This is a genomic window from Corynebacterium oculi, from assembly GCF_001412105.1.
GTDB classification, from domain to species: domain Bacteria; phylum Actinomycetota; class Actinomycetes; order Mycobacteriales; family Mycobacteriaceae; genus Corynebacterium; species Corynebacterium oculi.
In genome coordinates this window covers 283,607-340,924 of sequence record NZ_LKST01000003.1, presented here as the reverse complement: position 1 = coordinate 340,924, position 57,318 = coordinate 283,607, and the positions used below count along the sequence as shown (strand labels likewise).

Here is a 57,318-nt window from a genome sequence, read left to right as displayed (position 1 = left end):
GGCGGGCACCTATGAGATCAGCACCGGCACCGCCACCCTGAGGCCCGAGCAGGGCGCCGAGGGCTCCTGGACGCTCCTGGTCAACGGCGCCATATCCAGCCACGTCGCCCTGGGGCGGCCGCGCCTTCTCTCCTTTGATTACATGCGCTGGGCCGCCGCCGCGATCGAGCACGCGGTGGAACACCGGCTTGATCCGCAGCGCCTGCGGATCACCCACCTCGGCGGCGGGGCATGCACCCTGGCGCGGTACCTCGCGGACGTCTACCCGCGTTCCCGAAACACCGTGGTGGAGATCGACGCCGCCCTGGCCGCCTACGCGCGCCAGTGGTTCGATATTCCCCGCGCACCCACCGTGAAGATTCGCGTGGGCGAGGCCCGGGCCGTCACAGACACCTTCGTGCAGGACTCCCGCGACATTATGATCCGCGACGTCTTTTCCGGTACCACCACCCCGCGCCCGCTCAGCACGGTGGAGTTCTACCAACGCTGCTCCCATGCGCTTGCGCCCCAGGGCCTGCTAGTGCTCAACTGCGCCACCCGCGCAGATCTCGCGGAGGCGCGCGCCGAGATCGCCGGGTTAAAGGAGGTCTTTGCCCATGTGGAGGCCATCGCCGATCCTCCCATGCTCAAGGGCAAGCGCTACGGGAACATCATCCTCACCGCCAGCCAGGTAGAAACCCCGGATCGCGCGGGCCTGCACCGCAGGCTCCTAGGTGGGGCCGCCCCGGCGCAGTCGCGCGATCACGCCTGGGCCGCGGCGCTGGCCTCCGGGACTCGGCCCCGCCGCGATCACCCCCGTGGGTGAGGAGGGCAAGCGGGAAACCGGGCATGCGGTGTTAATCTGAACCGAAGATTATCCGCCTGTGAGGAGTTTCTCCATGCACCCCAATGGACACTCGGGCGCGGCCCTCCCGCCGCTGCTCGCGCCGCTTTCCGGCACGGTCATTCCCATGAACCATGTGCCCGACCCCGTCTTTGCCAAGGGGAACCTGGGCGAGGGGTTCGGCATCACCGATACCCCCGGCGGCACCGTGTACGCCCCCGCCGCCGGAACCATCACCATGATCGCCAAGACCAAGCACGCCCTGGGCATTCGCACGGAGGAGGGCCTTGACGTCCTCCTCCACCTGGGCATCGACACCGTGGAACTGGCGGGCGCCCCCTTTGACATCACGGTGACCAAGGGGCAGCGGGTCACCCGGGGCCAGCCCCTGGGCCGCATGGACGCCGCCGCGGTCACCGAGGCCGGGAAGTCCACCTGCACCATCGTGGCCGTGACCAACTCCGCCGCATCCACCTCCGGGATACGGGTGCACGAGGGTGAGGTCAAGGCCAAGGAGGAGGCCGCCCGGCTGCTCCCGGGTGCCCCCGCCGCTCAGGATTCGCCCCCTCCTCAGGGCGCCGAGGCGCTGGTGGCGGCGGTGGGCGGTGCGGAGAATATCCGCAGCGTCACCCACTGCATCACCCGCCTGCGCTTCTACCTTCACGACGATCAGATTCCCCAGGACGATGCCGTGCGCGACCTCGACGGCGTGATCGATGTGATCCGCGCCGGGGGCCAGTACCAGATCGTCATCGGTCCCGGCGTGGAGGACGTGTACGAGGAGGTCATCGGCGCCCTGGGCGAGCAGGCCGCCGGCGGCGAGGTGGCGGCGGAGAAGGATGAGGCCGCGCCGCGCCCCACCACCGCGATAGGCTGGCTGGGGCGTGGTTTCTCCTCCCTCATCGGAGTAATTACCGGCTCGATGATCCCCGTGATCGGCCTGCTGGCCGCCTCAGGCATCATCAAGGGAATCCTCTCCCTGCTCACCACCTTTGACCTGGTGACCACCACCTCGGACACGTATCTGCTCATCAACGCGCTCAGCGACGCCGTGTTCTTCTTCCTGCCGATCTTTGTGGGCTTTACCGCCGCCAAGCGCCTGGGGGCGGATCCCATCATCGTGGCCATCGTGGGCGGCGTGCTCACCTACCCGCAGATCGTAGAGCTTTCCGGCAAGGAGGGATCCAGCAGCGTCCTGGGCATGTCCCTCAACGCGGATTTCTTTGGCCTGCCTTATCACATGGCCAGCTATAGTTACAGCATTTTCCCCATCATCGTGGCCGCGTGGTTGGCCTCCCTCATCGAGCCTTGGCTGAAAAAGGTCATTCCGGCCACCGTCCGCATGATCTTCCTCCCCCTGGTGGAGGTGGTGGTGGTCTCCCTGGCTATCCTGCTGGTTCTCGGCCCCGCCGTCACGTTCCTCTCCACCGGCATCGCCAACGGCATTCAGGGCCTCTACGATCTCTCGCCCTCCATCTCCGGCCTGGTGATCGGCGGGTTCTATCAGACCCTGGTGATCTTTGGGCTGCACTGGGCGGTGATCCCGCTGGTGGCCCAGGACATCGCGCTGACCGGGCAGTCTCCGCTCAACGCCATCATCTCCGCCACGATGGTGGCCCAGGGCGGGGCGGTGCTGGCGGTGTTCGTGAAATCCCGGCTGCTCAAGATCAAGGAACTTTCCGGCTCCGCCGCCATCGCCGCGTTTTGTGGGATCACGGAGCCCGCCATGTACGGCGTGAACCTCAAGTACGGCCGCATCTTCCTCATGGCCTCCATCGGCGGCGCCTGCGGCGGCCTGCTCACTGGCCTTTTGCAGGTAAACATGTGGGGCTTTACCGGATCGTTGATCGGCTTTACCTCCTTCATTAATCCCGAGGGCTTGGACTTCAGCTTCTGGGGATTCTGGATCGCCTCGGGCACCGCCGCCACGGTGGCCTTCGTGCTCACCTACCTCTTTGGTTTTCAGGATTCCGACGTCCAGAACGGCCGCGAGGTGAAGAAGATTCGCCTCGGCCGCCGCGAACCAGTGCAGCGCTAAGCCACGTGCGCAGCAGCCGGGCGGCCTCGGAGGTCTTGAGCTGCGGCAAGTAGCACTGGGACACCGCCAGGGCCACGTTGGGCAGCGCCAGCTCGTCCCGGCACACCACGTACCAGGGGTGGTATTCCGGGTGGAACTTGTACTTGGACGCCGCCAGCGAGCGGAAACCATAGAACGGCTCCATCGAGGCCCCCACGCGATCCAGCGTTTGATCCACGAAGCCCTCCGCCGGGGTGCTGCGCGCCAGCGGTGCGCCGGACAAAGAGATCCAGCCCAGGCCCTCGGCGGCGGCGTCGAGAAGCGCCTGGGAGAGCAGAAATTCGATGGCGGACTTAAAGCCCGAGGCGTCACGCCGCAGGAAATCCAGGGTCAGCCCCGCCACCGCGCCGTGCTCGTAGACGGGCAGCCAGCTGGTCACGGCGTGCAACCGGCCGGAGGCGTCCTCGGCCACCAGTAGCCGCGTGCCGGGGGTGCTCAATTCCGTGATGGTGCCCAGGGTAAATCCCATCTCCGGCAGGGGCTTATCCGCCAACCACTCCGCGGAGAGTTCCTCGATGCGCTGGCGCAGCGCCACGTCCGCCTCCCCCCAGGTCGTCCAGCGGGCCCGGATCCCCTCCTTCTCCGCGCGGTTGCGGGCGGTGCGCACGTTCTGGAACTTCTTGCCCCGGAACTCCACGCTGTCCGTGCGCAATACCGATTCCTCGGCCACGTGGATGCGTCGATAGCCGGGGAGGGTATCGGCAAAGCTTTCGCGCACGGAATACCAGGCCACCGTCCACCCCCGGCCAGCGGCAAAGGCCTCGAAGCCCGCCGCCAGGCCCGGGCTTCCCACCGGCTCCCCCACGGTCACCGCGATGCCCCGACGCACCCGATACGCCACATACCCGTCCACCCCAGCGTGCGAGCCAAACCAATAACTATTTCCCTCCCACAGCGTCATGGCCTGGAGGTGATCCCCGTGGCGCAACAGCGCCCGCGCCCGCTCGCGCTTCTGCTCCGCCTCCTCGTCCGGCACGCTCATGAGCAGGCGATACAGCGCGAGCGCCGTCACCAGGTAGAACACCGCCCCCAGCCACGCATACAGCGCCCACGCCGCGGGGCGCTCCGGGATCAGGGTCATGCGAAACAGCGGGGTCCACGAGGGCGGAAGATAACGCAGCGGCCACTCCCTCAGCACCGCCGACCACGCCACGCCCATGAGCGAGGCCCCCGCGAGCCACACGGCGGAGGTCAAGGCCAGAGTACCGCCGATCACCGCCAGGCAGCGCCGGATATTCCTCGCGGCGATGGACACGGGAAAATGGCGGCGCGTGCCCAGCAACAGGGCGATCCCGCCCAACCACGGCAGGACCATGAGCACCACGGCCCCCTCCCGATCGTGCGCCCACGCCTGCCCGGCCAGCGCCACCACCGCCAGCACCTGCGCCGCCAGGGCCAGCCACCAGGCGACGCGACGCCCCTTGAGCAGCCCCGCGATCACCACCAGGTTCAGCAGCAGCGGCATGAAGTTCACCACCGAGGGCTCCACCCCCGCCTGCTGCGCCAACACCACCGCCTCCCGGCAGGATTGCGCATGCACATTTCCCTGGCAGACCATCGCCGCCTCATAGCTCCGGCGCGCGGGCAGCCAGATCAGCGTGCCCACGAAGGCCAGGGGGCTGCCCGAACCCGGATGCGTGCTGGCCACCAGCGGGCCAAAGGACACCGCCGCCAGGAAGGTACTCACCAGCACCCGCACCTCGCGCACGGAGCCCACGCGCAGCGGCACCCGGCCATACCGCACCGCCCCCGCCGCCAGCCCCAGGAGCATGCTGATCAACCCCACCACATCGGACACGCTCCCGGAAAACAACACCAGCGTGCCGCACAGCGCCACCAGCCACACCGCTATGCGACGCCGCCACAGCAGCGGCATGGCCGCGCTGGCATAAGCCGCCGTGCCGAAGATCCAGGAAACCGGGGATAAATAGGAGGCGTGCACGAGGTCATGGCCCCAGCGGTGAAAACCCGTCTCCGCCACCAGGCGCACCGCAAGCAGGCCCACCAGCATCGAACACAGATGCATCGCCGCCGCCACCGCCGCCGTGCGAGCCGTGCCCAGGGTCCGCTCCGTCGGAATAATCAAGAGGATGACCGCCAGCGAGGCAAAGATCAGGCCCACGCGCGAACCCGAGGTCAGCCCGGCGCTGAGGATGCGCCAGGGCTGCCGCACATCACCCATGTCCAAGGACAGAGCCGTCCGGGGCACGGCCCAGTGCAGGACCCACATCACCGCCAGCGCGGCGAGGGAAAAGGGAATGCGCCGCGCCGTCGGAAGGCGGAAACGCAGGGGCCGTCCCGACGCCGCGCTCATCGCACCGCCCAATCAAACGTCTCCGCCAGGGCCACCCGCCATACCTCGAAGGAGTGGCCCCCGGGCACCGTGAGCATGCGGGTATCCATACCGGAAGCCCTCGCCAGATCATTGAGGTGCGTTAAGGCCGCCACGGATTCCGCATCGCGCTCTCCCGCCACGAAGCGGCCCCGGGTGTGCGGGTACGCCCGGGAGGCCAGCAGATCCGCGGGATTCTGCGCGGCAAAGGCGGATTCCTCCCCGCCAAAGAAGCGCTCCACGGTCTGTCCGTGATCGCCCATCGTAGGTTCGGCCTGCCCGGAAAAGTTCAGGAAGGTGCCGTAGGCCTCCGGGTGATTGGTGACCACCTGCAAGGCGCAGGTGCCTCCGTAGCTAAGACCCCCGATGATCCACCGGGATTGATCCTCCTCCGCGCGGAAAAGCCGGTGGATACCCGCCGGCACGTCCTGCGTCAGATACGTCATCACTTTTTGCTCCGGGCCGTCCGTGCAGAGTGGATTTCCGGTGAAGGAGCCCGTGGCGTCCACGCTCACCACGATCGGCGCCACGCCCCCGTGGCGCTCCTGGTAAGCATCGGCGGTCTGCGCCGCCTCCCCGTTGTGGAACCACTGATCGGGGCTTCCGGGGTTGCCCGCCATGAGCACCATCACCGGCAGTTTGGCCCCGCGCCAGTAGGCCGGGGGAACATAGGCCACCGCCGAGCGGGGTTGAAAGCCCGAACCCGGAAGATCCACCGTGACCAACGCTCCCACCTCGCGGCCGTCTAATCGCGGAGGCTGGGAGGATGCCTGGAATTGCGCATACGGCATGTCCACCGCCACCGGCGTGGGATCAAAGGAACGCACCGTGGGGTACTCCTGGAACACCAGGTTGAGCGTCCCCAGGGTGGCAAAAGTAGTAAGCACCACAGAAATAATAACCACCGCGCGGCGCTGCATCAGGCAAATGAGGCTAAAAATTACCCCCATTCCCACCAGGTACACCCGCCAATCCACCCGATCGGGAAACGGCCGCCACGCCACCTCCAACACCCACCAGATCGCCACCGTGATCGCTCCGGCCGCCCCCGCCGCCCGCAGGCGATACTTCCCCCAGGCCGCAAGCACCACGCCGCACGCCCAGCTCGCCACAATCACCGCCTGCGCCGCCGCCCCGGTGAGGGAAAGAGACCACAACCAATTCATAACTGCTTGTTGTACTCCCGGTTGCTGCCACCAACCTGAGCCTTTCCCGTTTACTCCCCGGCTATTTCCCCCACTTCTCCCCCATTTCTCTCCTAAGCCATGCCCGCCAGCCGGGCACGGCGCACCACCTCGGGCAGATGCGCCGCCAGATATTCCACGTCCGCCTCGGTGGTAGTGCGCCCCAGGGTCAGCCTCACGGTTCCGCGCGCCTGCGCCTCCGGCACCCCCATCGCCAACAGTACCTCCGAGGCACGATTGACCCCGCTGTGGCAGGCCGAACCCGTGGCGGCCTCAATGCCCAGGCTGTCCAGCAGCATGATGAGGCTATCGCCCTCCGCGCCGGGAAACGAGAGGCTCAGATGACCGGGCAGCGCCGGCTCCACCGTGTTAACCCGCACCTCGTCGATCTCGTGGAGTACTCGGCGCAACAGATCGTCGCGCAGGCCGCGCAGCCGATCGTCCTCCGCCTCCCGGTCGCTCAGCGCGGCCCGCAACGCGGCCGCCGTGGCCGCCGCCCCGGCGACGTCGTTCGTACCCGGGCGAATTCCGCGCTCCTGGCCGCCACCAAAAAACACCGGCTGCGGTGCCGGGGACCGCCGAGCCAGCAGCAGGCCCACCCCCCGGGGCCCGCCGAACTTGTGGGCGCTGCCCGCCAGCGTGGTGGCCCCCAGGGCGTGAAAGTCAATCTCGCATCGCCCCAGGGCCTGCACGGCATCAACATGCACCGGCGTGCCCGCCTCCTGCGCCCGCGCGATCAGGGGAGATACGGGTTGCAGAGCACCCGTCTCATTATTGGCGTACATGCATGCCACCAGCGCCGCCGGGGTATCCACGGCCCCAAGATCGCTCACGTGCCCGCCGGCGTCCACGGGCAGCCACTCCACCCGCGCTCCCCGCTGGCCCAGGTGCGCGATCACCTCGCGCACGGCCGGGTGCTCCACCGGGCTGCTGAGCACCCGATCTCGCGGGCTGGCGCGGTAGAGGCCCTGGATCGCCAGGTTATCGGCCTCCGTCCCCGATCCCGTGAAGATCACCTCCACGGGATCGGCCCCCAACAGCTCCGCGATCTCCTCCCGGGCGCCGTCCAGCGCGGAACGCGCCGCGCGCCCGGAGGCATACTGGCCCCCGGGATTGAGCGCGTCCGCGTGCCGCAACCACGCCTCGCGGGCCTCGCTGCGCAGGGGGGTGGTGGCGGCGTGATCGAAGTAGTGGCTCATCGGCGCTTGGCGATCTCCTCGATGAGCGCAGGCACCACCTCAAAGAGATCGCCCACCACGCCCAGGTCGGCCACCTGGAAGATCGGGGCGTCCTCATCGTTATTGACCACCACGATCTTCTTGGCCGTCTGCATGCCGGAAAGGTGCTGAATGGCCCCGGAAACTCCCAGCCCGATGTAGAGATCGGGAGCCACGGTCACGCCGGTCTGCCCGATCTGATACTGGGCCTCGTAGTGCCCCAGATCCACGGCGTCGCGGGTGGCCCCCACCGCACCGCCCAGGGCATCGGCCAGGCGCTCGACGATCTGGGGGAACTGATCCCCCACTCCGCGCCCGCCGGCCACCACGATCTTGGCCTGCGTGAGTTCCGGGCGTTCCCCGCGCTGCGCCGGCTGGAAGGACACCACCTCCACGTCCGTGGGGCCGGCAGCGAGTTCCGGCAGCGCCATCACGGTGCCCGGTGCCGCCTGCGGCACGGCCTCGATCGCGCCGGGACGCAGCGTGTACACCGGGCTGGTGCCCCCCACCGCCGCGCTCACCTGCACGGTATCGCCAAAGATGGATTGATTGGCGGTGCCATCGGCATTAATGCCCACCACATCGCGCAGGAAGCCCGAGGCCAGGCGGGCGGCGAGCCGCCCGCCGATCTCGTTTCCGGCCGGGTTGGCCGCCACCACGATCGGCGCGGGCGCGGCCGCCGCGAGGGACTGCACCGCCTGCACCTCCGCCAGCAGCAGACGCTGAGTGGTGTGCGGGGCGGCGGCCACCGTGTGCGCGCCCAACTCCGCCAGTTGCGGGGCCAGGGTATCCACCTCGCCGCCCACGAGCACGGCGGTGACCTCGCCAAAGACGCGCGCGGCGGTGATGAGTTCTGCGGTCATGGGATCGAGGGTCGCGCCGTGGTGCTCGACCAGAACATAAGCATTCGTCATGATGATCTCCTCGGAAAAATTAAGGTCGGGTCGAGTTACAGAAGATTCTCATCGGCCAGGAACTGCGCCACCTCGGCGGCGGCCTCCTCGCCGCGCACCGTGCGGCCCGCGGCCCGGGGCGGGCGCTGCGCCGCGCCCGTGACCACCGTGGCCGAGTGCGCCAGGCCCACCTGCTCCGGGGATACGCCGATTCCGGCCAGATCCACGGTGGTGATCTGGTGCTTCTTGGCCGCCATGATGCCCTTGAAATTGGCAAAGCGCGGCTTATCGGCCTTATCCGTCACCGAGATCACGGCGGGAAGCGCCGCGCGCAGCTCCCAGGTGCCCCGGTGATCCTCCCGCACGCCCACCACGGCATCCCCCTCCAGGCGCACCTCGCGCAGGTAGGTCAGGGCCGGTACCTGCCGGTATTCCGCCACGATGCCCGGCAACGCGCCGCTGGCGCCGTCCGAGGAGGCGTCGCCGGCGATCACCAGCGCCACGTCCTCGATGGTATTGATCGCATTGGTCAGGGCCCAGGTGGTGCCGAGCACATCGGAGCCGGCCAGCGCCGCGTCCACCACGTGCACCGCGTCATCCGCGCCCATCGCTATGGCCTTGCGCAGCGCGGCCTCGGCGGACTCCGGGCCCGCGCTCAGCGCCACCACCCGGTACTGCGATTCCGGGTGGGCCTCGCGCAGGCGCAACGCCTGTTCCACCGCATACTCGTTGATCTCGTCGATCACGGTATCCGCGTTCACGCGATCAATGGTGTAATCCGCCTCCAGGGTCTTTTCCGACCACGTATCCGGCACGCTTTTCACCAGCACCACGATTGCGGGCATCGCAATCCCCTCTCTTTCTTACTTCGCTATTCGGTACGTCCTTAGAGGTCGCCGCCGCCAGTGTAGTCAAGCCTCACTTATCCGTACTGATCCGTGGCCCGCAGATCAGCGCCACGCCCTGCCGCCCGATCCTCGTGCACACCACGGTCATGGGGTTGCGGCCCTTGAGTTTCCACTTCTTGCGCAGCGCATCCGGGTCCACCTCCACCCCGCGCGCCAGGATCTCCACCGTCCCGGCGTCATGCCGTTTCAGAGCCTCCTGGGCCCTTTTCAGTGGCACCGTCTCCAGGTAGGCAAAGCCGCTGCGCCCCTCGGGGAGGCGATCCCCGGTGAGGTACGCGATGCGCTCATCGAGCATCCACAGGCCCTCCCGCGCGGCGTATTGGCGCACCAGGCCCGCGCGCACCACCGCGCCGTCGGGGTCAACGATGTAACGCCCGGGCAGATCCGCGCCCACGTCCTCCGGCATCGCGTCGGTGAGGCGATCCACCCCCTGCGGGGTCACCATCACCGCCTCTCGACGCACCCCCTCCGCCAGGCCGGGGCTATACAGGCAGGTTTCCTTCACCGCCCCCGCCACGCTCGACACGCTCGCCAGTCCCGCCCAGCCGGAGTAATCAATACCCGGCGCGCATTTGACCGCCAGGTGCCGGCCCGCATGAGCCTCAAGCAGGGCGGGCAGGGGCGGCAGGAGCCGGGCGGGATCGCTGATCCGGCGGCCACCCGCCCGCCGCGCCGGGTCCGCCACGATGACCTCGGCGGCGCTGGTGGGAACCAGGGCGTCGGCGCGCAGGATCAGCGCACCAGGCACCCCGGCCAGATTGCGGGCGGCCATGCGCGTGCGCGCGGCATCGACGTCAGAGCCGAGGTAAGCCAACCCCTCCTCCTGGTAGGCGTGCCCCTCGGTGCCGATGGAACAGGTGACGTCGTGCACCATCGCGGCGTGTCGGGCCAGGCGGCGCGCCCGCTGCCTGGCCACCGGGGCCGGGGTGGCCTGCTGGGCGGCGTCGTGATCCGCCAGCCAGGTATCCGGGAACTTTCCCGCCCCCGCGCGGCGAGCCTGGATTAGTTCCAGGGCGGCGCGGCCGTGCTCGCCTAGCGCCGCGCGGGCGCAGGCGGCGTCGCTCAGCGCCGTGGCCTTGGTCAGGCCCACGGTGGCGGCGAGCGCCGCGACCTCCTCGCGGTGGCGATCCAGGAAATGCACCTCGGCTGGGGTAAAGGGCATGGGGCCTAGATCCGCTCGTGAAAGGGGGTGGAATAGAACTCGCGGTACCGGGGATCGTGCCGGGGCGAGCCCACCACCGGGGTCATGTCCGAGCCCTCCGCCTCCGCCACGGCCTCCACCACCGTGGCGCACCGGGAGAGCCGCATGAGTTGCGCCCAGGTGGGGATCACCAGCCGCACCAGGCCGTGCCGCCACCCCTCGATGAGCAGCCGGGGAGAAAACCACCCCGCGGAATCCGTCTCCGGCGAGGCACCATCGGGTTCCTGCCCCACTGGCCGTACCGCCAGGAAGGAAAAGGTATCAAAGACCCTGCCCTGCTCCGAGGTGCCCACCCAGCGGGCCCAGGGGTGCAAAAGGCCCGCGTGAACGCGCAGGTCATTGGTGGCAAGGACGTCTGTTAGGGAACGGCGGTGCGATTCCAGGGCCAAGCGCTCCTCGTGATACGGGGAGGCATCCGCCACCGTATTGCCGTTGGGGTGCACGGCCAGGAGGGTGCCGGTTTCCTCAAAGAGTTCGCGCACCGCCGCAAAGACCAACCCATGCGCGGCGTGGGCATTAGTCCCCAGAATCCGGGCGGCGTTCTCCGCCGAGCTACCCGCCCACACATCCCGATCCCCGCCGCGGTCCCGCGCGTCCACCCGCCCGCCGGGAAAGACCGTCATGCCCGGATAGTCCGGCATGGTGGACACGCGCTCCTGCACCCACACCTCAAGGCCCTGGGCACCATCGCGCACCAGGAGCACCGTGGCGGAGAGCAGCGCCGGTTCATCCATGCTGGTCTTTCTTTTTCGGGGAAGCGGGAAACAAGGTGTATCAGGCGTGGCGGTGGGAACCTCCCCGGCGCGTTCGGCGGGCAAAATAGCGGCCCTCGACCTCGGTGAGTTCGATGGACTGGTGGAACGTCTTGGTCAGGTTCTCGCTGGTGAGCACCTCGCCGATGGGCCCCTGGGCGACCACCGCGCCTTCGTCGAGAAGCATGGCGTGGGTAAAGCCCTGCGGGATCTCCTCCACGTGGTGCGTAATCATCACCGTGGCCGGGGAGGCGGGGTCCTCCGCCAGCTCGCTCAGGTGCGCCACCAGATCCTCGCGCCCGCCGAGATCCATCGCTGCGGTGGGTTCATCGAGAACCAGGATCTCGGGATCGATCATGAGCGCGCGGGCCAGAAGCACGCGCTTGCGCTCCCCTTCGGAGAGGGTGCCCCAGCGGCGCTCGATGAGGTGCATGGCCCCCACCTGCTCCAGAATCTCGTGGGCGCGCTCAAAGTCCTGTTCATCATACTGCTCGCGCCAGCGGCCCAGCACGGCGTATCCCGCCGATACCACCAGGTCACCCACCTTTTCCTCGCCGGGAATACGGTGGGCCAACGCCGAGGAGGAGATGCCGATGGCGGTGCGGAGGTCGCACAGATCGGTGCGCCCCAGCCGCTCCCCCAGGATCGTCACCTGCCCCCGGGAGGGGTACTCCCCGGCGGAGGCGATATTGACCAGCGTGGTCTTGCCCGCGCCGTTGGGGCCCACGATCACCCAGCGCTCCCCCAGGCCCATCTGCCACGTCACCGGGCCAAGGATCGTCGTGCCGCCCCGGATCACGGATACGTCCCGGAAATCAATCAACAAGTCCTGGCGTTGTTCATTCACAGGCACCATTTTGGCACAGGTTGCGCCGCAGGCGGGCGCGGGCTTGGCTCGGTACTGCTTATCGACGCCCCGTTTCCCCCTAAAAGAGCGCGCTGGCCAGGCGGGTTCGCGCGGCCGCCACGGCGGGATCGGCCGGATCGCACAGCCGGAAGAGTTCCAGCAGGTGTTCCTTGCCCTGCTCCTTGGCCCCGGCTCCCAGCAGCCCGAGGGCGAGGTCAAAGGCCTCCTCGATGTTTCCGGCCCACGCCTGCGCATCGGCCCGCGCCAGGGTGTCCGCCACGGCGTCCCCCTCCGCCTCGATCACCTCGCGCCGCCTCTGAATCCGCCGGAACAGCGCGAGGTAGGCGGCGGCGCGGGTATCCTGCGGATCCCGGGCCAGCGCCTCGAAGAGCTGCCCGGCCTGCTCGTCATGCCCCTGGGCGGCCACGGCGATAGCGTAGTCCAGCTCGCTCAGGCCGCCCTGCTCCTCCGGGGCCTCGGCCTCCTCCTGCGGCAGGCCGGAAAGCTGGCCACCCAGCTGCGCCACCAGCGCGTTTGCCCATTGCGCGAGCGCCTCCCTGGGCTGCCCGCCCTCAAACGAGGTCACCGGGCGCCCGGCCGCAACGGCTACCACGGTGGGCAGCACCTGCACGCCAAAGACCTGCGCTACCTCCGGCGCACGATCCGCGTCAACGTAACCCACGAGGAAGGCCCGCTGAGCCTCCTGCGCTAAGGCTTCCAGATCCACCTTGAGCTGCTCCGATTCCGGGCTGCGCGGCGTTCCCACCAGCACCACCACCGGCACCTGGGCGGAGCGCTGCAATACCGCCGCCTCCAGGTTCGCGGCGCTCACCTCCGTGAGCGCCGGCACCTCCCCCGCCGGCGTCTCGCGCGCCTGGGCGGCGGCCTGCACCTGGCTAAGATCCACCGCTCCGTACATAAACCTATCGGGTGCCGTCATAATGCTCCTCTTTTCTTTCCTTCAACCGCTTCTCCACCGATTCCACCTTGCCGCGCAGCTGATTGCGGTAACCGGGGCGAATATCCGCCTTGAGCACCAAAGATACCCTCGGAGACACCGCCAGAACCGCCTCGGAAGCCTCCTTGACCACCGCCATCACCTCGTCCCATTCCCCCTCGATCAGGGTGAACATGGCGTTGGTCTCATTGGGTAAACCCGAGGCCCGCACCACCGCCACCGCCTGTGCTACCGCATCGGCCATTTCCGCCTCGCGTCCGGGGGTCTGCGTGGGGGCCACAGAAAAGGCTACGATCATGCGGCCCACTCTACTCGCGCCGGTTGAGGCGGATTGGCCGCGGGCAGATGGACGCCTCAGCCACCCATTTCCGCCGCTTACCTCAACCGCTCGAAGCAAAAGCGATGCCAATGGCGGCGCTCCTCGGCGCCCCCGTCGATCGGCCAGGCCACCACGTGCGCCATGCGCACCGGAATGATCTGGTGGCAGCCGGGGCAGCGATACTCCTTGAGCGCGCGTTCCGCCGTGATCGGGCGCATCATGTATCCCCCGATGCTCACCGTGTCCCACACCGCCCCCAGCGGGCGAGGGCCGTAGTGGCGTGGGGTGCCTCGACGGGAGCGCCGCTTAGCCATCAGAACAGCCGCAGCTCAGCGCTCTCGATGCCGCGCAGTTCCTGATAATCCAGCACCACGCACCGGATGCCGCGATCCTCCGCCAGGGTGCGCGCCTGTGGCTTGATCTCCTGCGCCGCAAACACCCCCCGCACGGGAGCCAGGAGGGAATCCCGGTTGAGCAGCTCCAGATACCGGGTGAGCTGCTCCACGCCATCGATCCCGCCGCGACGCTTAATCTCCACCGCCACCGTGGCCTGCTGGGCATCCCGACACAAAATATCCACGGGGCCGATCGCCGTGGGGTATTCCCGGCGAATAAGGCTGTACCCCTCGCCCAGGGTGTCAATATTCTCTGCCAGGAGTTCCTGCAAGTGCGCCTCCACCCCGTCCTTGACCAGACCGGGGTCCTCCCCCAGGTCAAAGGAAGCCTCATGGTGAATGGCCTCAATGGTGATCCGCAGCTGCTCCCCCTTGGAATTTTCCACAATCCACAGCCGGGCCCCCGTCTCCTCACCGTCCTCACCCTCAAGAGCAAGATCGCTCAGCGTGCACGGCGGGGTCATCCAATTCAGCGGCTTATAGGCGCGATCATCGGCATGAACGCTCACCGAACCATCGGCCTTGACCAACAACAACCGATCTGCCAGGGGCAGGTGGGCCTCCAGGCGGCCGACGTAATCCACCGAGCAATGGGCGATAACCAAACGCATGAACCCACCCTATCCGAGCAGACTAGCGACGCCGCAGCTGGGTAATCCGGCGCTTAAGCACCCGGTAGTTCGGGCGCTCCTGGCGCACGTCCGGGGCCGATTCCAGCCACGCCCGCAGGGCCATCTCCGTGCGGGTATCCACCGCGATCTCCCACGCCTCCCTGCCGTGCTTGAGCACCACGACTCGGCTGCCCTCGGCCATAAAAGAAGCCTCGCGCGCGCTCAAATCGCGATGCGAGGCAAGGCTCAAGGCTTGACGATCAAAAATCACATCAGCCACGGGAGCAAGCGAACGCAGCTTGTAATAACGCAGTTCCTCCCCCTCATAGCGCACCAACCCGTGCCGCCAGCCATGCGTGCCGGAGGCCGGAAGGGGGCGCAACACCACCGTGGTGCCCCGGGAGCGCAGGGCAAAAAACCGCCACGCCGCCAGCCCCAAGACACCGCCCAGCAGGATGACCACCAACCACACGGCGATGTCACTCACGCGGCACGCACCTCTTTTCACCCGCTATCCGGCCATGATGTTGAGAGGAATTGTACTAAAAAGCCCTCCCCCGGGCGAACCCGCGGGAGGGCTTTGAGCAAGAGAGCAGACTATGCCTGCGCTAAACGACGCTGTGCCTTCAACGCAGCATCGGCGCGGCTTCGCACCAGGTCATCCTGCGAACCCAGATCCGCCTGCGCGGCGGCCACGTCCACGTCGGTGGCCCACACGGCGTAATCGGCAAGGATGATCACCTTCTCCGCCGACACGGACAGGAAACCACCCTGGACGGCGGCCACGAGACGATCGCCGTCCACGGGACGAATGGTGACCACGCCGTTCTCGACCAGCTGGCCGAGCATAGGCTCGTGGCCGGGGAGCACGCCGATCTCACCCTCGGTGGTCTCGGCGGTGACAATGCTGGCCTCGCCGTGCCACAGCTTCTCCTCCACGGAGACCAATTCTACGGTGATGGCAGCCATGACTCTCCTACTTCTCGGTCAGCTTCTTGTATGCAGCCTCGACGTCGTCCAGGCCACCCAGGTTGCTGAAGGCCTGCTCCGGGTAGGCATCGAACTCACCGTTGCAGATGCGCTCGAAGGCGTCGATCGTCTCGGACAGCGGGACGTACGAGCCCGGATCGCCGGTGAACTTCTGGGCCACAAAGAAGTTCTGGCCCAGGAAGCGCTGGATACGGCGGGCGCGCTGCACCGTGATCTTGTCCTCCTCGGAGAGCTCATCCATGCCGAGGATCGCGATAATATCCTGCAATTCCTTGTTCTTTTGCAGAATGTTAATCACGCGCTGCGCCACCTCGTAGTGCCGCTCGCCCACGATGCTGGGCTCCAGGATACGAGAGGTGGAGGTCAGCGGGTTCACGGCCGGGTAAATACCCTTGGAGGCGATCGAACGATCGAGCTCCGTGGTCGCATCCAGGTGGGCGAAGGTGGTGGCCGGGGCGGGGTCGGTGTAGTCATCCGCGGGCACGTAGACGGCCTGCAAGGAGGTGATCGACTTACCCTTGGTGGAGGTAATGCGCTCCTGGAGCACACCCATCTCATCCGCCAGGGTGGGCTGATAGCCCACGGCGGAGGGCATGCGGCCCAGCAGCGTGGACACCTCGGAACCGGCCTGGGTGAAGCGGAAGATGTTATCGATGAACAGCAGCACGTCCTGGTGCTGCACGTCACGGAAGTACTCCGCCATGGTCAGACCGGACAGGGCCACGCGCATACGCACTCCCGGCGGCTCGTCCATCTGGCCGAACACCAGGGCCGTATCCTGAAGCACGCCCATCTCCTCCATCTCCAGGAAGAGGTCCGTGCCCTCACGGGTGCGCTCGCCCACGCCGGCGAACACGGACGTACCGGAGAACTCGCGGGCGATACGGGTAATCATCTCCTGGATCAGCACCGTCTTGCCCACGCCGGCACCGCCGAAGAGGCCGATCTTGCCGCCCTTCACGTACGGGGTCAGCAGGTCAATCACCTTGATGCCCGTTTCCAGGATCTCGGTCTTGCCCTCCAGCTGATCGAAGGGAGGCGGATCGCGGTGGATGCCCCAGCGCTCCACCTCAGCGTCATTGTTAATCTCCGGCGCGTCCAGGCAATCGCCCAGGGCGTTAAAGACGTGGCCCTTGACCACGTCGCCCACCGGCACGGAAATGGGGGCGCCACTGTCCTTGACCTCGGCACCGCGGATCAGACCATCGGTGGGAGCCATGGAAATGGTGCGCACGAGGTTATCGCCCAGGTGCTGAGCGACCTCCAGGGTGATGGTCTTGGCCACCGCTTCGAGGGTAACCTCCACCGTCAGCGCGTTGTACAGCGCCGGGAGTTCGCCGCGCGGAAACTCCACGTCGACGACAGCACCGATGACGCGCACAACACGGCCGGCGGTGGTCGCCTGCTGTGCATTGTGCTCACTGAGAGCTGTACTCATAATTAGTCACTTTCTCCGCTTTCGGCGAGCGCGCCAGCGCCACCGACGATCTCTGTGATTTCCTGGGTGATCTGCGCCTGACGTGCCTGGTTGGCCACGCGGGAAAGGTCGTTGACCAACGCGGTGGCGTTATCAGTAGCAGACTTCATGGCGGTACGGCGCGAGGCCGATTCCGCGGCGGCGGCTTCGAGGAAAATCGAAAACAGGCTGCGCGAGACGTACTTGGGAAGCAGCGCCTCCAGCAGCGTGTCCGGATCGGGCTCAAACTCGTAATCCGGCTCCGCCGTCCCTGCCGTAGAAAGAAGATCCTCGCCCTTTTCCAGGGGAACGTCCTCAAAAACCGGCTCGATGGGCAGCAACTGGTGCGCGCGGGCGGTCTGCGTCAGCATGGACACAAACTCCGTGTACACCACGTGCACCTGGTCAAAGCCCTGGGTATCGGCCACGCCCTCGCGGGCGTGCGCGGTGCCCTCGGAGCCCGCCAGGAAGCCCTGCACGAGGTGCTGGCGCACGTCGTGCGTGGCGTCCCAGCTGGGGTCCTGCGAGAAACCGGACCACGACCCCGCGACGGCCTCGCCACGGAACTCGTAGTAGCCGATGCCCTTGGTGCCGGTGACGAACCGAACCACCTCGTAGCCGCTGTCCTCCAACATGCGGGTCAGTTCGGCGGCCTTCTTGAGCACGTTGTGGTTATAGCCACCACACATGCCTCGATCCGACGTCACGACGAGGACGGCCGCAACCTTGCCGTTTTCGCGCTTGTGGAGCATGGGGTGATCGAGCGAACTCGCGGCGGCGAGCCGCTCCACCACGTTTTGAATCTCCGTCGCATACGGTGCCGCGGCCTGAACGCGCCCCTGCGCCTTGGTAATGCGCGAGGTAGCGATCAGCTCCTGAGCCTTGGTGATCTTCTTGGTGGAATTGACCGACCGGATACGGTCGCGCAGTTCTCGAAGATTAGCCATGGAATGCCCTCCTCCCTTCTTGCTTGATGACGGTCATGGTATTCGGAATCATCTCCGCTACTTAGGCCGTCTTAGCACGGGAGACGTTGAGCTGGTTCTTCTTCACCTCGGAAGCAGCCAGGGCGTCCACCTCGGGTTCGTTAATCACGGGGGTGCCATCGCTGGTGCGGAAGGAAGCCGTGAAGTCCTGCGACGCCGCGAGCAGCGCCTGCTTGGACTCGTCGCTCAGCGCCGGGCCGCCGTCGATCTGCTCAAAGACCTGCGGGGCGTTAGCGTGCAGGTACTCCTGCAACTCCGCCTCGAAGCGGCGGACATCGGCCACCGGAACCACGTCGAACACGCCCTCGCCTGCCAACCAGATGGACACCATCTGGTACTCCACCGGCTGCGGGGAGCTCTCCGGCTGCTTCAGCAGTTCCACCAGGCGCTGGCCGCGCTCAAGCTGCGCCTTGGACGCAGCATCGAGATCGGAGGCGAAGGTAGCAAAGGCCTCCAGGTCGCGGTACGCGGCGAGATCCAGACGCAGCGAGCCGGCAACCTTCTTCATGCCCTTGGTCTGCGCCGCGCCACCCACGCGGGACACGGACACACCGACGTTAATAGCCGGGCGCACACCCTGGTTAAACAGGTCGGACTCCAGGAACACCTGGCCGTCCGTAATAGAGATCACGTTGGTGGGAATGAAGGCGGACACGTCGTTCGCCTTCGTCTCGATGATCGGCAAGGCCGTCATGGAACCCGCACCCATGTCATCCGACAGCTTGGCGGCGCGCTCCAGCAGGCGGGAGTGCAGGTAGAACACGTCACCGGGGTAGGCCTCGCGTCCCGGGGGACGGCGCAGCAGCAGGGAGATCGCGCGGTAGGCCTCGGCCTGCTTGGTCAGATCATCGTAAATCACCAGGACGTGATTGCCCTGGTACATCCAGTGCTGGCCCAGGGCCGCACCGGCGAAGGGGGCCAGCCACTTGAAGCCCGCGGCATCGGAGGCCGGAGCGGCCACGATGGTGGTGTACTCCAGGGCACCCTTTTCCTCCAGGGTGCGGCGCACCGCGGCGATCGTGGAGCCCTTCTGGCCCACGGCCACGTAGATGCAGCGCACCTGCTTGTTCTTGTCGCCGGACTCCCAGTTGGCCTTCTGGTTCAAGATGGTGTCGATGCAGACGGCCGTCTTACCCGTCTTACGGTCACCAATGATCAGCTGGCGCTGACCACGGCCGATCGGCGTCATGGCGTCGATGGCCTTGATGCCGGTCTGCATGGGCTCCTCCACGGGCTGACGCTGCAACACCGTGGGGGCCTGCAACTCCAGCACGCGGTTCTCCTCGGCGTTGATCGCGCCGAGGCCGTCAATGGGGTGGCCCAGGGGGTTAATTACGCGGCCGAGGAACTCGTCACCGACCGGAATGGACAGGACCTCGCCGGTCCTCGTGACCTCGTCGCCCTCCTTGAGGGACTCGAAGTTACCCAGAACCACCACGCCGATGGAATCGGTCTCCAGGTTCTGTGCGACGCCAATCACGCCGCCGGGGAACTCAAGCAGCTCGTTGGTCATTGCGGAAGGCAGACCCGAAACCTGGGCAATGCCATCAGCCGTGGAAATGACCACGCCGACCTCCTCACGGGAGGCCTCCGCGGAGAAGCTCGAGGTGTAGTTCGCTATCGCGCTACGAATCTCATCGGAGGAGATCGTCAGCTCCGCCATGTTCTTCCTGCTCTCGGTTGAATCGTGCAAATCGTCAATTTTCTCTGGTCCTAGGCCAGCTGGGCGCGGAGCCTACGGATCTTACCGGCGGTAGAGCCATCAATGCGCTCATCACCCACGCGGATCGTCATGCCACCGAGGAGGGACTCATCCACCTCGGTAAACACATCCATCTCCGCTCCGTAAATGCGCCCCAGTTTCTGGGCAAGCGCCTGCTTCTGCTCCTCGCTCAGCGGCCCCGCCGAGGTCACCTTGGCCACCTTGCGTCCGCGCAGGTGCGCGGCCTCGGCGGCCAACGCCGCAATATCGTCAATGGGGTTGTTCTCCGGGCGGCCAATCACCTGAAGCGCCAGCGCCTCGGTGTACTTGCTCACCTTTCCATAGAGCACGTTCGCCAGCAGACCACGCTGCCGGGAGCGCGCCACGGCGCGCTCGGACAGCAGCTGCGTGAGCTCGGGGTGGCGCTCCAGGAGGCGGCTGAGCTCAAAGAGCTCGCCCTCCACCTGCTCCAGCGTGCCCTCCAACTCCGCGCCGCGCAGCAGCGCTCGGCGGCCCAAGACCACCAAGCCCGTGCGGAACTCACGCGGGGTGGACCAGCGCGCACCGGCGGATTCCTTGAGCACCGTCAACGTGGCGGGGGATACCTTGCCTTCAAAAACTTCGGCAATGAGCCCCTGGCGCTGCTGGGCGGTGGAGGAAGCCTCCGCCACGGCCACGCGCAGCCCGCGGTGATCGTCAAGGAACTCGACGGCATCAAAGAGCTCGGCGCCGAGGGTGGCCGCCGTGACCACGGAGCCCGCGATCTGGGTGTCCAGGCTCTGCGCTACCTCTGCCAGTGCTTTGCGGCTCGCTGCGTGCATATCGCTCACTTTCCTGCCGGGGCGACGGAATCGAGATCCGCCAGGAAGGAGTCGATGGTGCCCGAGCGCTTGGTGGCCTCGGACAGCTCGCCACCGAGCAGCTTCTCTGCCAGGTTGATGGAGTTCTGGCCCATCTCCTGACGCAGCTCGGTAATCACCTGCTGGCGGGAAGCCTGAAGCTGCTTCTCACCGGACTCGATGATGCGGTTGGACTCCTCCGCCGCCTGGGCCTTCATCTCGGCCTCGATCTGCTTGCCGCGCTCGCGGGCCTGCTCGCGGATCTCCGCGGCCTCCGCACGGGCGTCGGAAAGCTGGGCGTTGTACTTCTCTAGGGCCGCCTTAGCTTCAGCCTGTGCAGCCTCCGCGCGCTGGATTCCACCTTGAATCCTGTCCTCGCGTTCGGTCAGGACCTCCTGGAACTTAGGAAGAACCAGCTTCCAGAAGAGCACCAGGACAACAAGGAAGCAAACGGCGGACCAGAAGATGTCATACGGCATGGGCAGCATGGGATTGTTGCCCGTGGAAAGGGGCAGATCCCGCTCTTCTCCCGCCGCGAGAACGCTTAATACGTCCGTCATCTGTAAAGGACCCTTCGTTTCGTGGCTGACTTGTTACAGGATGAAGCCGGCAACAAGGCCGATGAGGGCGAGGGCCTCGGTGAAGGCAATACCCAAGAACATCGTGGTACGGAGCTGACCGGCCATCTCGGGCTGGCGGGCCATGCCCTCCAGGGCCTTGCCCACGAGGATACCGATACCGATGCCGGGGCCGATAGCGGCCAGGCCGTAGCCGATGGCGCCGTAACCCTGTACCTTGGCGGCTTCGTCAGCGGCAACGAGGATGATGTCTTGCATTTCTAGTCTTTCCCTTTCGTGTTACCCGGCCCCAGGACGTGAATCCAAGGCAGTTCTGCGGCCGAGCGAGAAGTGTGTGGGGTTAGGGCCGTCCCTGATCGGGACGATAAGGATCAGTGTTCATCTGCATGCAACGACAATTCGATGTACACGGCCGAGAGCAGGGCGAAAATGTATGCCTGCAAGAAAATGACCAGCAACTCGAAGAGCGTAAACGCAACGGCGGCAACGAGGGTCACTGCGGACATAGCCGTCCAGCCATTGAACTGGAAGAAGAAGAAGTTCGTGGCGGAGAACAGCAGAACCAGAATCATGTGGCCGGCCAGCATATTCGCCATAAGACGAATGGTGAGCGTGGCCGGACGCAGGATAAAGGTGGAGAAGAACTCGATCGGCACCACCAGTACGTGGAGGAGCGGAGGCAAGTTCGGGATCACCACGGAGGACTTCACGAACTTGAAGAACCCGTAGCGCTTCGCACCCGCGTAGATAAACACCACATATCCCGCCAGCGCCAGCACCAGCGGCATGCCGATGCGGGCGTTGGGCGAGATATTAAGGCCCGGAATAATGGCAGGAAGGTTCATCGCAAAGACGAGGAAGAATACCGTGGCGATGAAGGGAAGGAAACGACGCCCCTCCTTCTTGCCCAGGATGTCCTCGGCGATGTGGACCCGCACGAAGTCCAGGCAGATCTCCGCGAAGTTCTGCAACCCTGACGGAACCAACTTGGGATTCCGCATGGCTATGACGAAAAAGAGTGCAACGATTGCCGCCATCAGGAGGCGGACGAACATCAGACGGTCTAGCGCGAACCAGTCATTGGCAAAGCCGGTCAGCCACAGGCCTACCGGATCGCCATTCTCGTTCACATGCCCCGGGAAGAATTCGTGATCCAGTGAAGGCGGGTGAAACTCGCCTTTAAAGGCCAAAGTTGTAACGCTCAGCGATCTCTCCCGTGTTCGGGCCGTGGGGAGACGAACTCCCACGGTGCGATGGACGTCTTACATGCTCACTGGCTCCGCCGTGGACTCCGTCGCACGTCTACGGAACGAAACCAGGGGTAGGACCCTCGCCCCTCGCGCAGCCTCACGCTGCCAAGAAAACGACGGCCGGGTTACCCGCGCTACATAGTAGCAGGTGCAAGGATAATCCACTTATCCGGCTTCACCCCCGTTTTCGGGTGCTTCACAGACCACCCCACGCCGGACTGGGCATTTTCTCAGCGCAAGCCCAGCCTCGACGCACCGCGCCACCGAGTCGCCGTACCACCGGTGGGCGCCCCTAGACGGACGGGGACGAGGGAGACTCCGTGTAGGTCACCCGCGAGGTCAGCACGCCCCAGGTCTCCGAGGCCAGGACCACCACCAGCACCACCACCACCGTGACCAGCAGCGCCCAGCGGTCATAGAAGTCCAGGCCGGAGATGCCCCACATCACCAGCATCACCAGTACGAGCTTCAGCAGCCAGCTCCCCAGCACCACCGCGCCGGTAGTCTGCGGGGAGGTCCGCGAGGTCAGCAGCACGCTGGCCACGGTCATGAGCACAAAGCCACCCCCCACGGCCGCCCCCACGAGCACCCCCCATACCCCCGGGAGCCCCGCGATCCACCCCCACAGCGCCAGCGAGATCACCGTGATTCCGGCCAGCGCCATGCTTCCCAGGCGCAGGGCGCGCAGCAGCGGGCGGCGGGGATCGTCAAAGTTTTCTTCTTGCACGTCACTCACCCGGCCGAGTCTACCCACGGCCCCCTCGCGCACCGCGAGCCCTACCCGCTCACTTCCGCCCCGGTACATCCCGCGGCCCGGCGGCGCTTCAGCGGCACCGCCATGAGCCCCGCCGCCACCAGGAGCGCTATCGCCGTTCCGGCCACCGCCACCAGTGGCGGCACCACGGAGAAGGAGACGGCCCCGAAGGCCACCACCGATACCCATAGGTACAGCACCAGCACCGTGCGCCGGTGGGTGTGCCCCAGGGAGAGCAGGCGGTGGTGCAGGTGCAGGCGATCGGCGGAGAAGGGGGAACGCCCCTCGGAAAGGCGGCGAACCACGGCCATCACGAGGTCCAGCACCGGCACGAACACCGCCGCGAGCACCACGATCAGCGGGCTCATCAGCGCCACCACGTCCACCGCGCCATAGAGGGACATGTTGATCTTCCCCGAGGCGGAGGTGGAGGCGGCCGCCAGCAGCAGGCCGATGAGCATGGCCCCGGAGTCCCCCATGAAGATCCGCGAGGGCTCAAAGTTATGCGGCAGGAAGCCCGCGCACATGCCCACCAGACCCGCCGCGATGATCGCCGGGGGGTAGGCGGAGACCGTGCCGCCCTGATCGTGCAGCACGGTGAGGGAAAAAAGCAGGATCGCCCCGCCGGCGATCATGCCCAGGCCCGCGGCGAGGCCGTCGAGCCCATCGACGAAGTTCACGGCGTTGATGAGCAGCACCGTGAGGAATACCGTCAAGATTGTAGACTGGACTTGATCGAGCACCACCGTGGTTCCCTCCCCCACGGGGAGATACAACAGCGTCCAGGAAAGCCCCAGCAGGCTCATCACCACCGCGCTGAGGAGTTGCCCGATGAGCTTGGTGAGCGCGTCGAGTTCATAGAGATCATCGACGATCCCCACCACCACGATCGCGGCCCCCGCCCATACCACGGCGTTCATTTCCGGGGTGATCGGCATGAAGCCCCGGGTGAGCGCGGGCAGCTGGTTGGCCACCAGGACGGCGGAGAGAAAGCCCGTGAACATCGCCACGCCACCCAGGCTCGGCGTGGGCTGCACGTGCACGTCGCGGGCGCGGATTTCCGCCACCCGGCCCGAGCGCAGCACCAGATAGCGCACCGCGCCGGTGGTCAGGAAGGTCACGGCGGCCGCCACCAGGAGCACCAGCCCCAGTTCCCGCAGGGGCACGCCCTCCACGCCCACCCCCATCTAGGCCGCTCCCCCGGGTTCCGGGGCGCGCAACCGGGCCGTCGGAAGCCCCAATACCTCCGCGATCTCCTCGGCGCTCACGGCCCCCTCGCGCAGGATCGTCGGCGTGTCCGCCGTGAGGTCCACGATGGTGGAGGGGCGTCCCACGGTGGCGCGCCCGGCGTCGAGGTAGGTGTCCACGGCGTCGCCAAGCTGGCGCTGGGCCTCCCCGGCCGTGGTGGGTGGCTGATGCCCGTGCAGGTTCGCGGAGGATACGGCCATCGGGCCGACCTCGCGGAGCAGCTGCACGGCCACCGGGTGATTGGGCATGCGCACCATCACGGTGCCGTGGGTATCTCCCAGATTCCAGGGCAGCGAGGGCGCCTGGCGCACCACCAGGGAAAGGCCACCGGGCCAGAATGCCTCCACGAGGGTGCGCGCGGTCTCGCTCATCGAGTCCACCAGCCCGGCGAGCGTGTCCCAGGAACCCACCAGCACCGGCACCGGGTGATCCGGCCCGCGCCGCTTGGCCGCCAGCAGGGCCGCCACCGCCTCGTTATTAAAGGCATCCGCGCCGATGCCATAGAGGGTGTCCGTGGGGAGCACCACCAGCCGCCCCTCCCGCGCGCTCTGCGCCGCGGCGGCAACGATCTGTGCTCGGGTGCGGGCGTCCATGCAACTGACAATGGCCCCCATAGGGTGAACCCCTTTCCTTCCCTTCGCGGGTCGCGGCAATTAAGGTCAGTTGCCCAGCTTACTCGCTGTGACAAAACGATCCCTACCGGAGAGATCGGGCAGGGCCACCGGGGCGCTCAAAGCCGGGCACCGCGCCACCACCCGCGCAACGTCCGCCGCGGTGGCGTCGTCATGCTCGATGCCCACCAGACCCCCCGGCACCAGCAGCGCCGCGGCGGGTTCCACCAGGCGGTTAATCACGCCCATGCCATCGGCCCCGGCAAAGACCGCCTCGTGGGGATCGTGATAGACCTCGGCGGGCAGGTCGTCCGCCTCCGGCACATACGGCGGGTTGCTCACCACCACGTCCACCCGGCCCGCCAGTTCCGCCAGCACCCCGGGATCGGTGGCATCCCCTTCGCGGAGTTCCACCCCCAGGGGGTCGAGGTTGCGGCGCGCCCACCCGGCGGCCTCGGGGCTGCGCTCCACGGCGACCACGCGGGCGTCGGCACGGGCGTGGGCGATATAGGCCGCCAGCGCCCCCGATCCGGTACACAGGTCCACCACGAGGGGCTTATCGACGCCCCGCAGCGCCCGCACCGCCCAGTCCGCCAGCACCTCCGTCTCCGGCCGGGGAATAAACACCCCCGGCCCCACGGCTAGGCGCAGCGGCCCGAAAGGAGCCCACCCCAGGAGGTATTGGAGGGGTTCGCGGCGCGCGCGGCGGCGGATCAGTTCCGCGTACTCCGGGGGCAGGGTGGCCTCGCGCCAGCCCACCTCCAGCGGGGAGCAGCCCAGCAGGTGCGCCGCGATCTCCCGGGCATCCACCTCGGGGCTGGGCACCCCGGCCCGGGCCAACTCCTCACGAGCCCAGGCGAGTTCCTCGCGCAGGGTCATTCTGCCTCGAGGCGCTCGGCGCGCTCGGCGGCCTGCAAGGCGGTGAACAGGTCATCGAGGTTGCCGTCAAGAACCTGGTCAAGGTTGTTGGCCTTGAACCCAATGCGGTGATCGGAAATGCGATTCTCCGGCCAGTTATAGGTGCGGATGCGCTCGGAGCGATCCATCGTGCGCACCTGCTTGGCGCGCCCCTCCGCCGCCTGGGCCTCGGCCTCGTCCTCCTTGAGTTGCTGGAGGCGGGCGGCCAGCACCTGCATGGCGCGGGCCTTGTTCTGAATCTGCGAGCGCTCCTTCTGGCAGGTCACCACCAGGCCCGTGGGCAGGTGGGTGATGCGCACGGCGGAGTCCGTGGTGTTCACGCCCTGGCCGCCCTTGCCGGAGGAGCGGTACACGTCAACGCGAATGTCCTTGTCGTCGATCTCCACCTGCTCCACCTCGTCCGGCTCCGGGTACACCAACACCCCGGCCGCCGAGGTCTGGATGCGCCCCTGGGACTCCGTCACCGGCACGCGCTGCACGCGGTGCACGCCGCCCTCGAACTTGAACACGCTCCACGCGCCGTCGCGCGAGGGGTTCTTAGCCCGGATAGACAAGGTCATGTCCTTGACCCCGCCGAGGTCGGACTCCGCCAGCCCCAGCACCTCGTAGGCAAAGTCGTGCTTATCCGCGTACTTCTCATACATGCGCACCAGATCGCCCGCAAAGAGCGCGGCCTCCTCGCCACCGGCCCCGGCCTTGATCTCCATGATGATGTCATCGCCATCGTGGGGATCGCGGGGGGCCAACAGGTCCGCCAGTTTTTCCTCCAGCTCCACCCGGGCGGCCTCCAGGCGCTCGGCCTCCGCCTGAAACTCCCGGTCCTCGCGCGCCATCTCGCGGGCGTCCTCCGCGTCGGTGCGCACCTGCTCAAGGTCGGTGGCCACCTTCACGATGGGCTGAAGCTGGGTATAGCGCTTGGAGAGTTTACGGAACTGCGCCTGATCCCCGATCACCTCGGGATCGGCCATCTGTGCCTCGATGCCCTGGTACTCGGAGAGCACGTCATCGACGGCTGAAACCTGATCCGCCATCTTAGGAATAGTCCTCCTCGTCCCCACGGGCGGCCATCGGCGCGGAGGAGGCCACCTGCATGAGGAACTCGCCGTTATTCTTCGTCTTTTTCAGCTGCTTCATCAGCAGGTCAATGGCCTGCTGGTTGTCCAACGCCGCCAGGATACGCCGCAGCTTATGCACCAGGCGGGCCTCCTCGGGGGCCAGCAGCAGCTCGTCCTTGCGGGTGCCGGAGGGGCCCACGTCCACGGCCGGGAACACGCGACGCTCGGAGATCTTGCGGTCCAGCTTCAGTTCCGCGTTGCCGGTGCCCTTGAATTCCTCGAAGATCACGGTATCGCCCGCGGAACCCGTCTCCACCATCGCGGTGGCGATGATGGTCAGGCTGCCACCGTTTTCGATGTTGCGCGCCGCGCCCAGGAAGCGCTTGGGCGGATACAGGGCGTTGGAGTCCACGCCGCCGGAGAGAATACGCCCGGAGGCCGGGGAGGAATTGTTATAGGCGCGACCCAGGCGGGTGATGGAGTCCAGCAGCACCACCACGTCGCGCCCCTGCTCCACCAGGCGCTTGGCGCGCTCGATCGCCAGCTCCGCCACGGCGGTGTGCTCGCTCGGCGGTCGATCAAAGGTGGAGGCGATCACCTCTCCGTTCACGGACCGCTGCATGTCCGTGACCTCCTCCGGGCGCTCGTCCACCAGCACCACCATGAGGTAGCACTCCGGGTTATTGGTGGAGATCGCGTTGGCCACGTTTTGCAGGATCGTGGTCTTACCGGCCTTGGGCGGGGAGACGATCAACGCGCGCTGCCCCTTGCCGATGGGCATGATGAGGTCGATCACGCGGGTGGTGAGGATCTTCTGCTCCGTCTCCAGGCGCAGGCGCTGGTTGGGATACAGCGGGGTGAGCTTGGCAAAGTTCGGCCGCTGCCGGGCCTCGTCCACCGTCATGCCGTTGACGGTGTCCACGCGCACCAGGTTGTTGTACTTCTGTTTGTTACGCCCGTGCCCGCGCGTCTGCGTCTGGCCCTGCTTGACCTGGCCCACGATGGCGTCGCCGCCGCGCAGCCCGCACTTGCGGATCAGTTGGTTGCTCACGTACACGTCGGCGGAGGAGGGGTGGTAGCCCGTGGTGCGCAGGAAGGCCACGTTGTTATCTACCATGTCCAGGATGCCCGCCACCTGCTCCAGTTCCTCCGGCAGCAGCGGCTCGTTGTGCTCGCGCGGCTCGCGTCCCCCCTCGTTGCCCCGGCCCCGGCGGTTATTGCGTCGATTGTTGCGGCGGTTATTGCGCCCGGCGCGGGAATCGCGCTGTTCCCTGTTCTCACGCCCCTCGCGGTGCTCGGCGTCTCCCCGGGAATCCTCGCCGCGCTCCTGCGGATCGTTATTGCCCTGCTCGGCGGCGGAGTTGTGATCCTCGCGGTGCTGTTGGCGGGCCCGGTTGCGGCGCGCCCGGCGCGCGGCGGCGCGGGACTCGTAGTGGTTGCCCTCCTGGTTGCCCTCCGCGTGCCGATCCGCCGCCCCCTCGGAGCGCTGAGACGGGGCCGCCTGCGTGCCCGCAGAAGCCTCGGCGCGGCGATCGTCGGCGGCCCCGCGGGGCGCCTGCCGGGTGGCATCGCCGGGGGTGTCCTCAACGATGACCTGGTCCACCAGTGCCTCTGATTCTGTTGCCCCTGTTGCCCCTGTCGCCATTGTCCTCGTGCTCTTTCTCCGAGTAGTTGCGTGCGGCCCCCGGCCTTGAATAGCGTCAATCAACTCGGATTTGCGCAGCCCCGATATTCCTTTGAGCCCCATCTGTGCGGCCACGGCGCGCAATTCTGGAATGCGCAGGCTCGCCAGGTTCTGCTCGGAACCACCTGGTTGGGTGGTGTTCTCCGGTGTGGTCACAGATGTCCTTTCATCGCTTGACCGGAAGTGATGTGAGATAAGCATGGGCGGATATTTAAACCCATTCTCCGGTGGTACCGGATGCTTTGTCTGTAATTAATCCGGCGCGGCGGCACCATCCTGCCTCACGCCCACGGCGAGAAACGAGGCGACAATGCGAAAGCCGTGCCCGTGGGATGTTCCCTCAAACGGTTCTGAGAGTAATGATGTGCCCCACGTGGAAATCATCAACCCCACGATCATGCCGACGCCGCAGCAACGCGGCACAGGCACGCCACAAAGGCGCCTGGGGATTGATCCTCACCCAGTGTAACGCATTCACCCCGCCCATATGTACCCGCCCCCAATCATCGCGCCGGTTAAAGTAGAGGCCATGCAGTCCACGATGCAGGACATTCCGCTGTCCCTCGCCAGCATTCTCACCTACGGCGCCAGCGTCCACGGCGATACCAAGGTGACCACCTGGGAGGGCGGGAACGGCAGCCACAGCACGTTCGCGGAGGTCGGGGCCCGCGCCGCGGCCCTGGCGCACGCCCTCCACGATCAACTCGGCATCACCGGGGATCAGCGCGTGGGCACGTTCATGGATAACTGCACCGAGCACCTGGAAACTATCCTGGCCGTGCCCGCGATGGGGGCGGTGCTCACCCCGCTGAATAAGAACCTCATGGATTCCCAGGTCCAGCACATGATCCATCACGCGGAGGTGGAGGTCATCGTGGCGGATGCCCGCCTGGCCGGGAAGCTGCGCGGCATCGTGGAATCCTGCCCCAGCGTGCGCGCGATCCTGTTCACCGGGCTGGGCACCCTGCCGCAGGAAGGTTTCCCCGCCACCGTGGAGATCCACTCCTACGAGGCGCTTCTCGACGGCCGCCCCACCGTCTACGAGTGGCCCACCCTCGACGAAAATACGGCTGCCGCCCTGTGCTACTCCACCGGCACCACCGGCCCGGCGAAGCCCGTGGCGTACTCGCACCGCTCCATGTATCTCATGGCGATGGAGTTGCGCACCACGGATTCCTTCGCCATCACCGAGGGCGAGTCCTTCCTGTGCTGCGTGCCCATCTTCCACGTGCTCAGCTGGGGGGTGCCTTACGCCGCCTTCATGGCGGGCGCACCCCTGATCTTCCCCGGCGCGGATCTCTCACCCACCACGCTGGCCGATCTCATCGCCGCCACCCACCCGCGCGTGGCCCACGGGGTGCCTACCGTGTGGATGCAACTCATCGTGCATTACCTGCACCATCCCCCGGAGCGCATGTCCCTGGTGGAGATCTACGTGGGCGGCTCCCCCGCCCCGCCCATCCTCATCCGCATGTGGGAGGAGCGCTACGGCGTGGACGTGATCCACGTGTGGGGCATGACGGAGACCTCCACCGTGGGCACGGTGTCCCGGCCTCCCGCGGGTGTCTCCGGGGAGGCGCGCTGGACGTACCGGATCAGTCAGGGGCGTTTTCCCGCCTCCCTGGAATACCGGGTGGTCAATGATGACAAGGTGGTATCCGCGACCGATCGCAACCAGGGCGAGATCCAGGTGCGCGGCAATCTCGTGGCCGCCCGCTACGCAGGTTCCCCGGAAGAGCAGCCCCCGGAGCAGTTCACGGCCGACGGCTGGCTGCGCACGGGCGACGTCGGCTCCGTCACCTCCGATGGCTACCTCACCATTCACGATCGCGCCCGCGACGTGATCCGCTCCGGAGGCGAGTGGATCTACTCCGCCCTCCTGGAAAACCTGGTGATGGAGGCTCCCGAGGTGGTGGAGGCCGCGGTGATCGGCTACCCGGATAAGAAGTGGGGCGAGCGTCCCCTGGTGGTCACGGTTCTGCACGAGCCCTTTCCCCCCACCGCCGAAACCGCGGTGGCGCTGCGCGAACGGCTGCGGGCCTCCCTGCCCCACTGGATGCTCCCGGAGTACTGGACCTTCGTGGACAGCATAGACAAGACCTCGGTGAATAAGTTTGATAAGAAGGATCTGCGCAAGCACCTCGCGGCGGGCGAATACGAGGTGATTGCGCTGCCCGGCCCCGGGGACAAGGCCGAGAACCCAGAAAAGTAATTCAATTCACACCGAAGCAACGTCGAGGAAACAGCGCCCGGCGGTTACAATGATGTATCTTCCAATCCGCTTTTCCGCATAAGGAGTATTCGTGCCCGAGGCCTCACCGCGCACCCCGCGCGCTGCCACCGAGCTTTTCCCCGAGGCCCTCACCCTCAGCCCCAAGCAGAACCTCGTCCTGAGCACCCTGCGCGAGTTTCCCCACGGGGCCAGCGCGGCCGACCTCGCCGCACGCCTGGGCATGCACGCCAATACCGTGCGCGGGCATCTAGAGGAACTCCTCGCGCACAAGGCCGTCAGCCAGCACTCCGCCCCCGCCCAGGGGCGGGGCAGGCCCACCCTCATCTTTCACGCCAGGGTTCCCGATACCCGGGCCGTAGCCCAGGAATACATCAACCTCATCGGGCATCTGGCCCAGGCCATCGAGCCGGAACAGGCCCGGGAGGTGGGGCGGCGCTGGGCCCAATCCGAGGGCCCGGGCACCGTGGAGGAACTGGTGGAAAAACTCCAGGAACTCGGCTTTCATCCGCAACTGCGCGAAAAGGATCACGCCCTGGATCTCCGCGCCTGCCCCTTCATCAAGGACTCCACGCCCCCGCACCCCTCGGTATGCGGCATGCACGAGGGGTTCTTTCAGGAGTTCCTCAGCGCCCCCGAGCACACCCGCGTGCTCCCCCTGCGCACCAACTGCACCTGCACCATCGTGCTGGACGATGACGACGCCGCCTCCGGCTAGGCCGTGCCCACCTGCACCGTGGGTTTAGCCGCCACCTCTAACTCGTGCACCGTCAGGCCCGCCGCGCGGGCCTCATCCAAAATGCCCCGCTCCACTGGCTCGGTGGAGAGCACCATCACGGTGGGGCCCGCCCCCGAGAGGTACGCCGCATAGCCCCGGTTGCGCAGGCGATTGACCCACTCCGCCGTCACCGGCAGCACGTCCGCGCGGTAGGGCTGGTGCAGGCGATCCCGCGTGCCCTCCCACAGCAACTCCGGGTGGCTTTGCAGCGCCACCGTCATCACGGCGGTGCGCGAGACGTTAAAGCGCGCGTCCGTGTGGGTGACGTGGCTGGGAAGCACGCGGCGCACCGCCTGCGTGGAGGCGTGGAAGTCCGGCACCAGGGCCGTGGCGCGAATCCCCTCGTGCACCGGAATGGACACCGCCCGGTACACCGGCTGGCTGCGCCCGTCCACGGGAATCTCCGTCCAGGAGACCACCGCGCGGCCCAGCACCGAGGCCCCGGCGTTATCCGGGTGCCCCTCAAAGGTGGAGGAGAGCTGCACCAGGCGCTCCTCGTCCAGGGGGAAGCCGGCCAGGGCGTTGGCCGCCAGCGCCCCGGCCACGGCGGCGGCGGCCGAGGAACCCAGGCCCCGCGACTGCGGGATCGTGTTGGTGCACACCAGCCGCAGGCCGGGGGCGGTGACGTCCGCCGCCGCCAGGCCCGCGTGTAGGGCCTTCACCACCAGGTGCGAGGAATCGCGGGGAAGATCCTCCTCCCCCTCCCCATGGATTATTACCTCCAGGCCGGAGGCGATCACCTCCACCTCCACGGTGTCGTAGATGCTCACCGCCATACCCAGGGTGTCAAAGCCGGGGCCAAGGTTGGCCGTGGAGCCGGGCACCCGCACTACCGCGCGGCGGCCCACCTCTAGTTCCACGCTCATATCGCGCCGTTCTCCTTTTCCGTATCCGTTTTAAGCACTCGCCCGCCGCGATATCCGCCGCGATATAAGGAACGCGGCGCACACCACCAAGGCCCCCACGAGCACCGAAAAGACGCCGTCCTCCGCGTCAAAGGTGTGCTCCCCCAGGTTCGATTCCACAATCCGAATCAGGAAGAAAAGCACCCCTAATCCCGCCGCGGCCCTGGCCAGATGGAGAAATATCTCCTTGGCAGAGGCAAGGTAGAGCAGGCTCAGGGCGGCGCCGAGGGCCATTCCGCCGGAGGCCGCGATGCTCACGAGGAAAACCTCCGTGGATTCCTCCCTCATCAAGACGCTCCCGGCATCCAGCAGAAAGAGCAGGAGGGCAACCAGCGTCACACCGGCACGCGCCCTCACGCCGCTCACCGCTACTCCGCCATCCGAATCACCGTGTCCACGGTGAGTACGTCATCCAGGGTAGCCAGCTCCGTGACCGTGGCGTCCAGGCTCTCCTCGGAGGCCTCGTGGGTAAGCAGGATCAGGCGGGCGGCGTCGTCACGCTCCTCCTGGCGCACCGTGCGCAGAGAGATACCGTTCTTCGCGCACACCGCGGCAACCTCCGCCAGAACACCCACGCGATCGCGCACGTGCATGTCGATGTGATAGCGGGTGGGCACCTGGCCAAAGTCCGCCAGCGGCAGGTTGGCGTAGGTGGACTCCCCCGGTGCCCGGCCGCCGTGAACCTTGTTGCGCGCCGCGCCCACAAGATCGCCCAGCACGGCCGAGGCCGTGGGGTTACCGCCAGCGCCATTACCGTAGAACATCAATCGACCTGCCGCCTCTGCCTCGACGAATACCGCGTTATAGGAACCGTTCACGCTGGCCAGGGGGTGATCCCGGCGCACCAGGGTGGGATGCACGCGGGCGGAGACGGAATCCTCGCCCGCCGCGCTGCGAATCCGCTCGCAGATGGCCAGGAGCTTGATGGTGTAGCCCGCGTTCTTGGCGGCCTCGATGTCCTGCGCGGTGATCTTGGTGATGCCCTCGCAGTACACATCCGAGGCCTTCACCCTGGTGTGAAACGCCAGGGAGGCCATGATGGCGGCCTTGGAGGCGGCGTCGTGGCCCTCCACGTCGGCGGTGGGATCGGCCTCCGCGTAGCCCAGGCGGGTGGCCTCGGCCAGCATGTCATCGTAGGAGGCGCCGGTCTCATCCATCGCGTCCAGAATGAAGTTCGTGGTGCCGTTGACGATGCCGGAGATCCGCTCGATCTGGTCACCCGCCAGGGAGCGGCGCAGCATACCCACCACGGGGATCGCGGCAGCCACGGCGGCCTCGAAGTAGAGGTCTACCCCGGCCGCCTCGGCGGCGTCGGCAAGCTCATCGGCGTGCGCGGCCACCAGGGCCTTGTTGGCGGTGACCACGGACTTTCCGGCGTTGAGCGCGGCGAGCACGAGTTTCCGGGGATACTCGATGCCGCCGATCACCTCCACCACGATGTCCACGTCCTCGCGGGCGATGAGTTCCATCGCGTCGTCGAAAAGCAACTCCTTGGGTAGCGTCCTGCTGTGCTTGGTGGGGTTGGACACCGCCACCCCGCGCAGCGCCAGCGGGCCGCCGATGCGGTGGGAAAACGCCTCGGCGTTGGCCTCCATGAGTCGGCGCACCTCCGAGCCCACGGTGCCGTGGCCCAAAATAGCCACGCCCACCTCGCGCCCCTGCGGCACGTCCGACATTGCGGTTACCTCACTGGTGGTGCTCATAGTTCTCCCAGAATTCGTTGCTCGTACCCTTATCTGTCTTTTCCGCTAACTATAGCGATCTCCCCCGGTCAGGACGCAGGCGAGCAAGCCCGGCCGCGGGCACGAAGCCCCGAGCGCTGCGCCCGCGCAGGTACAGGCCACGCGGGGAGGAAACGCACCCGGGCGAACGATGAAAATAATTACCCTGCCCGGCGGGGCATTAGGCCCCCAGCTCCCGACGCCGCCGGGTGGCCACGCGCAGCCGCTCAGTCCGCTTCTTCTTCTCTTCCTTTTGCAGCTTGTTGAAGATCTCCTCGTCCTCATCGTTATAGGAGTAAAACGTCCGAAAGACGTAAGGGATCACGAGAGCCCCGATCGTCACCCCCCCCCACGCCCAATCCCAATCCGCGACGATGACCCCGCCCACGAACGCCACCGTGGCCACCGCGCCGAACACGGCGTCGATGGCCTGCACGGTGTGCCCGCGCCGCAGCAGGGAATCCAGCTCGCGCTGGGTCTCGCGCTCGGCGGTGGGGGCGGGCTCCTCCGGCTCGAGTTCCGGCAGATCCCCCAGTACCGCCGCCACGTCCTCCCGAGTGCGGGCCACCGCAGCCCGGCCGGTGCGCTCCTCGAACTCGGCAACGTCGATGAAGCCGCGCACGAAGTACTCGCTTAAGGATTCCAGTGCGGCACTGCGTTCCCGGTCGCCCACGCGGATTTCAGCGTCTCCTTCCCGCTTTTCGGGCACGTCGGCCTCCTTCTCCCCTAGTCTTGCTCCAGCGCTAATATATCCGCCACCGTCTCCCGGCGCAGCATCACGCGCGCCTTACCGGAGGTCACGGTAATCACCGGCGGGCGGCCAAAGGCGTTATAGCGGCTCGACAGCGCGTAGCAGTACGCGCCCGTGGCCGGGAGAGCGAGCAGGTCACCGGGGCCGATGTCATCGGGAAGGTGCGCGTCCTCGATGAGGATATCCCCTGACTCGCAGTGCGAGCCCACCACGCGGCTTTCCACCGGCTCGCCGTCCACGAAGCGGGAGACCACGCGGGCATCGTACTGTGCGCCGTAGAGCACGGGGCGGATGTTATCCGAGATTCCCCCGTCCACGGAGAGGTAGCGGCGCGTGCGTTCGTCCTCCACGTGCACGTCCTTGACGGTGCCCACGGTGTACACCGTCACCGTGGAGGGGCCGGCGATCGCGCGGCCCGGCTCCACCGTTACCGTGGGCGTGGGCAGGCCCCGATCCCGCGCGTGCTGACGCACCTTATTCAGCAGATCCTCGGCCACCGCCGCCACGTCCAGCGGCTGCTCCCCCGGCAGATAGGCGATGCCATAGCCGCCGCCCAAGTCCAGCGTGGAGAGTTGCCCGGCCAGGCCGTCGCGCCCGCCGGGGTGGAGGGCGGGAAGTTCCTCAAGGATCTGCTCCACCAGCCCCAACACTCGCTCCGCGGCCAGGGAGAAGCCCTCCGCGTCAAAAACCTGCGAACCCACGTGGCAGTGCAGCCCCACCAGGCGCAGGTGCGGGCTTTCCAGCGCCTCGCGGGCGGCGCGCAGCGCGGAACCGGAGGCCAGGGAAAAGCCAAACTTCTGATCCTCGTGCGCCGTGGCGATGGCCTCGTGGGTGTGCGCCTTGATGCCCGGCTTCACCCGCACCAGCACCGGCTGCACCACCCCGGCCTCCCGCGCGGCCTCGGCCAGGCGGCCTATCTCCTGGAAGGAATCCAGGATCACGCCCCCCACCCCTTCCTCCACGCAGCGGCGCAGGAACACCGGGGTCTTGTTATTCCCATGCGCGGCGATGCGGCCCGCCGGGAAACCCGCAGCCAGGGCGATCTGCAACTCGTTATCGGAGGCCACGTCGAGGGAAAGCCCCTCCTCCTCCACCCATCGCGCCACGGTGCGGGTGAGAAAGGCCTTGGCCGCGTAGTGCACGTTGGCCGCCCCGCCAAAGGCCTGCGCCATCGCGCGGCAGCGGGAGCGGAAATCCGCCTCGTCGAGCACCAGCACGGGGCTGCCGTACTCCTCCACGATCTCCGGGAGCGGCACCCCCGCGATTGTCACCACGCCGTCCTCCTGGCGGCGGGCGTGAGCGGGCCACACGTGGCTGGGCAACTCATTGAACGTATCGGCGTCCATCGGTTCCTTTGGCACTTCTTCGGGCGGGCCGGGCTGCGCCCGATGCTGCCGCGCACTGTCACGGATAAAAACGTATGCGCGTTAGGCTACACCGCAGCCCCGCGCGCACACTACTTTCCGCCCCCTTTACATGCGGTCTCTCCCCTCCATGCGCCGCCTTACATGCGCTCGGGCGCGCGCACCCCCACCAGGTTCAGCGCATTGGCCAGCACCAGGCGCGTGGCCCCCGCCAGGGAGAGCCGGGCGGTGTGGATCGGGGCGAGGTCCTCCCCCTCCTTGGGCAGAATCTGGCAGCGGTCATAGAAGCGGTGGAACACCCCGGCCAGCTCCTCGCAGTAGCGCGCCAGGCGGTGCGGCTCACGCAGCTGCGCCGCCGCCTTCACCACGGCCGGGTACTCGCCCAGCGTGCGGATCAGATCGCCCTCGCGCTCGTGGACGAGCAGGGAATAATCCGGGGCGTCCTCGGTGAGCGCCCCCACGGCCTCCGCCTTCCTGCGCAGCGAGCACAGCCGCGCGTGCGCGTACTGCACGTAATACACCGGGTTATCCGCGGACTGCGAGGCCCACAGGCCGAGGTCGATGTCCAGGGAGGAATCCACGGAGGATCGCACCAGGGAGTACCGCGCGGCGTCCACGCCAATGGCCTCCACGAGGTCATCCAGCGTAATCACGGTGCCCGCGCGCTTCGACATGCGCACCGGGGTGCCGTCCTTGAGGAGGTTCACCATCTGTCCGATGAGCACCTCCACCTGATCGGCGGAGTAGCCCAGGGCCTCGGCGGCGGCCTTGAGGCGCTTGATGTAGCCGTGGTGATCCGCGCCCAACATGTAAATGCACAGGTCGTGCCCGCGGCCGATCTTGTCTCCGATGTAGGCGATGTCGCCGGCGATGTAAGCGGCGTTGCCGTCCGACTTAATCACCACGCGATCCTTATCATCCCCAAAGTCTGTGGTACGCAACCACCAGGCCCCGTCCTCGAGGTAGAGATTACCGTTTTCCTTCAGGGTGGCCACGGCGGCGTCCACCGCGCCGGACTCGAACAGGGAGTTCTCGTGGAAGAACACATCAAAGTCCGTGCCAAACTCGTGCAGGGACTCCTTGATATGGCTAAACATCATGTCCACGCCGAGGTCCCGGAAGATCTCCTGGGTCTGCTCCGGAGCATGCTCCAGGGCGTCGGGGCGCTTTTCCAGCACCGCCTGGGCGATGTCCGCGATGTAATCCCCGCCGTACCCGTCCTCCGGGGTGGGCTCCCCCTTGGCGGCGGCCACCAGGGAGCGGGCAAAGCGATCAATCTGCTCGCCGTGATCGTTGAAGTAGTACTCCCTGGTCACCTCGGCGCCGGAGGCCTCCAGCACGCGCCCCAGGGAATCGCCCACGGCCGCCCAACGGGTGCCGCCCAGGTGAATGGGGCCGGTGGGATTGGCGGAGACGAACTCCAGGTTCACCTTGGTGCCCCGGTAGAGGTCGCTGCGGCCATAGTCCGCGCCTTGCTCCCACACCTTAGCGATGATCTCTCCCTGGGCGGCGGCCGCCAGGCGCAGGTTCAAAAAACCCGGCCCGGCGATCTCCGCCGAGGTAATCGCCTCCTCCTGGGCTAAGGAGTCCGCCAGCCACTGTGCCAACTCGCGGGGATTCGCCCCGGCCTTCTTGCCCACCTGAAGCGCCAGGTTGGTGGCGTAATCGCCGTGCTCGGGATTGCGCGGGCGCTCCACCGTGACCTGCTCGGGCAGCACCGAGGCGTCGAGGTTGTGCTCGGCCAGCACCAATGCGGCGCGGCGACGAATCAAAGAAGAAAGCTCAACAGGGGTCATAACCCGGAAGTCTAGTCCACCCCTCGGTGTTTTCCGCGCCGCACCCCGCCCCCGAGACCCCACTGTGATATAGCTCTATCCTGCGCCTCTGCCCCACGCCTACCCCACGCTGGATTGCAGGAACACCAGCAGGCACATTCCCGCCAATAGCGGCAAGGAATACCGCACCGCAGAACCCAGAATCCTTGACTCCCCGCCCTCCATCTGCGCGGCCGCCGCCGCGATGGCGGCCGTCTGCGGGGCCAGCATCTTGCCCAGGGTGGCCCCGGAAGTATTGGCCGCCACGAGCAGGGCGGGATCGGCCCCCACCTGGGCGGCGGTGGTGGCCTGCATCTGCGCGAACAAGGCATTCGAAGAGGTGGCCGAGGCCGTCACGGCCGTACCCAGCCACCCCAACACCGGGGAGATGAGCGGGAACGCCGCCCCGGTGGCGGCCAGCAGCGCGCCAATGGCGGCGGTCTGGCCGGAGAAATTCATCACATAGGCCAGGCCCATCACCGCAGCGATGGTGAAGTAGGACATCCTCATGCGCACGAGGCCGCCGCCCAGCTGCGCACAACCCCGCCGCCAGCCCAGGCGATAGGCCCCTCCCTCATCGCAGGCGCTCAGCACCGCCACCGTGATAAGCGCGCACAGCATCAAGATGGTGCCCGGGCCGGAAAGCCAATTCAGGGTGAAGGTGGTGCCCAGGCGCGGCCACGTGATGAGCACGTCTGTGCTGGCCAGGGCTGCCGGAATATCCACGCCGATCCGCCACAGCTTGGCCACGGCAAACACCGCCACGATCAGCACGTACGGAAACAACGCCAGGCCGATCCGCGCCGGGGTCAGCGCCCGGGCCGACGCCCCCTGTGGGTTCTGGCCCGAATCAGCCTGGGAGGCCTGATCCGGCGGGGTGACCGGGCGCCACACCCGAAGCCACGCCAGGCCCGCCGCCAGGGAAAGCAGGCAGGCCACCACGTCGGTGAGTTCGTAGGCGAAGTAATGAGCGGCCAGGTACTGCCCGCCGCCAAAGGAAACCCCCAGCACCAGCGCCATCGGCCACACCTGGCGCAACCCGCGCCAGCCGTCCATGATGAGGCACAGCACAAACGGCACCACCAGCGCCAGCACCGACACTTGTTTGCCCACGAGCCCCGCGACCTCCTCCGCCGGAAGCTGCGCCAGGGCCGCACCCGTGGTCACCGGAATGGCCATCGCACCGTAGGCCACCGGCGCGGCGTTGGCCACCAGAGTCACCAAGGCGGCTTTTAGCGGCTTCATGCCAATCGAATAGAGCATGGCCGCCACGATGGCGATCGGAGCGCCGAAACCCGCCAGGGCCTCCAGCAGGCCGCCAAAGGCAAAGCCGATGAGCATGGCCTGCACGCGCATGTCTCCGCGCCCGATCTTGGAAAACACCAGGCGCAGATCATCGAACCTTCCCGAGGCCACGGTGAGATCATAAATCCACACCGCGGCGATGATGATGTAAATGACGGGGAATATGCCGAAGGAAACCCCTTGGGCGAGGGCCAGGAAGGCGTTCATAGCCGGGGTATCAAACAGCGTGACGGCCAGGATCAGGCCCACCACCGCGGAGCCCAGGGCGGCCCACAGGGCCTTCCACTTGAGCCCCATGAGAAGAACAAAGAACGTGACAAGCGGGGTGACTCCCGCCAGGGCGGCAAGCGCAAGCGAATCCACGATGGGTTACCTTTCTCCGGCCGTGCGTCCGGCACTGCGCTTAAGTATCGCAGACCCCACGGGCCACCAGAACTTTCGTGATAAGACTCACGGAGGTGCCGGTTCGCTACCCTCGCAGGCATGGGTTTTCTCCGCGCCATGCGTATCGACGTCCCACCAGAACGGCTCCCCGAGGGCTACCTCGCCAGGGTGGCTGCCGTACGCCACCTCACCCGCCAAGAACTACGGTTCCCCACCCCCGTCACCGTCCTCAGCGGAGAAAACGGCGCGGGAAAATCCACCCTCATCGAGGCCATCGCCCTGGGCATGCGGTTCCAGCACCAGGGCGGCACCCGCAACCTCTATACGGATAAGCGCAACGACGTCTCCCGCCTCCACGAGGTCCTTATCCTCACCCGAGAGCGCAACCCCCGCCACGGCTACTTCCTGCGCGGAGAAACCCACTTCAACGTGGCCCTGGCCTACGGCGCGGAAGAGCCTCCCGGAGACATTCACCTCAACCACATGAGCCACGGGGAGTCCCTCATGCAGGTGATCCTCCACCGCTTCCACCCCGGCGGCTTTTACCTCCTCGACGAACCAGAGGCCGGACTCTCCGCGCTACGCCAGGTGGAACTCCTCGGCCGCATCGCGCACCTGGCCGCGCGGGGAGCGCAATTTATCATCGCCACCCACTCTCCCATCCTCATGGCCGCACCCGGCGCCACGATCCTCGAACTCAACAATGCCGGGATCACCCCCATCGACTTCGACCACGCCGGCGCCGTGTCCGCCACCAGGGAGTTCCTCGACGACCCCGAGGGCACCGCCCACTACCTCGTGGAGACCGATCATGCCTGATCTCTTTGTAGAATCCTTCTTTCTCTTCCGCCCTCACCACCGCAAACACGCGCTACCGGAGTGGGCGGCGCGTGTCCCGGCGATCCGCGCAATGGAACGGGAACCACTACCCCTAACCGCACCCGCCACCTTCATCACCGGGGAAAACGGCATGGGCAAGTCCACGCTCATTGAGGCCATCGCCGTGGGGTGCGGGTTTGACCTTCAAGGCGGATTTCATGGGGCGCATGGCACCTCCCCAAGAAACACCGATGTGGGCGAAAGCCCCTTTCGGGGCGTAGCTTCCGTCACACGCGGACGACGCCCCCTGAACGGCTACTACCTGCGCGCCGAGACACACATCAACGGCCACTCCGGACGCCAGATGAGCCACGGCGAGTCCGTCATGCACACCATCGGAGAGTACTTCCACGCCAACGGTCTTTATATCCTCGACGAACCCGAGGCCGGCCTCTCCGTTGCCCGCCAGATGGCCTTGCTCGCGGAACTACACGCCCTGGTCAGCCACGGCGCGCAGATCATCGTGTCCACCCACTCCCCCATCTTGCTCTCCCTGCCCGGGGCGGCGATCTGGGAGATCATCGAGGCGGGACTCTGCTCCGTTTCCCTCCGGGAGACCACCGCTTTCCGAGCCACGCGCGACTTCTTCGACGATCCGCACGGCATCGCGGCGTTCGTGGCGGACACGATGAGGGCGGAATACTGATCAGCACTCCGCTCATGGGGCCGGTTAGGTTTGTTTCCCCGCCGGTGATAGAATCACTGCGTTGCTCATCGACGATGGGCGCATGCCTCCGTAGCTCAGTGGATAGAGCGCCGGTTTCCGGTACCGTAGGTCGCAGGTTCGACTCCTGTCGGGGGCACTTTTTGTAACCCCAGGCTTGAGCAGGGAAAACACCCCGCAGCCTGGGGCTGCACTATATTTAACCGAAACTCTCTCCATCATGCCCCCTCCCCTTTGCGTTCTTTATTTGCGCTACCCACATAAAAGAGAACCCCTGGCCACCTTCGTCGAATCACCAGAAAAGCCCAGGAGATGAACCTGGAAATTCGCTCGCGCGGGCAGAACCTAGAGGGATGGTGGGAGGAGTTTAACGTGGAAAACGCCCACACCGCCGATATTCTTTACGCCGTCATTGCCGGAAACGCCGAATCCACCTCTCCCGAGTTTCCTCCCGAAGGCGACCCGGTATGCCTGGGCATTTACACCACGCAGGAGGAAGCGGAGATCGCCGTGCGCCCTCGATCACAGTGGTCCGCGCGGAACCGGCAACCCACCTCGATCCTCCCGTTTCGCCTGGGGTGGAAACGAGACGAGTTCTTCCCCGACGGGAGGCCCTGGCCGCCAACTACTGCGTAATCGCTTCCCACCACGCACAGCAACCACGGTAGGGTTAGCAAGCGTGTTGCGCACCATGTTGAAATCAAAGATTCATCGCGCCACGGTCACCCACGCGGATCTGCACTACGTGGGTTCCTGCACCATCGACCAGGATCTCATGGACCAGGCCGGTCTCCTGGAAGGCGAGCAGGTGGACATCGTGGACATTGATAACGGTCACCGGCTGACCACCTACGCCATTGCCGGTCAGCGCGGCAGCGGCATCATCGGCATCAACGGTGCCGCCGCACGCCTTATCTCGCCGGGTGACCTCGTTATCATCATCGGCTACGCGATGTACTCCGAGGAGGAACTGGCCGGGTATAGCCCAAGCATCGTGTTCGTCGATAAGCACAACGCCCGGGTGGAATACGGCCACGATCCCGCCCACGCCCCGGCCGACTCCGGCCTGCTCGATCCCCGGGGCGGGCAGGCCTCCCGTTAAAGGCCCAGCGAGCGAGCGCCGGACATGGCCCGCCGCATGTTCGGGTGGTGTGCCGCCGGGGAATTGGGTGCGGCTCAGGCGTGGTGGCGGCTTCGCCAGGGGTTGAAACACCCGGTGAGATCGCGCATGAATCTATGATTTTATTTTTCTACTGCGCGCGCCATGTGGGCGGATTTTCCGCAGGGAAAGTACCCCCGCTATCCCTCATTCTTTTTTGCATCGCCTCTTTCCACGTCCGCGCACAGCGTGCCGGTAAAACCGGGCGCGCCGGGGACGTTATTGACCGCCAGCACTCCTCGAAGGAACTCCCCCAGGCGCTCTGCCTGCCCCTCGGTGAGGTGATCAAAGATCAACCGGCGCACGCTTTCCACGTGTTCCGGGGCCGCACGGTGCAGGCGTGCCATCCCCTCGTCCGTGAGGGAGACCTCCACCCCCCTGGCGTCTCCCTCGCTGCGCCCCTTGTCCACCAGGTTGCGCTTGACCATGCGGGTGACTAGGTGCGAGGCCCGACTGCGATCCCAGTCGAGGGAGTGACATAGATCCCGCAGCCGCATGCGTTCCCCTTCCGCCTCGGAGAGGGTGGCGAGCACGGCAAACTCCGAACTGGAGAGATCCTGCCCCACCTGAAGCGTCTCATCAAGAACGCGATCAATCTTCCTCATGACGGCCAGGAGGAGCCGCCACAGCGCTTGTTCTTCCTCCGTGAGCCACCGCGGTGCAATTGCCATGAACCTCACCATAGTCAGGGGCTCGCCCCCGGAAAAAACGTGTTGCCCAGGCCATACAACTCCGCTCGGCGCGCGCGAGAGGCGGCCGAGGAACACCCATCGCCAAAAAGTTGACACATCAATATATGTGGTTATGATGGCTCTCATACCACCAAGAATCGGTACCGCGCACAGCGAGTACCCGGCAGAAAGGAAAACAACCATGTCCAACCTCAACGGCTCCTACACCCTCGACGCCACCCACAGCACCATCGGCTTTGTGGTTCGCCACGCCATGATTTCCAAGGTGCGCGGATTCTTCCGCTCTTTCGAGGCGAATATCTCCGTGGACGCCGAGGAACAATCCCGCTCCTCCGCCACCGCCCGCATCCAGGTCGATTCCATCGACACCGGCAACGCTGACCGCGATGCGCACGTCAAGGGCGGTGACTTCTTCGACGCAGAGTCCTTCCCGGACATGACGTTTAGCGCCACCTCCTTTGCCATCGAGAGCGAGACCTCCGGCACCGTCACCGGCGACCTCACCATCAAGGGCACCACCAAGCCCGTGACCTTGGACGTGGAGGTATTCGGCCAGGCGGAAGACCCGATGGGCAGCACCCGGCTGGGCTTTAGCGCCACCACCACCATTAACCGCAAGGATTACGGCATCGACTTCCAGATGCCCATGAAGGCCGGCGGGCTCATGCTCTCCGAGGAAATCACCATCGAGATTGAGGGCTCCGCCGTCAAGAACTCTTAAGGTCCTCGATCCGATAGTCGCGCTGTTTGACCACCTGCGCGTAGCGCTGCGGCACGCAGGTGAGCACGAACACCTGGTGGGTTTCCCCCACCTGGCTCAGCAGCGCGGCCATGAGAGCCAGGCGCTCGGGATCGGTGCTGCCCAGGGCGTCGTCGATAAACACCGGCATGGCGTCGCCCACCAGCTCCGCGATGGCAAAGCGGGTCACCAGCGCCACCTGTTCCTGCGCTCCCCCGGAGAGATCGTCTACCGCGATATTCAGCCCGCCCAGGACGCGCTCCCCCACGCCGAGATGCTCGGTGAGCCGGAACTCCACATCGCGCCCAAACACCGTGCGCCCCAAGGCTGTGAGTTGCCGGGCAAACGGCCCTGCATAGCGGGAACGCGCGGCATCGCGGTGGCGCAGCAACACCTCCCGCACCGTCTCCACGGCATGTGCGCGGCGTTGCACCGCCGCTAATCGACGCCCCCCTGCCTCCGCTTGGGCCTCCGCCTGCACCAGGCGCTCGCCCGCACCATTGGCGGCCTCGATGTGGCTGCTCAGGCGGTCGAGTTCCCGGGTGGTGCGGGACATCTCCTCGCGCAGGCTCTCGCACCGCGCCTCGGCTCCCCGCCAGAGCCGCTCGCTTTGTTCGGGATCGGTGCCCTCCTCTGCCCTTTTCGCCCGCTCATAGGCCACCTGTACGGAGTCCCGGCGCGCGGCCGCCTCCTGCTCGGCGGCTTTCAGGTTTTCCTCGGGATTCTCCTTGTCCGCCTGCTCCAGCTGGGCCTTTAGGTCTGCGTGGCGCTGAGCGGCCAATTCCTTGCCCGTCTCCGCCCGAGCCAGGCCCGCCACGGTGGGGCTTTCCCTTAAGTCCTCCACGGTCTGCGCCGCGAGGTGATCGGCCTCCTCGCACTCTTCTACCTCGCGGGAGGCCTCTTCCTCCGCCTCCTCGGCCTGCGCCGGGGTGGGAATATCCGCGTCATCCGCCACCCGGGCGCGCAGGTCCTCGTATTCCGCGCGCACCTCTTCCGGCCGGTGCCCTTGCAGCGCCGCCTCGCGCTCTTTGTGCACCAGGGCACGTTGCTCGGTGGCCTCCGCAGCGGCGCGTGCCTCATCGAGGGAGGCGCACTCCAGCGCCGCCAGGATCTCGGCCAGGGCCTCTTCGGCGGCGGGCACTGGGTCCTCCCTCTGCCCCTCGCCCTGGGAGTACACGGCGGTGACCTCCCCGATCTGCACGCGGGTACCCTCGTGTAGTTCCACCTCCTGCGGTAACGGGGTGGGGGTCTCATCGAGGAGCACCGTGGTGTCCTGCGGGCCGCTCAAGAGCAGCCGCGCGGTGGTGCGACTGCGCACCGCCTGCGCCACGCGCACCTCGCTATAGGCATTCTCTGCCTCAGCAAGCTGCGCCTTGGTCACGGTGCGGCTGTCCAATCCGGCTAGGCGCTCATCAAACTCCGCCACCCTCGCCAGCAGTTCCTCCGCCTCGCTCAAGCGTTGGCGAGCACTCGCCACCCGGAGGGCTTTCTTGGCTATCGCGTGCTTCTTCTTCGCCTCGGCCAGGGCCTTTCGGCTGGTTTCTCGGGCGGCCACGGCCTCAGTCAGCGCCGCGCGATCCCGCCGCGCTGCCCGTCGCGCCTCCTCGTATTCCGCCTCCAGGTCATGCAGCGCGGCAGCGGACTCCTCGCACTGCTTCCTCAGACCACGGCGCTCCGCGCGCCGTGCCTCGGCGGACTCCCAGAGCACGGTGGCATCCCGCAGTTCCTGTTGCGCCCGCGCGCTCTCCTCGGTGGCCTTGGCGGCCGCCTGGTGCCGGGCCTGCGCTGTGGCGGCGGCCTCCTCGGCCTCGGGAAGATCCCGCCGCGCCTCGGCCTCGCGGCGGCGCAGGCTCTCCACCTTATCCACCTGCGCGGCCAGGTTCTCCATCTCCTCGCGCACCTGGGCCAGGTTCTCCCGCGCTTGGGTGTCCTCCTGCTGTGCCGCACGCAACTCCCCGCGTGGTTTTCCCCCCTCGGTGTAATAGCGCTGATATTCCTGTGCCACCGCCGCCAGCAGCGCGGAATCCGCCTGGGAATCCTGGGCCTCGTTACCCGTGTGCTCATCGAGCACCCTGGTCAGGGAGGGAATACCGGCCGCCTGGGCGAGGGCCACCGCCTGCCCTTGTTCCAGGAATAAGGCGTTAAGCAGGTGCTCATCGGTGTGCTCCGCCAGCAGCCGTTCCAGGCGGTCATCGGCCTCTCGCCCGCTGAGATTCTCCGTGTCCGCGCCGCTCAGGCGCAGGGTGCACATGGGCCTGCGCAGCCACCTCTTGGTGATCTCCACCTCGTAGGGGCCCACCGTGGCCGTCAGGCTCACCTGCGGGGCCTCGTCCGTGCCCACCGGCTGCCACGTCTTGACCTTCTTGTTCTTGGCGGAATGCCGCTCCCGGAGCACCGCACCCACCGCCTCCATGAGAGTGGACTTGCCCTGTTCGTTATCCCCGGCGATCAGCACCACCCCCCGCTCGGGGACGTCGCTAAGCTCCAGGTGTGGAACCCCCCGGAAGTTGTCCACCACAAGGCTGCGGATTTTCATGCTCGCTCCTCCACTCGCGCGCTCAACCGCAGCAGGAGGTTCACCGCGTCCGTCTCATCATTGGCCACTAGTTCCTGGAGGGCCTCCGCCGCGTAACCCCGCATATCCGTTTCCGCGATCTCCTCCGGGCTGGGGGCAAGGTGCAAGTCCATGAGGCGGCGGCGTTCATAGAGCGCCGCGAACACCGGCTCTAGCCTCTCGATCCCGGCCTCCAGGGTGCGCATATCCGCTAGCCCAAGCGTGCCCCGTAGGGAATATTTCACCACCGTGCGCTCCTTGTGCGGGTAAGCCTCCAGCGCGGCGAGAAAGTCCGCCACCTCCTCGGCCGTATTCACCTCCGCGTCCAGGGCCTCAAAGAGCCAAGTTCCCACGGCGATCTTTTCCACCTCCACCCGCGCATTGGTGGCGGAGGTTTTTTCTATGCTCACGCACAGGACGTTGCCGGAGTCCACCTCGCCGCCGCTTTTCCACTGGTAGTGATCGTGAAAGTCCGTGGTTTCCGGGGCCCCGGAGAACCACACCCGGCCGCTGCGGCCCACCTGCTGCGTGGAATGGGTATCCCCCAGGGCCAGGTAGTCAATCACCCCGGCCTCCAGGGCGCGTTCCGCCTTGGCCAGGTCGATCAGGGCGGGGTCGGCCTCTCCCGTGCGGCCCTCCGCCTGGCCGTGTCCCACCGCCACCCGCACCTCCTGGGTAGGCTCCAGCCCCGCCAGGGCCTGGGCTACCAAATCGGTGCTCGCGTACTTGGCCTTCAGCGGTGCGCCCACCACCTCCACGCCCTCGCCCACCCGCACTGGTTGGTGATCCCGCAGAATGGTCACCCCCGGAATATCGGCGGCGGCATAAAAGGGCGAGTCCGCCACCAGGGGATCGTGATTGCCCGGGAGCAGCAGCACCGGCACCCCCATGCTGGCCAGCGCGTCCAGGGCGCGGCCCTGGGTGCGGCGGGAGAGACTATTTTTATCAAAAACATCGCCCGCCATCACCACAAAATCCGCTCCCCGCTCGCGGGCAATCTCCCCGATCCTGCGCACCGCGTCCAGGCGCGCGGCGTCGAACCGGGCCTGGGCGTCCTCGTCGAGGAACCAGCGCGTCATCCCCCATTGCAGATCGGACGTATGAATAAACGTGGTAACGGCCATGTCTCCCCCTTATTGTTGCACCAAGAAATCGTACATATCCTCTATATCGGCCACGGCGCGCAATTGCTCCACTGCGGTGTAGGACACCGTGCGCATGGCCTTGTGCAGGAGGTCAAGATCCGAGTCCTCCAGCGCGGGGGCCACGGCCGGATCGGGCAGCGCGGGCAGGGCCGCGCCCTGCCAGAAGCGGTCATCGGTGGCCTGGGCGGATTCCTCCCCCACCCGCCGGGCCTGCTCTACCATCTGCCGCTCCACGGATTCCATGCTGAGGCCGCGAAGCTCAAAGAGCTTAGAGGGGCGCTCGGCTATGCGCTGCGCCACCACCTCCGCCACCGCCACCGCGTGCTTGCAGATGGGGCTGCGATCCGGACAATCGCAGCGAAACGTCACCCCCTCGCCCACCAGGGAGTCGAGCACCTCGGGATCGAGATCGCCTCGCCGCGCGCGTTCCAGGCTGCCGCTGGTGGCGGCCAGCGCCCGGGGAACACCCGTGAGGTCATCCGGGCCGCGCCGGGGCAGGGCGATCACCACGGCAAAGGGTTCGTTATGGCTGCCCGCCACCTGCGCGGTGATCCTGCCGTGCTCCAGTTCGAAGGACAGCACGTGCCCGGTGCGAGCGTAGTCCCGTCCCCGCCGATAGCGGTCGGGATCGGCGGGGGCCAGGGCGTCGATAAGCCACTGCGCGGCGGCCGGGTAGGCGGGGTGCCGACGCACCTCGGAATTGGTGCGGGACGCCTCGGGGCGACGCTTCGAGGAGCGCGCGCCGAAGTTCGCGTAGATGACGTTGTCCTGTCGAGGCCGGATGGGCCGAGTGGAATCGGACACGGCGCGTACCCCCTTTCCTGCGATGCTACTGCGATGCTTCCCGTCCACGATAGCTCATCAGGTGCGCCAAATCCTCCGGGGAAAGCTCGGTGATCCATCCCTCCCCCTCGCCCACCACGGCCCCGGCCAGGTGGGTTTTGCCGTCGAGAATATCCTGGATGGACTCCTCCAGCGTGCCCGCCGTGATCATCTTGTACACCTGCACGTTCTTGTTCTGCCCAATGCGGAACGCCCTATCCGTGGCCTGGTTCTCCACCGCCGGGTTCCACCAGCGATCCATGTGCACTACGACGGAAGCCGCCGTGAGGTTAAGCCCCGTGCCGCCCGCCTTGAGGGAAAGGAGCATGGTGGGCGGGCCCTGTGGGTCCTGAAAGCGCTCCACCATGCGGTCGCGCGCACCCTGGGAGATACCGCCGTGGAGGAAGTCGATCTGCTCGCCCAGCCGCTCGGAGAGATAGGGCTGTAAGATCTCCCCGAAGGCGCGGTACTGGGTGAAGATGAGCACGCGGTGGCCCGCCGCGAGGCTGTGATCCAGAAGTTCCACCAGTTCCGCCACCTTGCCGGAGCGGTGCGCCCCGCGCAGCGTCACCCCGGAGCCGTCACCCAAAAAGTGCGCGGGGTGATTGCATATCTGCTTGATCCTGGTCAGGGAGGCCAGCACCAAGCCCCGGCGCGCGATCCCCTCCACCTCCTCAAGCCTGCGCTTCATGTCCTCCACGTAGGCGGTGTAGAGGGCCGCCTGCTCCGGGGTCATGTTCACGGTGCGCACCTGCTCGGATTTCTCCGGGAGGTCATCAATAATGCTCGGATCGGTTTTGAGCCTGCGCATGATGAAGGGGGCGGTGAGCAGCCGCAGCCGCTCCGTCATCTGCTCGTCTTGCTCCCGCTCGATGGCCTTGGCAAAGTGGTTGCGGAAAAACGACGCCGATCCCAGCACGCCGGGGTTGACAAAGTCCAGGATCGAGCGCATTTCCGAAAGCCTGTTTTCAACCGGGGTGCCGGTGAGCGCTATGCGCTGCCTCGCGGGAAGCGAGCGCACCGCCTTGGAGGAGCGGGTGGTGGAGTTCTTGATGTGCTGGGCCTCATCCAGCACCACGTGATCCCAGTTCACCTTGGCGCACTGGGCGTGATCCCGGTTGAGCACGCCATAGCTGCTAATCACCAGGTCCGTGCGGGAGACCTGACGCTGGAACTGCTCGCCGCGCAGGCGGGCGTTCCCGTGATGCACCAGCACCCGCAGGTGGGGCACGAAGCGCCGGGCCTCCCGCGCCCAGTTTCCCACTACCGACGTCGGGGCCACCACCAGCGTCGGCCCGGTGCTCTCGCCGCGCGCGTGCTCCACGGCCAGCAGGGTCAGCAGCTGGAGGGTTTTTCCCAGGCCCATATCGTCGGCCAGGACCGCCCCGAGGCCGTTGCGGGACATCCAGTACAGCCAGTCCACGCCGCGACGCTGATACTCACGCAGCTCGGCCTGCACCGCCTCCGGTATCTCCACCCGCTGCGGGGCGGGGGTGTCCGTGCCTCCCAGCAGCGAGGAGCACCAGGTGGAGCCGGTGAACTCCACCGGGTCCGAGGCCCCTGAGGAATCTGCGGACATCGCCTCCAGGGCGATCTGGCGCAGTTCCGCCACGGAAACCTGCCCCTGGTGTTCCTGTTCCTTATGGAACTCCTCGCGCAGGCGTTCCGCCTCGGCCGCCAGGTTCTCCCAGCCGGGCTCGTTATTGGCCCGAGCCAGCTCGGCCCGCATGGCGGCCTCCTCCATGCGGGCCTTGCTGCGCTTGCGGGAGTTCTGCGCCAGTTCCTCCATGTAGGCCGTGATCTTGGACAGCGAGGAGGTATCCGCCATCACCCATTCCCCGCGCAGCCGGATCAGGCCGGATTTGGAGCGCACCAGTTCCGCCATTTCCGCGTCGGTGAGTTCCGTATCCCCCACGGAGAGCTTCCAATTATAGTCCACCACCTTGTCCATGCCGATGTGCCGCTGGGTGGCCCCCTCCCCCTCCGAGGTCACCAGCGTGGCCTTGGTCTCGTGGGCGGCCCAGGCCTTGGGCAGCATGACGGTGAAACCGGCGCGCTTGAGCAGGGGGACGTCGTGGGCGATGAAGTGCACGATCTGGGCGGTGGGCAGGTACACATCCCAATCCCCGGCGCTCTCCACGCGGCTCAGCGCGCCGGTATAGGGCGGGCAGGACGCCGGACCGGGGGGCGCCGATAGGCCGCTCGGCGGTTCCTCTCGCACCGGCGAGCCCAGGAGCGGGGAAATCTCCTGCGCGCGCTGCCGCATCTGATCCAGCTGCATGATGCTGCCCCGATCCAGGCGGTTTTCCCGCAGGGGAACGGGGCTTTCCACCCCGGAGCGCACCTGCAACCGCACGGGCCACACGGCGTCCTCGGGCGCCAGGTGATCGCTTTCCTCCCCGGGGGGTTGCTCCACGATGAGCACCAGGTGGAGGTCCACGGCGGCGATGGAATCCTTCCACTCCCGCAGCCGGTTGAGCAGGCCCACCCCGCCTCGACGCAGCGGCTGGTTGTGCAGCAGCGCGGTGGAAAAGTCATGCCAGGGATGCGGGCGGGGGGTATCGCGCAGCCCCGCCAACTCCGCCGAGGCGATCCAGTGCGGCAAGGTCTCGGTGATGTCCTCGTCTAGGTTGCGGTTATTCAGGCTGAGGATGCCGGGGGCGGCGGCCATCATCTCCGCGATCCACCCGCGTTCCCCGAGCCCCCGGGAGAGCTGCCATTGCGGCCACCATTGATCGTCCACGTAGGCGAGCTTGAGGGTCACCCTTCCCGCCTGCACGAATCTCCGCAGGCCCGTGTACATGCGAATGAGCCAGCGCAGGTCGGGGGCGATGGACTCGCGCTGGGCGCGGGTGGCGGCGGGGTTGTCCGCGTCGAGGAATGCCATGCTGGCGAGCACCCGCACCGCCTGCTCCGGGGTGCAGGCGGAGGTGGGAATCACCAGGGACACCTCGCGGCCCTTGGGGGTGCGCAGGGTGGCGCGCAGGCGGTGCCGGAAGCTGCTGCGCTCAAGGATCGCGGTCACGCTCGGCGGGAAGGTGCCCTCCGGTACCTGATCGGGCACCACGATGCGGTGTCCCTCCACCTGCTCGATCCATAGGTGCAGTCCAGACTTCTGCACCCATAGTCCATGCAGGAGAAAATCGGCCATAGGGGCCAACCTACCATCACCCCCGCCCCACCCGCTTTTCCCATATGAAAACCCTGTAAAAACCTGAAAATCACCGTGGAGGTTCGCCTGGAATTGCTCAGGTATTTCCCGTGAGGGGGTAGCGAGACGGCGCAATGTTCTACAATCTACAGCCACCTTTGTTTGCAGCCTCACCAAGGAGCACACTCGTGACTGAGACGACATGGTTTGTCCTGGCGATTATCCTCTACATGCTCGCCATGCTCGCCATCGGCTATTGGAGCTACCGCCGCACCGATAAGTACGACGACTACGTTCTCGCGGATCGCTCGCTCAACCCCTTCGTGGCGGCCCTCTCCGCCGGGGCCTCGGACATGTCCGGCTGGCTCCTCATGGGGCTTCCCGGCGCGCTCTTCGTCTCCGGCCTCTCCGAACTCTGGATCGCCATCGGGCTACTCATCGGCAGCTACGCCTCCTGGACGCTCGTGGCCCCGCGCCTGCGCTCCTACTCCGAGGTGGCCAACAACTCCATCACGCTGCCCAGCTTCTTTGAAAACCGCCTGCACGATCGCTCCCGCATCCTGCGGATCGCCTCGGCCGCCATCATCATCGTCTTTTTCACCTTCTACGTCTCCTCCGGCATGGTCTCCGGCGGCCGCTACTTCGAGGCCACCTTTGGTGGGGACTACCTCACCGGCATGCTCATCATCGCGGCGGTCACCGTGGGCTACACCTTCATCGGGGGCTTCCTCGCCGTTTCGCTTACCGACGTCGTCCAGGGCCTCATCATGTTCACCGCCCTGCTCATCGTCCCCGCCATGGCCCTGATCGCCCTCGACGACCCCTGGGACATCTTCACCTGGGCCTCCCACAACGATTACGGCCCCTACACCGATGGGGTGGGCAACCCGGACTTCTTCAACCTCGTCGGCGGGGCCTCCGCCGCCGCCATCATCGGCAACCTCGCCTGGGGCCTGGGGTACTTCGGCCAGCCGCACATCGTGGTCCGCTACATGGCCCTGCGCACCCCCGAGGAGGCCAAGAGCAGCCGCCGCATCGGCATCGCGTGGATGACGCTGTGCATCGTGGGCGCCGTCTCCGCCGCGGTGGTGGGCACCGTGTTCTTTGCCCAAAACCCCGACATCTCGGTGACGGATCAAACCAACTTTGAGACGATCTTCCTGGACATGGGGCGGATCCTCTTCCACCCGCTCATCGCCGGGCTGGTGCTCACCGCCGTGCTCGCCGCCATCATGTCCACCATGAGTTCCCAGCTGCTCGTGGTCTCCTCCTCCCTGATCGAGGACCTCTACCGCATCTTTGCCAAGAAGCAGCCCGACGAGCACCTGCTCATCAACCTCTCGCGCACCGCCGTGGTGGGGGTCTCCATCTTTGCCGCCCTGTGGGCCATCAACCCCAGCGATTCCATCCTGGGGTTGGTGGGCTTCGCCTGGGCCGGCTTCGGCTCCGCCTTCGGCCCGCTCATGCTCTTCGCCCTCTACTGGTCCCGGCTCACCACCCCCGGCGCGCTCGCCGGCATGATAACCGGCGCGGTGGTCTCCTTCGTGTGGGGAATGTCCCCGCTCTCGGATCACCTCTACGAGTTGATCCCCGGCTTCCTGCTCTCCGCCACCGCCATCTGGCTGGTCTCTCGGGCCACGGCGGCCCCGGAAAAGAGGACCCTGGAGGAGTTTCAGCGGGCCACCCAGGCGGATTCGGCGCCGCCCGCGAGGGCATAGGGCCCTCGGAACCACCCGCGCGGTGGTGGCGGTCTAACCAAGCATGCCCACACCGCATCGCGCCCGCGTGGCCTTCGCCGCCCTGGTCCTCCTCACCGCCGCGCTCCTCTGGCAGCCGCAGACCACCCCCTCCGGCACCGCCCCCGGCCCGCCCCTGCGCCAAAGCCTGCCGCAGATCCATCGCGTGGCGCAGCGCGTGACCGTGCCGGGATACCAGCGCTCCGCCTTCGGCTCGGGGTGGGCGCCATCCGGGGCGTGCAGCACCCGCGAGGCCATCGCCCGCGCCCAGTTCGGGGAGCAGGCGGTACCCGGGTGCCGGATCGTCGCGGCCGGGCTCGACCCCTACTCGGGCCGCCCCCTTGACCCCGCCGCCGTGGACATCGACCACCTCTATCCTCTCTCCGCAGCCTGGGATCTCGGCGCCCACTCCTGGACTTTCGAGCAGCGCCGACGCTTTGCCAACGATCCCCTCAACCTCGTGGCCGTATCCCGGGAGGAAAACAGGGAGAAATCTGATCAGCTTCCCTCCCGCTGGCTGCCCTCGCACCGCGCCTCCCGATGCTGGTATTCCCGCAGGCTCGCCCAGGTGGCCGCCGCGTACGGGCTGCCGCTGCCCGGCGAGGACATCGCCGCGATGAAAGCCCCCTGCCGGTTTAGGGAACTTCCAGCGCTGTCATTAGGCTAAGGGGTGCACTGTACCCCCGAAAGGCGTGATGTTTTTGTACACCGTACTCCTGATCTTGCACGTGCTCACCGCAGCGCTCTTCCTTGGCCCGGTCACCGTGGCCGTGTCCTCGTTCCAGGTGCACGCGGTTAAGGCCAAGAACAATGACCCCCAGGCCGCCGGCATGGCCAGCCTCATGCACCGCATCACCTCCTCCTACGGAGTGCTGTCTCTGCTGGTTCCGCTGCTGGGCGTGGCGGTCATGTTCACCGATCCCGGCACCTATTGGAAGAACGGCCTCTTCCACGCCGCCCTGCTGCTCGCCCTGATCGCCTGGGCGCTGCTGTTCTTCCTCATCATTCCCCGGCAGCGGACGATGATGGCCGCTCTGGGGCTGCTCGATGCCGATGAAGCCCCCGAGGGGGAAACCACCATCGCCAACTGGGAGAAGGCCAAGGGGCAGTTGTCCATGTTCGGCGGGATCTTCTCCCTGCTCTGGGTGATAATCCTGGTGCTGATGTTCCTTTAGGAAACGCTGTCTCCCCTGCCCCGCGTGCCCTTCTGGCACGGGGCAGACAAAAGCGCCGGGCCGCACCCCTGTTATGGAATGCACGGCCCGGCGCTTTTGCGTTCGGTTTCTAGGTAGCGCCCCTAATAGCGCTCCCGGCGCCCCTCGCGGTAGTTCCGGCGTTCGCCGCGATCTCCCCGGTCACCGCGCTGATCGCCGCGACGCTTGAAGTCTCGCTTACCGCCGCGATCCCCATAGCGGTCTCCGCGCTGGTATCCCCCGCGATCGCGCGGCGGGCGGCCGGTATCCGGCTCAATGTTGATGAGTTGCCCGGAAATGCGGGTATCGGACAACCGATCAAAAACCTCGCTCGGCAAGCCCTGCGGCAACTCCACCAGGGTGTGATCGCCAAAGATGGAGATGCGCCCGAAGTCCCGGGAGTTGAGCCCGCCCTCGTTCGCCAGGGCACCCACGATGGCACCGGGACGCACGTGCTGACGCTTGCCGACGGCCAGGCGGTACATCTTCTTGCCCGGCTCCGCCTCGAAGCGGGAGCGCCCGCCACGATCACGGTCACCACGACCATCGCGGTCGAAGCGATCCCGGCGATCTCGGCCTCCGCGCCGATCCCCGCGCCCGCCGCGATCCTCCCGGTCAAAGCGGTCCCGGCGATCTCGCCACGATTCCTTGGGCTGCTCCTTCATCAGGAACTCGTCGCCCGCCTGCGCCTGGGTGGCCAGGGCCGCGGCGATGTCCTCCAGGGGGGTGTCGTTCTGCTCGGAGTAGCTCTTCACCAGCGCCCGGAAGATGTCCAGCTGGGAGTCCTCCAGGGACTGCGTGATGGAGTCCGCGAACTTCGCCTTGCGGGACTCGTTCACCTCGTCCACGGTGGGCAGATCCATCTCCGTGAGCGGCGCGTTGGTGGCGCGCTCGATGGAGCGCAGCATGCGTCGCTCGCGGGGGGTGACAAAGAGGATCGCCTCGCCGGAGCGCCCGGCGCGGCCCGTGCGCCCGATGCGATGCACGTAGGATTCCGTGTCATTCGGAATATCAAAGTTGAGCACGTGGCTGATGCGCTCCACGTCGAGGCCGCGGGCGGCCACGTCGGTGGCCACCAGAATGTCCAGGCGCCCGTCCTTGAGCTGATCCACGGTGCGCTCGCGCTGCGCCTGGGCGATGTCACCATTGATGGCGGCGGCGGAGAAACCACGGGCGCGGAGCTTTTCCGCCACCTCTTCCGTCTCATTCTTGGTGCGCACAAAGACGATCATGGCCTCAAACTCCGTCACCTCAAGGATCCGGGTGAGGGCGTCGAGCTTGTTGCGGTGCGCCACGTGCAGCCAGCGCTGCGTGATGTTGGTGTTCGTGCGGGTCTTGGACTTCACCGTGATCTCGCGCGGATCGCTGAGATACTGCTTGGAGATGCGGCGGATACCGGCGGGCATGGTGGCGGAGAACAGGGCCACCTGCTTGTCCTCGGGGGTGTCCTCCAGAATCCGCTCCACGTCCTCCTGGAAGCCCATGTTCAGCATCTCATCGGCCTCGTCGAGCACGAGGAAACGCAGGGAGGAAATATCCAGCGAGCCCTTTTCCAGGTGGTCGATCACGCGGCCGGGGGTGCCCACGATGATCTGCGCACCCCGGCGCAGGCCGGAGAGCTGGATCCCGTAGGCCTGGCCGCCGTAGATGGGCAGCACGTGGATATTGCCCAGGTGATCGGCAAAGGACTGGAAGGAGTCCGCCACCTGCAACGCGAGTTCGCGGGTGGGGGCCAGGATGAGGGCCTGGGGGGAGCGCTCGGAAACGGTGATGCGGGAGAGGATCGGCAGCGCGAAGGCCGCCGTCTTTCCGGTACCCGTCTGGGCGAGGCCCACCACGTCATTGCCCTCCATGAGGAGGGGGATGGTTTGCGCCTGGATGGGGGAAGGGTTCTCAAAACCCACCTTGGACACAGCGTTGAGCACGTTGTCCGGGAGACCAAGGCTATCGAATGTGGGCTGATCATTGTCCGCTGCTGCGGAGTCGGTAGCCTCAGAAGTCATCGCGTCCCTGGTGTCTTGTTCCCCACCCTGCGATAGTTCCTGAGATTCCGACGCTGTCACGTTATCCGGCTCGCTCACGCCGCCGGTGGCGTTATCGGTAATGCTCATTGTCCACCCAGGGTACGCCACCGCGATGCTTTTATCCGCATTGCGCAGGTGAAACCTACTTGGGCAGCGTCTCCCTGCCCCGCAGCCATGCCCCGGCCGCCGCCAGAGTGAGCGCTCCGCACAGGCCAAAGCCCCAACCAAACCCCCACGCCTGGGCCACCGCGCCCACCACCAGGGGACCCACGATCGCGCCGGAATCCATCGCCATCTGGAAGTTCGCCAGCACGCGCCCGCCGGAGCGTTCCCCGCCCACCACGTCCGCCACCACGGCCTGCTGCGCGGGGCTCAAGATGCCCGTCCCGGCCCCCGCCAGGGCAGAGGCCGCCAGCAACAGCGGCAGACTATCGGCCAGGCCCACCACGCCAGTAAAAATCCCGTTGAGCACCAGACCCGCCACAATCATGGGCTTGCGCCCCACCGAATCCGCCCACCGGCCGGAAAACTGCAAGCACGCGGCGTTGCCCAGGGCAAAGGCGGTGAGCGCAAAGCCCGCCGCCGCGGCAGAACCCGGAAACACGGCGGCGGCGAAAAGCGGCAGCGTGGCCACTCGCACCCCAAAATTAGACCACCCGTGCGCAAAGGCGCTCACCAGGGCGCAGCGATACGCGGAATCGCGGTAGGCCTCGCGGAACG

At 66.7% G+C, this 57,318-nt stretch carries 53 protein-coding genes and 1 tRNA gene (2 of these 54 only partly in view); 13 read left to right on the top strand and 41 right to left on the bottom strand.

The annotated features are described in order from the left end of the window. A protein-coding gene (locus Cocul_RS09050; RefSeq protein ID WP_055122953.1) for a spermidine synthase crosses the window boundary here: on the top strand, positions 1-805 show its 3' portion. The gene continues 29 nt to the left of window position 1, outside the view; only the last 805 of its 834 coding nucleotides appear in the window; the start codon falls outside the window, past its left edge; it ends in the stop codon at positions 803-805. 73 nt (positions 806-878) lie between these two features. Next, positions 879-2,861, top strand: coding sequence for a PTS sugar transporter subunit IIABC (locus Cocul_RS09045; RefSeq protein WP_055122952.1), 1,983 nt, complete (start codon positions 879-881; stop codon positions 2,859-2,861). Here Cocul_RS09045 and Cocul_RS09040 read toward each other — a convergent pair. From Cocul_RS09040 to rho, 27 genes are all read right to left on the bottom strand, one after another. Then, on the bottom strand, positions 2,767-5,214 hold the full coding sequence (locus tag Cocul_RS09040) for a bifunctional lysylphosphatidylglycerol flippase/synthetase MprF (protein ID WP_055122951.1): 2,448 nt from the start codon (positions 5,212-5,214) through the stop codon (positions 2,767-2,769). The two genes, Cocul_RS09045 and Cocul_RS09040, sit on opposite strands and share 95 nt — an antisense overlap. Further along, on the bottom strand, positions 5,211-6,398 hold the full coding sequence (locus tag Cocul_RS09035; RefSeq protein ID WP_055122950.1) for an alpha/beta hydrolase: 1,188 nt from the start codon (positions 6,396-6,398) through the stop codon (positions 5,211-5,213). Before Cocul_RS09035 ends, Cocul_RS09040 begins: the two co-directional genes overlap by 4 nt. A 92-nt stretch (positions 6,399-6,490) precedes the next feature. Continuing rightward, the gene (locus Cocul_RS09030) at positions 6,491-7,615 is read right to left on the bottom strand and encodes a cysteine desulfurase family protein (protein ID WP_055122949.1); all 1,125 of its coding nucleotides are present in this window, start codon (positions 7,613-7,615) and stop codon (positions 6,491-6,493) included. Beyond that, positions 7,612-8,547 carry an electron transfer flavoprotein subunit alpha/FixB family protein gene (locus Cocul_RS09025; protein ID WP_055122948.1) on the bottom strand — a complete coding sequence of 312 codons (936 nt, stop codon included), beginning with the start codon at positions 8,545-8,547 and terminating at the stop codon, positions 7,612-7,614. The genes Cocul_RS09030 and Cocul_RS09025 overlap by 4 nt, the downstream gene beginning before the upstream one ends. 35 nt (positions 8,548-8,582) lie before the next feature. Then, the gene (locus Cocul_RS09020; protein WP_055122947.1) at positions 8,583-9,371 is read right to left on the bottom strand and encodes an electron transfer flavoprotein subunit beta/FixA family protein; all 789 of its coding nucleotides are present in this window, start codon (positions 9,369-9,371) and stop codon (positions 8,583-8,585) included. A 73-nt stretch (positions 9,372-9,444) separates the two neighbouring features. Then, complete coding sequence (locus tag Cocul_RS09015; RefSeq protein WP_055122946.1) at positions 9,445-10,596, bottom strand: THUMP-like domain-containing protein; 1,152 nt, start codon at positions 10,594-10,596, stop codon at positions 9,445-9,447. Positions 10,597-10,601: 5 nt separating this feature from the next. Beyond that, the gene (locus Cocul_RS09010) at positions 10,602-11,369 is read right to left on the bottom strand and encodes an NUDIX hydrolase (RefSeq protein WP_055122945.1); all 768 of its coding nucleotides are present in this window, start codon (positions 11,367-11,369) and stop codon (positions 10,602-10,604) included. Positions 11,370-11,409: 40 nt separating this feature from the next. Next, on the bottom strand, positions 11,410-12,243 hold the full coding sequence (locus Cocul_RS09005) for an ABC transporter ATP-binding protein (RefSeq protein ID WP_055122944.1): 834 nt from the start codon (positions 12,241-12,243) through the stop codon (positions 11,410-11,412). A 70-nt stretch (positions 12,244-12,313) separates the two neighbouring features. After that, complete coding sequence (locus tag Cocul_RS09000) at positions 12,314-13,174, bottom strand: tetratricopeptide repeat protein (RefSeq protein ID WP_055122943.1); 861 nt, start codon at positions 13,172-13,174, stop codon at positions 12,314-12,316. Then, entirely contained in the window at positions 13,158-13,490 is a 333-nt protein-coding gene (locus Cocul_RS08995) for an MTH1187 family thiamine-binding protein (RefSeq protein WP_055122942.1), read from the bottom strand. The genes Cocul_RS09000 and Cocul_RS08995 overlap by 17 nt, the downstream gene beginning before the upstream one ends. A 77-nt stretch (positions 13,491-13,567) precedes the next feature. Further along, positions 13,568-13,825, bottom strand: coding sequence for a hypothetical protein (locus Cocul_RS12365; RefSeq protein ID WP_150114433.1), 258 nt, complete (start codon positions 13,823-13,825; stop codon positions 13,568-13,570). Continuing rightward, complete coding sequence (gene nucS, locus Cocul_RS08990) at positions 13,825-14,517, bottom strand: endonuclease NucS (protein ID WP_055122941.1); 693 nt, start codon at positions 14,515-14,517, stop codon at positions 13,825-13,827. The genes Cocul_RS12365 and nucS overlap by 1 nt, the downstream gene beginning before the upstream one ends. A 22-nt stretch (positions 14,518-14,539) precedes the next feature. Beyond that, the gene (locus Cocul_RS08985; RefSeq protein ID WP_055122940.1) at positions 14,540-15,004 is read right to left on the bottom strand and encodes a DUF2550 domain-containing protein; all 465 of its coding nucleotides are present in this window, start codon (positions 15,002-15,004) and stop codon (positions 14,540-14,542) included. Between the two features lie 110 nt (positions 15,005-15,114). After that, complete coding sequence (locus tag Cocul_RS08980; protein ID WP_055122939.1) at positions 15,115-15,486, bottom strand: F0F1 ATP synthase subunit epsilon; 372 nt, start codon at positions 15,484-15,486, stop codon at positions 15,115-15,117. Positions 15,487-15,493: 7 nt separating this feature from the next. Beyond that, complete coding sequence (gene atpD / locus Cocul_RS08975) at positions 15,494-16,945, bottom strand: F0F1 ATP synthase subunit beta (protein ID WP_055122938.1); 1,452 nt, start codon at positions 16,943-16,945, stop codon at positions 15,494-15,496. A 2-nt stretch (positions 16,946-16,947) separates the two neighbouring features. Next, on the bottom strand, positions 16,948-17,910 hold the full coding sequence (locus tag Cocul_RS08970) for a F0F1 ATP synthase subunit gamma (RefSeq protein WP_055122937.1): 963 nt from the start codon (positions 17,908-17,910) through the stop codon (positions 16,948-16,950). Between the two features lie 61 nt (positions 17,911-17,971). Further along, positions 17,972-19,612 (bottom strand): F0F1 ATP synthase subunit alpha, encoded by a 1,641-nt coding sequence (atpA, locus tag Cocul_RS08965; protein WP_055122936.1) that lies wholly within the window; start codon positions 19,610-19,612, stop codon positions 17,972-17,974. Positions 19,613-19,662: 50 nt separating this feature from the next. Then, positions 19,663-20,472 carry a F0F1 ATP synthase subunit delta gene (locus tag Cocul_RS08960; protein ID WP_055122935.1) on the bottom strand — a complete coding sequence of 270 codons (810 nt, stop codon included), beginning with the start codon at positions 20,470-20,472 and terminating at the stop codon, positions 19,663-19,665. Between the two features lie 5 nt (positions 20,473-20,477). After that, on the bottom strand, positions 20,478-21,050 hold the full coding sequence (locus Cocul_RS08955; protein ID WP_055122934.1) for a F0F1 ATP synthase subunit B: 573 nt from the start codon (positions 21,048-21,050) through the stop codon (positions 20,478-20,480). A 33-nt stretch (positions 21,051-21,083) separates the two neighbouring features. Then, on the bottom strand, positions 21,084-21,326 hold the full coding sequence (locus Cocul_RS08950; RefSeq protein ID WP_055122933.1) for an ATP synthase F0 subunit C: 243 nt from the start codon (positions 21,324-21,326) through the stop codon (positions 21,084-21,086). A 113-nt stretch (positions 21,327-21,439) separates the two neighbouring features. Continuing rightward, the gene (atpB, locus tag Cocul_RS08945) at positions 21,440-22,258 is read right to left on the bottom strand and encodes a F0F1 ATP synthase subunit A (RefSeq protein ID WP_055122932.1); all 819 of its coding nucleotides are present in this window, start codon (positions 22,256-22,258) and stop codon (positions 21,440-21,442) included. Positions 22,259-22,610: 352 nt separating this feature from the next. Further along, positions 22,611-23,045, bottom strand: coding sequence for a Cg1360 family ATP-synthase-associated protein (locus tag Cocul_RS08940; protein ID WP_082422276.1), 435 nt, complete (start codon positions 23,043-23,045; stop codon positions 22,611-22,613). Positions 23,046-23,095: 50 nt separating this feature from the next. Next, entirely contained in the window at positions 23,096-24,259 is a 1,164-nt protein-coding gene (locus Cocul_RS08935) for an MraY family glycosyltransferase (protein WP_055122931.1), read from the bottom strand. Beyond that, positions 24,260-24,934, bottom strand: a complete 675-nt coding sequence (locus Cocul_RS08930; protein WP_055122930.1) for an L-threonylcarbamoyladenylate synthase — start codon at positions 24,932-24,934, stop codon at positions 24,260-24,262. 45 nt (positions 24,935-24,979) lie between these two features. Then, a complete protein-coding gene (prmC, locus tag Cocul_RS08925; protein WP_055122929.1) occupies positions 24,980-25,810 on the bottom strand; it encodes a peptide chain release factor N(5)-glutamine methyltransferase in 831 nt (276 codons plus the stop codon). After that, entirely contained in the window at positions 25,807-26,880 is a 1,074-nt protein-coding gene (prfA, locus tag Cocul_RS08920; protein ID WP_055122928.1) for a peptide chain release factor 1, read from the bottom strand. Before prfA ends, prmC begins: the two co-directional genes overlap by 4 nt. A 1-nt stretch (position 26,881) precedes the next feature. Continuing rightward, positions 26,882-28,651, bottom strand: a complete 1,770-nt coding sequence (gene rho / locus Cocul_RS08915) for a transcription termination factor Rho (RefSeq protein ID WP_425388788.1) — start codon at positions 28,649-28,651, stop codon at positions 26,882-26,884. Positions 28,652-29,117: 466 nt separating this feature from the next. On the opposite strand from rho, the gene Cocul_RS08910 reads away from it, so the two are divergent. Further along, positions 29,118-30,800, top strand: a complete 1,683-nt coding sequence (locus Cocul_RS08910; RefSeq protein ID WP_055122926.1) for a long-chain fatty-acid--CoA ligase — start codon at positions 29,118-29,120, stop codon at positions 30,798-30,800. A gap of 91 nt (positions 30,801-30,891) precedes the next feature. Beyond that, positions 30,892-31,536 (top strand): helix-turn-helix transcriptional regulator, encoded by a 645-nt coding sequence (locus tag Cocul_RS08905; RefSeq protein ID WP_055122925.1) that lies wholly within the window; start codon positions 30,892-30,894, stop codon positions 31,534-31,536. On the opposite strand, the gene thrB is transcribed toward Cocul_RS08905, so the two are convergent. The 7 genes from thrB to Cocul_RS08870 all read right to left on the bottom strand — a co-directional run bounded on the left by thrB (position 31,533) and on the right by Cocul_RS08870 (position 39,819). Further along, a complete protein-coding gene (gene thrB / locus Cocul_RS08900; protein ID WP_055122924.1) occupies positions 31,533-32,462 on the bottom strand; it encodes a homoserine kinase in 930 nt (309 codons plus the stop codon). The genes Cocul_RS08905 and thrB overlap by 4 nt on opposite strands. A gap of 30 nt (positions 32,463-32,492) precedes the next feature. Then, on the bottom strand, positions 32,493-32,840 hold the full coding sequence (locus Cocul_RS08895; RefSeq protein WP_150114432.1) for a hypothetical protein: 348 nt from the start codon (positions 32,838-32,840) through the stop codon (positions 32,493-32,495). A 29-nt stretch (positions 32,841-32,869) separates the two neighbouring features. Beyond that, positions 32,870-34,204 carry a homoserine dehydrogenase gene (locus tag Cocul_RS08890; protein WP_055122922.1) on the bottom strand — a complete coding sequence of 445 codons (1,335 nt, stop codon included), beginning with the start codon at positions 34,202-34,204 and terminating at the stop codon, positions 32,870-32,872. A gap of 199 nt (positions 34,205-34,403) precedes the next feature. After that, positions 34,404-34,931 (bottom strand): DUF1707 SHOCT-like domain-containing protein, encoded by a 528-nt coding sequence (locus Cocul_RS08885; protein WP_055122921.1) that lies wholly within the window; start codon positions 34,929-34,931, stop codon positions 34,404-34,406. Positions 34,932-34,948: 17 nt separating this feature from the next. Continuing rightward, positions 34,949-36,319 (bottom strand): diaminopimelate decarboxylase, encoded by a 1,371-nt coding sequence (gene lysA / locus Cocul_RS08880; protein WP_055122920.1) that lies wholly within the window; start codon positions 36,317-36,319, stop codon positions 34,949-34,951. A gap of 158 nt (positions 36,320-36,477) precedes the next feature. After that, positions 36,478-38,133 carry an arginine--tRNA ligase gene (gene argS / locus Cocul_RS08875; RefSeq protein ID WP_055122919.1) on the bottom strand — a complete coding sequence of 552 codons (1,656 nt, stop codon included), beginning with the start codon at positions 38,131-38,133 and terminating at the stop codon, positions 36,478-36,480. Between the two features lie 99 nt (positions 38,134-38,232). Continuing rightward, positions 38,233-39,819, bottom strand: a complete 1,587-nt coding sequence (locus Cocul_RS08870) for an L-lactate permease (RefSeq protein WP_425388785.1) — start codon at positions 39,817-39,819, stop codon at positions 38,233-38,235. Positions 39,820-39,939: 120 nt separating this feature from the next. Between Cocul_RS08870 and Cocul_RS08865 the strand changes: the two genes are divergently transcribed. From Cocul_RS08865 to panD, 5 genes are all read left to right on the top strand, one after another. Next, complete coding sequence (locus Cocul_RS08865) at positions 39,940-40,659, top strand: AAA family ATPase (protein ID WP_055122917.1); 720 nt, start codon at positions 39,940-39,942, stop codon at positions 40,657-40,659. Beyond that, on the top strand, positions 40,652-41,365 hold the full coding sequence (locus Cocul_RS08860; RefSeq protein WP_055122916.1) for an AAA family ATPase: 714 nt from the start codon (positions 40,652-40,654) through the stop codon (positions 41,363-41,365). Before Cocul_RS08865 ends, Cocul_RS08860 begins: the two co-directional genes overlap by 8 nt. Before the next feature lie 84 nt (positions 41,366-41,449). Continuing rightward, positions 41,450-41,522 (top strand) — tRNA-Arg (locus Cocul_RS08855). Positions 41,523-41,695: 173 nt separating this feature from the next. Next, positions 41,696-42,019: a hypothetical protein gene (locus Cocul_RS08850; RefSeq protein WP_055122915.1), complete on the top strand. Its 324-nt coding sequence runs from the start codon at positions 41,696-41,698 to the stop codon at positions 42,017-42,019. Between the two features lie 43 nt (positions 42,020-42,062). Further along, on the top strand, positions 42,063-42,485 hold the full coding sequence (gene panD / locus Cocul_RS08845; protein WP_055122914.1) for an aspartate 1-decarboxylase: 423 nt from the start codon (positions 42,063-42,065) through the stop codon (positions 42,483-42,485). Between the two features lie 197 nt (positions 42,486-42,682). Here the strand turns inward: panD and Cocul_RS08840 are convergent, their stop codons facing one another. Beyond that, on the bottom strand, positions 42,683-43,213 hold the full coding sequence (locus Cocul_RS08840) for a MarR family winged helix-turn-helix transcriptional regulator (protein WP_055122913.1): 531 nt from the start codon (positions 43,211-43,213) through the stop codon (positions 42,683-42,685). 202 nt (positions 43,214-43,415) lie between these two features. Between Cocul_RS08840 and Cocul_RS08835 the strand changes: the two genes are divergently transcribed. Continuing rightward, complete coding sequence (locus Cocul_RS08835) at positions 43,416-43,955, top strand: YceI family protein (RefSeq protein ID WP_055122912.1); 540 nt, start codon at positions 43,416-43,418, stop codon at positions 43,953-43,955. Here the strand turns inward: Cocul_RS08835 and Cocul_RS13035 are convergent. The 4 genes from Cocul_RS13035 to Cocul_RS08815 are packed head-to-tail and all read right to left on the bottom strand — an operon-like array spanning position 43,942 to position 51,645. Continuing rightward, complete coding sequence (locus tag Cocul_RS13035) at positions 43,942-46,509, bottom strand: AAA family ATPase (protein WP_055122911.1); 2,568 nt, start codon at positions 46,507-46,509, stop codon at positions 43,942-43,944. The two genes, Cocul_RS08835 and Cocul_RS13035, sit on opposite strands and share 14 nt — an antisense overlap. Continuing rightward, entirely contained in the window at positions 46,506-47,651 is a 1,146-nt protein-coding gene (locus tag Cocul_RS08825; protein ID WP_055122910.1) for a metallophosphoesterase family protein, read from the bottom strand. The genes Cocul_RS13035 and Cocul_RS08825 overlap by 4 nt, the downstream gene beginning before the upstream one ends. A 9-nt stretch (positions 47,652-47,660) precedes the next feature. After that, a complete protein-coding gene (locus Cocul_RS08820; protein WP_069723612.1) occupies positions 47,661-48,476 on the bottom strand; it encodes an SWIM zinc finger family protein in 816 nt (271 codons plus the stop codon). Between the two features lie 25 nt (positions 48,477-48,501). After that, the gene (locus Cocul_RS08815) at positions 48,502-51,645 is read right to left on the bottom strand and encodes a DEAD/DEAH box helicase (protein WP_055122909.1); all 3,144 of its coding nucleotides are present in this window, start codon (positions 51,643-51,645) and stop codon (positions 48,502-48,504) included. Positions 51,646-51,833: 188 nt separating this feature from the next. Between Cocul_RS08815 and putP the strand changes: the two genes are divergently transcribed. The 3 genes from putP to Cocul_RS08800 are packed head-to-tail and all read left to right on the top strand — an operon-like array spanning position 51,834 to position 54,556. Next, positions 51,834-53,363, top strand: coding sequence for a sodium/proline symporter PutP (putP, locus tag Cocul_RS08810; RefSeq protein WP_055122908.1), 1,530 nt, complete (start codon positions 51,834-51,836; stop codon positions 53,361-53,363). A gap of 43 nt (positions 53,364-53,406) precedes the next feature. Further along, a complete protein-coding gene (locus Cocul_RS08805) occupies positions 53,407-54,048 on the top strand; it encodes an HNH endonuclease family protein (protein WP_069723611.1) in 642 nt (213 codons plus the stop codon). Between the two features lie 34 nt (positions 54,049-54,082). Further along, positions 54,083-54,556 (top strand): hypothetical protein, encoded by a 474-nt coding sequence (locus Cocul_RS08800; protein WP_055123085.1) that lies wholly within the window; start codon positions 54,083-54,085, stop codon positions 54,554-54,556. Between the two features lie 122 nt (positions 54,557-54,678). On the opposite strand, the gene Cocul_RS08795 is transcribed toward Cocul_RS08800, so the two are convergent. Continuing rightward, positions 54,679-56,685, bottom strand: a complete 2,007-nt coding sequence (locus tag Cocul_RS08795) for a DEAD/DEAH box helicase (protein WP_055122907.1) — start codon at positions 56,683-56,685, stop codon at positions 54,679-54,681. 55 nt (positions 56,686-56,740) lie between these two features. Continuing rightward, a protein-coding gene (locus Cocul_RS08790; protein ID WP_055122906.1) for an MFS transporter crosses the window boundary here: on the bottom strand, positions 56,741-57,318 show its final stretch. It continues 598 nt past the right edge of the window; 578 of the gene's 1,176 nt are visible here — the last part of the coding sequence; its start codon lies beyond the right edge, outside the window — the gene reads right to left on this strand; its stop codon occupies positions 56,741-56,743.

Coding starts and splice junctions, on each gene's coding strand:
- Cocul_RS09045 (WP_055122952.1), top strand. CDS start 879: ATGCACCCCAATGGACACTCGGGCGCGGCCCTCCCGCCGCTGCTCGCG.
- Cocul_RS09040 (WP_055122951.1), bottom strand. CDS start 5,214: ATGAGCGCGGCGTCGGGACGGCCCCTGCGTTTCCGCCTTCCGACGGCG.
- Cocul_RS09035 (WP_055122950.1), bottom strand. CDS start 6,398: ATGAATTGGTTGTGGTCTCTTTCCCTCACCGGGGCGGCGGCGCAGGCG.
- Cocul_RS09030 (WP_055122949.1), bottom strand. CDS start 7,615: ATGAGCCACTACTTCGATCACGCCGCCACCACCCCCCTGCGCAGCGAG.
- Cocul_RS09025 (WP_055122948.1), bottom strand. CDS start 8,547: ATGACGAATGCTTATGTTCTGGTCGAGCACCACGGCGCGACCCTCGAT.
- Cocul_RS09020 (WP_055122947.1), bottom strand. CDS start 9,371: ATGCCCGCAATCGTGGTGCTGGTGAAAAGCGTGCCGGATACGTGGTCG.
- Cocul_RS09015 (WP_055122946.1), bottom strand. CDS start 10,596: ATGCCCTTTACCCCAGCCGAGGTGCATTTCCTGGATCGCCACCGCGAG.
- Cocul_RS09010 (WP_055122945.1), bottom strand. CDS start 11,369: ATGGATGAACCGGCGCTGCTCTCCGCCACGGTGCTCCTGGTGCGCGAT.
- Cocul_RS09005 (WP_055122944.1), bottom strand. CDS start 12,243: ATGGTGCCTGTGAATGAACAACGCCAGGACTTGTTGATTGATTTCCGG.
- Cocul_RS09000 (WP_055122943.1), bottom strand. CDS start 13,174: ATGACGGCACCCGATAGGTTTATGTACGGAGCGGTGGATCTTAGCCAG.
- Cocul_RS08995 (WP_055122942.1), bottom strand. CDS start 13,490: ATGATCGTAGCCTTTTCTGTGGCCCCCACGCAGACCCCCGGACGCGAG.
- Cocul_RS12365 (WP_150114433.1), bottom strand. CDS start 13,825: ATGGCTAAGCGGCGCTCCCGTCGAGGCACCCCACGCCACTACGGCCCT.
- nucS (WP_055122941.1), bottom strand. CDS start 14,517: ATGCGTTTGGTTATCGCCCATTGCTCGGTGGATTACGTCGGCCGCCTG.
- Cocul_RS08980 (WP_055122939.1), bottom strand. CDS start 15,486: ATGGCTGCCATCACCGTAGAATTGGTCTCCGTGGAGGAGAAGCTGTGG.
- atpD (WP_055122938.1), bottom strand. CDS start 16,945: ATGAGTACAGCTCTCAGTGAGCACAATGCACAGCAGGCGACCACCGCC.
- Cocul_RS08970 (WP_055122937.1), bottom strand. CDS start 17,910: ATGGCTAATCTTCGAGAACTGCGCGACCGTATCCGGTCGGTCAATTCC.
- atpA (WP_055122936.1), bottom strand. CDS start 19,612: ATGGCGGAGCTGACGATCTCCTCCGATGAGATTCGTAGCGCGATAGCG.
- Cocul_RS08960 (WP_055122935.1), bottom strand. CDS start 20,472: ATGCACGCAGCGAGCCGCAAAGCACTGGCAGAGGTAGCGCAGAGCCTG.
- Cocul_RS08955 (WP_055122934.1), bottom strand. CDS start 21,050: ATGACGGACGTATTAAGCGTTCTCGCGGCGGGAGAAGAGCGGGATCTG.
- Cocul_RS08950 (WP_055122933.1), bottom strand. CDS start 21,326: ATGCAAGACATCATCCTCGTTGCCGCTGACGAAGCCGCCAAGGTACAG.
- Cocul_RS08935 (WP_055122931.1), bottom strand. CDS start 24,259: ATGGGGGTGGGCGTGGAGGGCGTGCCCCTGCGGGAACTGGGGCTGGTG.
- Cocul_RS08930 (WP_055122930.1), bottom strand. CDS start 24,934: ATGGGGGCCATTGTCAGTTGCATGGACGCCCGCACCCGAGCACAGATC.
- prmC (WP_055122929.1), bottom strand. CDS start 25,810: ATGACCCTGCGCGAGGAACTCGCCTGGGCTCGTGAGGAGTTGGCCCGG.
- prfA (WP_055122928.1), bottom strand. CDS start 26,880: ATGGCGGATCAGGTTTCAGCCGTCGATGACGTGCTCTCCGAGTACCAG.
- rho (WP_425388788.1), bottom strand. CDS start 28,651: ATGGGGCTCAAAGGAATATCGGGGCTGCGCAAATCCGAGTTGATTGAC.
- Cocul_RS08910 (WP_055122926.1), top strand. CDS start 29,118: ATGCAGTCCACGATGCAGGACATTCCGCTGTCCCTCGCCAGCATTCTC.
- thrB (WP_055122924.1), bottom strand. CDS start 32,462: ATGAGCGTGGAACTAGAGGTGGGCCGCCGCGCGGTAGTGCGGGTGCCC.
- Cocul_RS08890 (WP_055122922.1), bottom strand. CDS start 34,204: ATGAGCACCACCAGTGAGGTAACCGCAATGTCGGACGTGCCGCAGGGG.
- lysA (WP_055122920.1), bottom strand. CDS start 36,319: ATGGACGCCGATACGTTCAATGAGTTGCCCAGCCACGTGTGGCCCGCT.
- argS (WP_055122919.1), bottom strand. CDS start 38,133: ATGACCCCTGTTGAGCTTTCTTCTTTGATTCGTCGCCGCGCCGCATTG.
- Cocul_RS08865 (WP_055122917.1), top strand. CDS start 39,940: ATGGGTTTTCTCCGCGCCATGCGTATCGACGTCCCACCAGAACGGCTC.
- Cocul_RS08860 (WP_055122916.1), top strand. CDS start 40,652: ATGCCTGATCTCTTTGTAGAATCCTTCTTTCTCTTCCGCCCTCACCAC.
- Cocul_RS08850 (WP_055122915.1), top strand. CDS start 41,696: ATGAACCTGGAAATTCGCTCGCGCGGGCAGAACCTAGAGGGATGGTGG.
- Cocul_RS08840 (WP_055122913.1), bottom strand. CDS start 43,213: ATGGCAATTGCACCGCGGTGGCTCACGGAGGAAGAACAAGCGCTGTGG.
- Cocul_RS08835 (WP_055122912.1), top strand. CDS start 43,416: ATGTCCAACCTCAACGGCTCCTACACCCTCGACGCCACCCACAGCACC.
- Cocul_RS13035 (WP_055122911.1), bottom strand. CDS start 46,509: ATGAAAATCCGCAGCCTTGTGGTGGACAACTTCCGGGGGGTTCCACAC.
- Cocul_RS08825 (WP_055122910.1), bottom strand. CDS start 47,651: ATGGCCGTTACCACGTTTATTCATACGTCCGATCTGCAATGGGGGATG.
- Cocul_RS08815 (WP_055122909.1), bottom strand. CDS start 51,645: ATGGCCGATTTTCTCCTGCATGGACTATGGGTGCAGAAGTCTGGACTG.
- Cocul_RS08805 (WP_069723611.1), top strand. CDS start 53,407: ATGCCCACACCGCATCGCGCCCGCGTGGCCTTCGCCGCCCTGGTCCTC.
- Cocul_RS08795 (WP_055122907.1), bottom strand. CDS start 56,685: ATGAGCATTACCGATAACGCCACCGGCGGCGTGAGCGAGCCGGATAAC.